Annotated in this window: 50 protein-coding genes; 17 read left to right on the top strand and 33 right to left on the bottom strand. The window is 65.1% G+C overall.

Annotation, left to right across the window (positions count from 1 at the left end):
• Nucleotides 1-149 precede the first annotated feature (149 nt).
• Genes LQR33_RS12410 through LQR33_RS12400 form a run of 3 tightly spaced genes read right to left on the bottom strand, consistent with a single transcriptional unit; the run spans nt 150 to nt 3,220 of the window.
• Nucleotides 150-1,208: a flagellar motor switch protein FliG gene (locus LQR33_RS12410; protein WP_231469164.1), complete on the bottom strand. Its 1,059-nt coding sequence runs from the start codon at nt 1,206-1,208 to the stop codon at nt 150-152.
• A complete protein-coding gene (gene fliF / locus LQR33_RS12405; protein WP_166438211.1) occupies nt 1,192-2,865 on the bottom strand; it encodes a flagellar basal-body MS-ring/collar protein FliF in 1,674 nt (557 codons plus the stop codon). The genes LQR33_RS12410 and fliF overlap by 17 nt, the downstream gene beginning before the upstream one ends.
• A gap of 13 nt (nt 2,866-2,878) precedes the next feature.
• A complete protein-coding gene (locus tag LQR33_RS12400; protein ID WP_021477812.1) occupies nt 2,879-3,220 on the bottom strand; it encodes a flagellar hook-basal body complex protein FliE in 342 nt (113 codons plus the stop codon).
• A 228-nt stretch (nt 3,221-3,448) separates the two neighbouring features.
• Between LQR33_RS12400 and LQR33_RS12395 the strand changes: the two genes are divergently transcribed.
• The 8 genes from LQR33_RS12395 to LQR33_RS12360 all read left to right on the top strand — a co-directional run bounded on the left by LQR33_RS12395 (nt 3,449) and on the right by LQR33_RS12360 (nt 10,860).
• The gene (locus LQR33_RS12395; RefSeq protein ID WP_221664775.1) at nt 3,449-4,291 is read left to right on the top strand and encodes a flagellar motor switch protein FliM; all 843 of its coding nucleotides are present in this window, start codon (nt 3,449-3,451) and stop codon (nt 4,289-4,291) included.
• A gap of 15 nt (nt 4,292-4,306) precedes the next feature.
• On the top strand, nt 4,307-4,651 hold the full coding sequence (gene fliN, locus LQR33_RS12390) for a flagellar motor switch protein FliN (RefSeq protein WP_231469162.1): 345 nt from the start codon (nt 4,307-4,309) through the stop codon (nt 4,649-4,651).
• On the top strand, nt 4,651-5,397 hold the full coding sequence (fliP, locus tag LQR33_RS12385) for a flagellar type III secretion system pore protein FliP (RefSeq protein ID WP_231469160.1): 747 nt from the start codon (nt 4,651-4,653) through the stop codon (nt 5,395-5,397). Before fliN ends, fliP begins: the two co-directional genes overlap by 1 nt.
• 13 nt (nt 5,398-5,410) lie before the next feature.
• The gene (gene fliQ, locus LQR33_RS12380; protein ID WP_011136551.1) at nt 5,411-5,683 is read left to right on the top strand and encodes a flagellar biosynthesis protein FliQ; all 273 of its coding nucleotides are present in this window, start codon (nt 5,411-5,413) and stop codon (nt 5,681-5,683) included.
• Nucleotides 5,684-5,685: 2 nt separating this feature from the next.
• Nucleotides 5,686-6,465, top strand: coding sequence for a flagellar biosynthetic protein FliR (fliR, locus tag LQR33_RS12375; RefSeq protein ID WP_166438208.1), 780 nt, complete (start codon nt 5,686-5,688; stop codon nt 6,463-6,465).
• Nucleotides 6,458-7,597, top strand: coding sequence for a flagellar type III secretion system protein FlhB (flhB, locus tag LQR33_RS12370; RefSeq protein ID WP_166438207.1), 1,140 nt, complete (start codon nt 6,458-6,460; stop codon nt 7,595-7,597). Before fliR ends, flhB begins: the two co-directional genes overlap by 8 nt.
• Nucleotides 7,594-9,684 (top strand): flagellar biosynthesis protein FlhA, encoded by a 2,091-nt coding sequence (locus LQR33_RS12365; RefSeq protein WP_021477806.1) that lies wholly within the window; start codon nt 7,594-7,596, stop codon nt 9,682-9,684. Before flhB ends, LQR33_RS12365 begins: the two co-directional genes overlap by 4 nt.
• A gap of 312 nt (nt 9,685-9,996) precedes the next feature.
• Nucleotides 9,997-10,860, top strand: a complete 864-nt coding sequence (locus LQR33_RS12360; protein WP_166438205.1) for a helix-turn-helix domain-containing protein — start codon at nt 9,997-9,999, stop codon at nt 10,858-10,860.
• Between the two features lie 68 nt (nt 10,861-10,928).
• On the opposite strand, the gene LQR33_RS12355 is transcribed toward LQR33_RS12360, so the two are convergent.
• The 3 genes from LQR33_RS12355 to LQR33_RS12345 all read right to left on the bottom strand — a co-directional run bounded on the left by LQR33_RS12355 (nt 10,929) and on the right by LQR33_RS12345 (nt 14,457).
• Nucleotides 10,929-12,659 (bottom strand): ATP-binding response regulator, encoded by a 1,731-nt coding sequence (locus tag LQR33_RS12355; RefSeq protein WP_166438204.1) that lies wholly within the window; start codon nt 12,657-12,659, stop codon nt 10,929-10,931.
• Nucleotides 12,656-13,150, bottom strand: coding sequence for a putative pterin-binding protein (locus LQR33_RS12350; protein WP_166438203.1), 495 nt, complete (start codon nt 13,148-13,150; stop codon nt 12,656-12,658). Before LQR33_RS12350 ends, LQR33_RS12355 begins: the two co-directional genes overlap by 4 nt.
• Before the next feature lie 200 nt (nt 13,151-13,350).
• Nucleotides 13,351-14,457, bottom strand: coding sequence for a flagellin N-terminal helical domain-containing protein (locus LQR33_RS12345; RefSeq protein WP_231469166.1), 1,107 nt, complete (start codon nt 14,455-14,457; stop codon nt 13,351-13,353).
• A gap of 257 nt (nt 14,458-14,714) precedes the next feature.
• Between LQR33_RS12345 and LQR33_RS12340 the strand changes: the two genes are divergently transcribed.
• The 3 genes from LQR33_RS12340 (at nt 14,715) to LQR33_RS12330 (ending at nt 18,688) form a co-directional block, all read left to right on the top strand.
• A complete protein-coding gene (locus tag LQR33_RS12340) occupies nt 14,715-15,992 on the top strand; it encodes a S10 family peptidase (RefSeq protein WP_231469158.1) in 1,278 nt (425 codons plus the stop codon).
• A 44-nt stretch (nt 15,993-16,036) separates the two neighbouring features.
• Nucleotides 16,037-17,428, top strand: coding sequence for a CoA transferase (locus LQR33_RS12335; RefSeq protein WP_231469156.1), 1,392 nt, complete (start codon nt 16,037-16,039; stop codon nt 17,426-17,428).
• Between the two features lie 66 nt (nt 17,429-17,494).
• On the top strand, nt 17,495-18,688 hold the full coding sequence (locus LQR33_RS12330) for an MFS transporter (protein ID WP_166438199.1): 1,194 nt from the start codon (nt 17,495-17,497) through the stop codon (nt 18,686-18,688).
• Here LQR33_RS12330 and LQR33_RS12325 read toward each other — a convergent pair.
• The 6 genes from LQR33_RS12325 to rbsK all read right to left on the bottom strand — a co-directional run bounded on the left by LQR33_RS12325 (nt 18,685) and on the right by rbsK (nt 24,531).
• Complete coding sequence (locus LQR33_RS12325; protein ID WP_221664780.1) at nt 18,685-19,701, bottom strand: substrate-binding domain-containing protein; 1,017 nt, start codon at nt 19,699-19,701, stop codon at nt 18,685-18,687. The genes LQR33_RS12330 and LQR33_RS12325 overlap by 4 nt on opposite strands.
• A gap of 94 nt (nt 19,702-19,795) precedes the next feature.
• Nucleotides 19,796-20,731 carry a ribose ABC transporter substrate-binding protein RbsB gene (gene rbsB, locus LQR33_RS12320; protein WP_221664781.1) on the bottom strand — a complete coding sequence of 312 codons (936 nt, stop codon included), beginning with the start codon at nt 20,729-20,731 and terminating at the stop codon, nt 19,796-19,798.
• Between the two features lie 59 nt (nt 20,732-20,790).
• Entirely contained in the window at nt 20,791-21,729 is a 939-nt protein-coding gene (locus LQR33_RS12315) for an ABC transporter permease (RefSeq protein ID WP_021477797.1), read from the bottom strand.
• On the bottom strand, nt 21,726-23,234 hold the full coding sequence (locus tag LQR33_RS12310) for a sugar ABC transporter ATP-binding protein (RefSeq protein ID WP_231469154.1): 1,509 nt from the start codon (nt 23,232-23,234) through the stop codon (nt 21,726-21,728). The genes LQR33_RS12315 and LQR33_RS12310 overlap by 4 nt, the downstream gene beginning before the upstream one ends.
• Before the next feature lie 11 nt (nt 23,235-23,245).
• Nucleotides 23,246-23,644, bottom strand: a complete 399-nt coding sequence (gene rbsD, locus LQR33_RS12305; protein WP_021477795.1) for a D-ribose pyranase — start codon at nt 23,642-23,644, stop codon at nt 23,246-23,248.
• Complete coding sequence (gene rbsK, locus LQR33_RS12300) at nt 23,641-24,531, bottom strand: ribokinase (RefSeq protein ID WP_221664784.1); 891 nt, start codon at nt 24,529-24,531, stop codon at nt 23,641-23,643. The genes rbsD and rbsK overlap by 4 nt, the downstream gene beginning before the upstream one ends.
• Nucleotides 24,532-24,819: 288 nt before the next feature.
• Here rbsK and LQR33_RS12295 point away from each other — a divergent pair, with 288 nt between their 5' ends.
• Entirely contained in the window at nt 24,820-25,569 is a 750-nt protein-coding gene (locus LQR33_RS12295; RefSeq protein WP_231469152.1) for an MgtC/SapB family protein, read from the top strand.
• Nucleotides 25,570-25,584: 15 nt separating this feature from the next.
• Here LQR33_RS12295 and zapE read toward each other — a convergent pair whose 3' ends face one another.
• The 10 genes from zapE to LQR33_RS12245 all read right to left on the bottom strand — a co-directional run bounded on the left by zapE (nt 25,585) and on the right by LQR33_RS12245 (nt 37,995).
• Entirely contained in the window at nt 25,585-26,748 is a 1,164-nt protein-coding gene (zapE, locus tag LQR33_RS12290) for a cell division protein ZapE (RefSeq protein WP_231469150.1), read from the bottom strand.
• 90 nt (nt 26,749-26,838) lie between these two features.
• Nucleotides 26,839-27,621, bottom strand: a complete 783-nt coding sequence (locus tag LQR33_RS12285; RefSeq protein ID WP_231469148.1) for a substrate-binding periplasmic protein — start codon at nt 27,619-27,621, stop codon at nt 26,839-26,841.
• Between the two features lie 53 nt (nt 27,622-27,674).
• Nucleotides 27,675-28,286 (bottom strand): glutathione transferase, encoded by a 612-nt coding sequence (yfcF, locus tag LQR33_RS12280; protein ID WP_166438190.1) that lies wholly within the window; start codon nt 28,284-28,286, stop codon nt 27,675-27,677.
• Between the two features lie 76 nt (nt 28,287-28,362).
• The gene (gene cysM, locus LQR33_RS12275) at nt 28,363-29,253 is read right to left on the bottom strand and encodes a cysteine synthase CysM (protein WP_021477789.1); all 891 of its coding nucleotides are present in this window, start codon (nt 29,251-29,253) and stop codon (nt 28,363-28,365) included.
• A gap of 135 nt (nt 29,254-29,388) precedes the next feature.
• Nucleotides 29,389-31,023, bottom strand: coding sequence for a lactate permease LctP family transporter (locus tag LQR33_RS12270; protein ID WP_231469147.1), 1,635 nt, complete (start codon nt 31,021-31,023; stop codon nt 29,389-29,391).
• A 126-nt stretch (nt 31,024-31,149) separates the two neighbouring features.
• The gene (locus LQR33_RS12265) at nt 31,150-33,966 is read right to left on the bottom strand and encodes an FAD-binding and (Fe-S)-binding domain-containing protein (RefSeq protein WP_231469145.1); all 2,817 of its coding nucleotides are present in this window, start codon (nt 33,964-33,966) and stop codon (nt 31,150-31,152) included.
• Entirely contained in the window at nt 33,963-35,420 is a 1,458-nt protein-coding gene (locus LQR33_RS12260) for a LutB/LldF family L-lactate oxidation iron-sulfur protein (RefSeq protein WP_231469143.1), read from the bottom strand. Before LQR33_RS12260 ends, LQR33_RS12265 begins: the two co-directional genes overlap by 4 nt.
• Complete coding sequence (locus LQR33_RS12255; RefSeq protein ID WP_231469141.1) at nt 35,417-36,115, bottom strand: LutC/YkgG family protein; 699 nt, start codon at nt 36,113-36,115, stop codon at nt 35,417-35,419. The genes LQR33_RS12260 and LQR33_RS12255 overlap by 4 nt, the downstream gene beginning before the upstream one ends.
• A complete protein-coding gene (locus LQR33_RS12250; protein ID WP_221668915.1) occupies nt 36,112-36,855 on the bottom strand; it encodes a (Fe-S)-binding protein in 744 nt (247 codons plus the stop codon). Before LQR33_RS12250 ends, LQR33_RS12255 begins: the two co-directional genes overlap by 4 nt.
• A 195-nt stretch (nt 36,856-37,050) precedes the next feature.
• Nucleotides 37,051-37,995 carry a chemotaxis protein gene (locus LQR33_RS12245; protein WP_166438184.1) on the bottom strand — a complete coding sequence of 315 codons (945 nt, stop codon included), beginning with the start codon at nt 37,993-37,995 and terminating at the stop codon, nt 37,051-37,053.
• Between the two features lie 258 nt (nt 37,996-38,253).
• Between LQR33_RS12245 and LQR33_RS12240 the strand changes: the two genes are divergently transcribed.
• Nucleotides 38,254-39,024, top strand: coding sequence for an FCD domain-containing protein (locus tag LQR33_RS12240; protein WP_166438183.1), 771 nt, complete (start codon nt 38,254-38,256; stop codon nt 39,022-39,024).
• A 58-nt stretch (nt 39,025-39,082) separates the two neighbouring features.
• Here LQR33_RS12240 and rfaD read toward each other — a convergent pair whose 3' ends face one another.
• The 10 genes from rfaD to cmk all read right to left on the bottom strand — a co-directional run bounded on the left by rfaD (nt 39,083) and on the right by cmk (nt 48,261).
• On the bottom strand, nt 39,083-40,084 hold the full coding sequence (rfaD, locus tag LQR33_RS12235) for an ADP-glyceromanno-heptose 6-epimerase (RefSeq protein WP_221668916.1): 1,002 nt from the start codon (nt 40,082-40,084) through the stop codon (nt 39,083-39,085).
• Nucleotides 40,085-40,130: 46 nt separating this feature from the next.
• On the bottom strand, nt 40,131-40,721 hold the full coding sequence (locus tag LQR33_RS12230) for a DUF924 family protein (RefSeq protein ID WP_231469139.1): 591 nt from the start codon (nt 40,719-40,721) through the stop codon (nt 40,131-40,133).
• 24 nt (nt 40,722-40,745) lie between these two features.
• The gene (rfaE1, locus tag LQR33_RS12225) at nt 40,746-41,708 is read right to left on the bottom strand and encodes a D-glycero-beta-D-manno-heptose-7-phosphate kinase (RefSeq protein WP_104947593.1); all 963 of its coding nucleotides are present in this window, start codon (nt 41,706-41,708) and stop codon (nt 40,746-40,748) included.
• Between the two features lie 8 nt (nt 41,709-41,716).
• Nucleotides 41,717-43,036 (bottom strand): UDP-glucose dehydrogenase family protein, encoded by a 1,320-nt coding sequence (locus LQR33_RS12220; protein WP_166438181.1) that lies wholly within the window; start codon nt 43,034-43,036, stop codon nt 41,717-41,719.
• Nucleotides 43,033-43,776, bottom strand: a complete 744-nt coding sequence (pyrF, locus tag LQR33_RS12215) for an orotidine-5'-phosphate decarboxylase (RefSeq protein ID WP_231469137.1) — start codon at nt 43,774-43,776, stop codon at nt 43,033-43,035. The genes LQR33_RS12220 and pyrF overlap by 4 nt, the downstream gene beginning before the upstream one ends.
• Nucleotides 43,777-43,839: 63 nt before the next feature.
• Nucleotides 43,840-44,997 (bottom strand): lipopolysaccharide assembly protein LapB, encoded by a 1,158-nt coding sequence (gene lapB / locus LQR33_RS12210; protein ID WP_205692361.1) that lies wholly within the window; start codon nt 44,995-44,997, stop codon nt 43,840-43,842.
• A 57-nt stretch (nt 44,998-45,054) separates the two neighbouring features.
• Entirely contained in the window at nt 45,055-45,348 is a 294-nt protein-coding gene (locus LQR33_RS12205; protein ID WP_021477775.1) for a LapA family protein, read from the bottom strand.
• A gap of 136 nt (nt 45,349-45,484) precedes the next feature.
• Nucleotides 45,485-45,799 (bottom strand): integration host factor subunit beta, encoded by a 315-nt coding sequence (locus LQR33_RS12200; protein WP_021477774.1) that lies wholly within the window; start codon nt 45,797-45,799, stop codon nt 45,485-45,487.
• Nucleotides 45,800-45,806: 7 nt separating this feature from the next.
• Complete coding sequence (gene rpsA, locus LQR33_RS12195; RefSeq protein WP_231178950.1) at nt 45,807-47,498, bottom strand: 30S ribosomal protein S1; 1,692 nt, start codon at nt 47,496-47,498, stop codon at nt 45,807-45,809.
• Between the two features lie 94 nt (nt 47,499-47,592).
• On the bottom strand, nt 47,593-48,261 hold the full coding sequence (gene cmk / locus LQR33_RS12190; protein ID WP_231469135.1) for a (d)CMP kinase: 669 nt from the start codon (nt 48,259-48,261) through the stop codon (nt 47,593-47,595).
• Nucleotides 48,262-48,467: 206 nt separating this feature from the next.
• Here cmk and aroA point away from each other — a divergent pair, with 206 nt between their 5' ends.
• The 3 genes from aroA to LQR33_RS12175 all read left to right on the top strand — a co-directional run bounded on the left by aroA (nt 48,468) and on the right by LQR33_RS12175 (nt 50,881).
• On the top strand, nt 48,468-49,757 hold the full coding sequence (gene aroA, locus LQR33_RS12185; RefSeq protein WP_221664795.1) for a 3-phosphoshikimate 1-carboxyvinyltransferase: 1,290 nt from the start codon (nt 48,468-48,470) through the stop codon (nt 49,755-49,757).
• Nucleotides 49,758-49,821: 64 nt separating this feature from the next.
• A complete protein-coding gene (locus tag LQR33_RS12180; protein WP_021477770.1) occupies nt 49,822-50,262 on the top strand; it encodes a nucleoside triphosphate pyrophosphohydrolase family protein in 441 nt (146 codons plus the stop codon).
• Between the two features lie 73 nt (nt 50,263-50,335).
• Complete coding sequence (locus tag LQR33_RS12175; protein ID WP_231178954.1) at nt 50,336-50,881, top strand: cytochrome b; 546 nt, start codon at nt 50,336-50,338, stop codon at nt 50,879-50,881.
• 12 nt (nt 50,882-50,893) lie between these two features.
• On the opposite strand, the gene LQR33_RS12170 is transcribed toward LQR33_RS12175, so the two are convergent.
• Nucleotides 50,894-51,880 carry a LacI family DNA-binding transcriptional regulator gene (locus LQR33_RS12170; protein WP_221668922.1) on the bottom strand — a complete coding sequence of 329 codons (987 nt, stop codon included), beginning with the start codon at nt 51,878-51,880 and terminating at the stop codon, nt 50,894-50,896.
• Nucleotides 51,881-52,068: 188 nt separating this feature from the next.
• On the opposite strand from LQR33_RS12170, the gene LQR33_RS12165 reads away from it, so the two are divergent.
• A partial coding sequence (locus tag LQR33_RS12165; RefSeq protein WP_231469132.1) for an HPr family phosphocarrier protein occupies nt 52,069-52,801 on the top strand: 733 nt, incomplete at its 3' end.

The raw sequence follows: 52,801 nt of genomic DNA, 5'->3' as shown, positions 1-52,801 counted from the left end.
GGCCTCGCCGCTGTCGAAGCCTTCGCGGTAGCCGGCGTCCATGCCCTGGCGGAAGCCGTCCGCGGCGGAGGCCTGCACCTCGGCCGCGGCGTCGGGCGCCAGCGGCGCGCCGTCTATCAGCGGCGGAAATCGGAAAGGTCGCCAGTGCTTCACTCGACCACTTCCTCAGGGAACAGCTGCAGGTCGATCTCGCCAGCGTCCGCCAGCTGCTTGACCTGGGCCATGATCTCGCGGCGCGCCTCCTCGACGCGGCTCTTGGGCACCGGCCCGGAGCGGCGCATGGTGGCCTCGAAGTTCTGCGCCTGACGGCGCGGCATGGTCTGAATGATGGCGTCGCGCACCGCGGGCTCGGCTCCCTTCAGCGCGATCGCCCACTGCTCCAGCGGAATGTCCTCGCAGATGCGCATCAGCACTTCCTCGGTCTGGCGCGACAGGATGAAGAAGTCGTACATCCTCACCTCGATCTCGTCGACGATCTCCGGATCGTGCGCGCGCAGCAGCTCCATCATCCGGCTGCGGTCGCCCGGCAGGCGGTTGATGATGTCGGCGGTCTGCTGCATGCCCTCCACCGCGGTGCTCTGGGTGTGCAGGCTCTCCAGGCAGCGGTTGACCAGCTCGTCCAGCTCGTTCAACAGCTCGCGGTCCACGTCCGTCAGACGGGCGACATTGACCAGCACGCCGTCGCGGCTGGCCTCCGGCAGCGCCTCCACCACCTGGCCAGCCAGCGCCGGCGGCAGGAAGGCGAGGAACACCGCTTGCATGCGCACGTGCTCGGCGGCGATGCGGTCGGCCAGCCACTGCGGCGACACCCACTGCAGCCGCGCCATCTTGGGACGGATCGCGTCGCCGTAGATGGTGTCCAGCACGCTGCCGGCGATGTCGCCGCCCAGCGCCAGCTCCAGCGAACGCTTGAGGAAGCTGCGGCTGGCGCCGTGCACGCCGCTCTGCTCGCGGTATTCGTCGAAGAAGCGCTGCATCGTCGTCCTCACCGCGTCCACCTTGATGCCGCTCATGCCGGACATCGCTTGCGTCACTTGCAGCAGCTCTTCGCGGCTGAGGCAGCGTAGCACGGCGGCGGCGGGCTCCTCGCCCATGCACAGGAGCAGCACCGCGGCTTGCTCGATGGCGCTCATCTGGCCGTTGCCGGCGGGAGGAGAAGGCGGAATGTAGGCCGGGGATTCCGGCGCCGGATTATTGTTTGCGTCCATTGTTCTGCACCCATTGCTTGACCACTTCGGCGACGCGCTCCGGCTCCTTGGCAGCCAGGCCCTTCAGGTGTTCCACCATCACGTCCACCGGCGAGCCGGCGGGCGGCAGGTCGTAATTTTCCAGCAGCGGCACCACCGGGCTGTCGCCTGGCGCGGCCGACAGCGCCGCCTGGCGCTGGGTCGCGGTTTCGCGCAGCGAACGGTTGTCCAGCAACGGATCGTCCGGCGTCACGTCCAGCTCGTCCGGCGTGTAATCGTTCAGCTTGCGCTCGGCCAGTTGGCGGGCCAGTTTGAGCAGCGGCCGCGCCAGCAACAGGTAGGCCAGCAGCAGCGCCACGCCGTAGACCGCCCAGCGCGCGCCCTCGAACCAGGTTTCCGGCTGCTCCCAGAACGGCTCCGCCTGTACCGGCCGCGCGAAGCGCAGCGTGGACACCGCCAACACGTCGCCGCGGTCTGTGTTGATGCCCAGGCCGTTGCGCAGCAGCTTGTCGATATTGGCCAGCTCGGCCGGCTGCCAGCCCTTGCCGCCCGGAGCGGCGGCCTGGTTCAGCGCCACCGCCACGCTGAGGCGGCGCAGCGTGCCGCGCGCGCGCTTGATGTTGGTGATGTTGCGGTCGTACGCGTACTGGCGGGTGACAGCGTTTTTGCTGTTGCCGGCCTTGTCGGCGGCCGGGGACGAGGAGTCGGTATTGACCGGCCGGTTGCTCAGCGAGCCCGGCACGCCCAGCGCCATCCGCTCGGTGCTGGTCTCCTCGCGCGAGGCCTCGTTGGTGACCTTGGGCGCTTCGCCGTATTTCTCGCGGGTTTCCTCGACGCGGTCGTTGTCGACATCGGCGGTGACGCTGACCTTGTAGTTGTCGGCGCCCAGCGCCGGCGTCAGCAGGTCGCGGACGTTCTGCAGCGCCTCCTCGCGGAAGCGGCGCGACGCCTCGCTGTTGTTGCCTGCGATGCCGCCATCGCTCAGGTCCACATGAGCGGACAGCAGATTGCCGGCCTGATCGACCAGCGTCACCTGGGACGGGTCGAGCGAGGCCACGCTACCGGCCACCAGCTTGACCACGGCGGCGGTCTGCTCGCTGGACAGCTGCTGGCCCGGTTTCAGCGTCACCACCACCGAGGCGGAGCCCTTCTCGCCGCCGGCGGTGACGAAGGACGTGCTGCGCGGCAGCGACAGGTGCACGCGCGCCGAACGCACCGGGTCGAGCGCCTGGATGCTCTGCACCAGCTCGCCCTCAAGGCCGCGGCGGAAGCGCACGTCCTGCACGAACTGGCTGACGCCCAGCGGATCGTTCTTGTCCAACAGCTCCAGGCCGGCCGGCAACTGGGCGACCACGCCTTTGGCGGCCAGCTGCATGCGGGCGCGGGCTAGATCGCCGTCCGGCACCAGCACCTGGCCGGTCTGCGGATGGACGCGATAAGGAATCTTCTCTGCGTCGAGCACCGCCATCATGTCGGCGCCGCTCACCTTCTCCTGCGCGCCGAACACCGGGCGATAGCTGGAGTCGTCGCGCCACAGCCACAGCGTGGCCACCACGCTCAGGCCGATGGCCAACAGCACGATGGGCAGAAGATAGCGCCAGGCGTTGGCGGGTACCAGCTGGCGCCCCGCCATTCTTTGTTGAACCGCGGCCAAGCCGCTGCGCAATTGTTTGACCACAGTCGGCTCCCGCTTACAGCTGCATCTTGATCAGATCGTCGACCGCGCCGACCACCTTGTTACGCACCTGCATCAGCATCGAGAACGACAGGCTGGCTTCCTGGCTCATCAGCATCGCGCCGACCAGGTCGTCGCTCTGGCCGCTGTCCACCTCGGTCATCTTCTCCGCGGCGAGGCGGTTCTGCTGATCGACGTCGCGCACGGCCGACATCATCGACTGGCTGAAGCTGTGGCCGGCGGCGGGGGCTTCTTCCTGCGCGGCGATAGGCGCGGGGGCGGATTGCCCCAGTTTCGCCATCTCCCCCAGCAACTGGCTGCGGTCGGCGTGGATCATCAAGCCCAGATTGGTGGCCATCGTTCATCCTTAGAAAAGCGGTCTCGAAACTACTCGGTCAACCTGCAGCGCTTGTTAAATGCAGGCTGGCGGATTTTAAACTCACCGCTTTATCATACCGATGGTACTTTTCACATTCGCAGCCGTGAATTTTCCCCCTTTACCGCTGGCGGACAGCCAGTAAGATGCACACTCCCAGCAATAGCCGGGGGCTGCCGCGCAGCCGCCGACCACGATAACGAAGCTCCGATGCCCAAAGCCAAAATCGTCGCACCGCAGGAAGGCGCCCGCCTGCAGGCCTTGGACCTGCGCACGCTGGGCCGCCCGATACACCTGCTGCCGCTGTTTGCCCGCGCCTTGCGGCAGGAACTGGATGACTTTCTCGAACGCGAGCTGAACCGCCGCTACCACGCCGGCTTCCGCATCGACGCGCTGCGCCAGCAGCTGCCGGCCGCCGACGAGCTGCGCTGGCAGTGGCACGCGCTGGACGACTGGCAGCTGGGCAGCCATTTCGACCGCGGCCTGCTGCTGGGCATACTCGATTACCGCTTCGGCGCCCGCGCCGCCGCGCCGGACGGCGAGCTGCCGGCCGAAACCGAAACCGAGCGCCGCCTGGCCCGCACGCTGGCCGAGCGGCTGCTGCCGCGCCTGGCCCGCGCCATCCATCAACTGGGCCACGCCCCGCAGCCGGACGCGCCCAAGCCGCAAGCGCTCGGCTATCCGGCCCAATCCGCCTGGCAACTGGAAGTGGACCTCAGCGACGGCGACGCCAGGCTGGGCACGCTGCGCCTTCGGCTGAACGCCTCCGCCTTCGACGCGCTGCTGCAAAACCTGTCCGGCCAGCGGCCGCGGCTGGGCGGCAACGCCGACTGCGCCAATTTCAGCGACCGGCTGCGCATCCGCCTGGACGCCCGCTTGCTGGAGCAGGAGCTGCCGCTGGGCGCGGTGCTGGACCTGCGCCCCGGCAGCGTGCTGTCCGTCGCCATGCAGCCCCACGCCGAGGTCTGCGCCCAGGGCTCGCCGCTGTTCCGCGCCCAGGTGGTGGAACGCCAGGGCAAGCTCTGCCTGTCCGGCTTCGCCGACATCGAATAAACCAAGGAACCCGCAATGGAACTGAACCAAGACTTCGACCTGGACGGCATCCTGGACGGCCTGGACGCTGAAGCGCCGGCCGCCACCGAGCCCGCGCCGGTCCCGCGCGACATGACGCCCTTCCTGCGCAAGATTCCGGTCAAACTGACGCTGGAAGTCGGCAGCGCCGACATCAGCCTGGCCGACCTGTGCCAGATCGGCGCCGGATCGGTGGTGGAGCTGGACAAGATCGCCGGCGAGCCGCTGGACATCAAGGTGAACGGCACCGTGATCGGCCGCGCCGAGGTGGTGGTGTCCGGCGACAACTACGGCCTGCGCGTGGTGGAGCTGAACGACCTGCAGCTGGACAGCCTGGCCTGATGAAACGCCTCCTCCCCCTGCTGCCGCTCGCCGCCGCGGGCCTGCTCGCGGCCGCGCCGGCCTGGGCCGAGCCGTTGAAGCTGTTGTCCGGCAACGCCGGCGGCATGCCGGTCGACTTCACGATCAAGACCCAGATCCTGATCCTGATGACCGCGCTGGGCCTGCTGCCGGTGCTGGCGCTGATGATGACCAGCTTCACCCGCTTCGTCATCGTGCTGTCGCTGCTGCGCCAGGCGCTGGGCCTGCAGCAAGGCCTGCCCAACCGCCTGATCACCGGCGTGGCGCTGATCCTGACGCTGCTGGTGATGCGCCCGGTGGGCCTGCAGGTGTGGAACGAGGCGATGGTGCCGTTCGACCAGGACAAGATCACCATGCAGCAGGCGCTGGAGATCGCCGCCAAACCGATCAGCCGCTTCATGCTGGCCCAGACCGGCAAGACCGCGCTGGCCCAGGTGGCGCGGCTATCGGGCGAGGAAAACGTCGCCAAGCCGGAAGACCACGCCTTCACCGTCAAGCTGGCCGCCTTCGTGCTGTCCGAGCTGAAAACCGCGTTCCAGATCGGCTGCATGCTGTTCATCCCCTTCCTGGTGATAGACCTAGTGGTGTCCAGCGTGCTGATGGCGATGGGCATGATGATGCTGTCGCCACTGGTGATCTCGCTGCCGCTGAAGCTGCTCTTGTTCGTGCTGGTGGACGGCTGGTCGCTGACCGTCAACACCCTGGTCACGTCGATACAGGCTTATTAGGAGAGACGGAGCCATGCTGACGCCCGATATCGCGGTCGACATCGTCAACGACAGCTTGCGCGTGGTGGTGACGCTGGTGGTGCTGCTGGTGCTGCCCAGCCTGATCGTCGGCGTGGTGGTCAGCCTGATCCAGGCCGCCACCCAGATCAACGAGCAGACGCTGTCCTTCCTGCCCCGGCTCTTGATCGTGCTGTTGACCATCGCGCTGGCCGGCCACTGGATCACCGGCTACCTGATGGATTTCTGCGTCGCCATGTTCCAGCGCGCCGCGAGCCAGGTGGGATAGCGATGCAGGGCCTGTACGCCCAGTTGCTGGACCTGATCCCCGCCGTCTGGTGGCCGTTCTGCCGGCTGATGGCGGCCTTCGCCATCGCGCCCTTCATCGGCGACGCGGTGATGCCGATCCGCGCCCGCATCGGTCTGGCGCTGGCCCTGGCCGTCGCCTGCATCCCCGGCATGCCCGCCCATTCCCCGATCGACCCGTTCTCGCTGCACGGCGTCGCCGCCAGCGTCGAGCAGGTCATCATCGGACTGTTGTTCGGCCTCGCCTTTCAATTGACCTTGTCCGTGTTGTCGCTGCTGGGTTTCCTGCTGTCGTCGCAAATGGGCCTGTCGATGGCCATCATGAACGACCCCGGCAACGGCAACAGCTCGGATGTGGTGTCCAGCCTGCTCTATCTCTTGGCAGCGCTGCTATTCTTCGCGCTGGATGGCCATCTGGTGCTGGTGCAGGTGGTGTACGCCAGTTTCCGCGCCTGGCCGCTGGGCGGCGGCATTCCGCAAGCCTCGCTGCCGGTGCTGGCCGCCAGCGTCGGCTGGGTGATGTCGGCGGCGATGATCCTGGCCCTGCCGGTGGTGTTCGCCACCTTCGTGGTGCAGGCCGGCTTCGGCATGATCAACCGCGTGGCGCCGGCGCTGAACCTGTTTTCGCTGGGCTTCCCGGTGGTGACGCTGTTCGGCCTGTCCACCCTGACTCTGCTGATGCAGGTGCTGCCGCCGCAATACCTGAGCCTGAGCGAGCAGACGCTGCGCCTGTTGGACCGCCTGCTGGAGATGGGCCATGGCTGAGGCGCAACAAGGCGACAAGACAGAAAAGGCCACTCCCCAGCGGCTGCGCAAGGCGCGCGAGCAGGGGCAGGTGCCCCGTTCCAAGGACCTGGCCGCGGCGCTGGGCCTGCTGCTGGCGCTGAAGATGATGTTCTGGCTGGCGCCGGGCTGGCTGGACGACTTCCGGCAACTGTTCGCGCTGGCCTTCGCCTCGCTGTCCGGCCAGGGCGCGCTGGAAAACAGCTGGTCCAAACTGTTCGGCGGCACCCTGCTCTTGCTGATCAAGATGCTGGCGCCGCTGGCCGTCATTCCGCTGACCATGCTGCTGCTCAGCCTGTTTCCCGGCGGCTGGGTGTTCGTGCTGAACCAGATCAGCCCCAAGTTCGAGCGGATGAACCCGCTGGCCCACCTGTCGCGGCTGGCCTCGCCCAAGCACGCCAGCGAGATCGGCAAATCCATCGCCAAGGCGCTGGTGCTGGGCTGGCTGCTGTACCGCGTGGCCAGCGACGCGCTGCATGAGTTCTTCGCGCTGCACAGCATGCCGCTGCTGCCCACGCTGGCCGGCGCTGCCGACCTGCTCTTGTCTTGCCTGCTCAAGCTGGCCGCGGTGTTTTTGCTGTTCGCGCTGGCCGATCTGCCGCTGCAGGTGTTCCTGTTCCTGAAACAGCAGCGGATGAGCAAGCAGGAAATCAAGGAAGAGCACAAGAACACCGAGGGCCGCCCAGAAGTCCGCCAGCGCATCCGCCAGCTGCAGCAGCAGATGGCGCAGCGCGGCGTGCGCAAGGCGCTGCCCGGCGCCGACGTGATCATCGTCAACCCCAGCCACTACGCGGTGGCGCTGAAATACGACGAAAACCGCGCCGAGGCGCCGTTCATCGTCGCCAAGGGCGTGGACGAGATGGCGCTGTACATCCGCCAACTGGCGGAGGAAATGAAACTGACGGTGCTGCCGCTGCCGCCCTTGGCGCGCGCGGTGTACCACACCACCCAGGTCAACCAGCAGATCCCCGCGCCGCTGTACCGCGCGGTGGCGCAGGTGCTGACCTATGTCTTGCAACTGAAGGCGTTCCAGGCGGGTAGCCGCCGCAGCCGGCCCACCCTGCCGGACCTGCCCATCCCCCGCGAACTGTCCGACCCCGAGCCCGCATCATGAACTCGCTGACCAAACTGCTTGCCGACATCGGCCGCCACAAGCTCGCCGCCCCGCTGTTCCTGCTCGCCATCCTGGCGATGGTGATGCTGCCTCTGCCGCCATTGGCGCTGGACATGCTGTTCACCTTCAACATCGTGCTGGCCATCATCGTGATCCTGGTCAGCGTGTCGGCGCGGCGGCCGCTGGACTTCTCGGTGTTCCCCACCATCATCCTGGCCACCACGCTGCTGAGGCTGTCGCTGAACGTGGCCTCCACCCGGGTGGTGCTGCTGCACGGCCACGAAGGAACGCACGCCGCCGGCCGGGTGATCGAGGCCTTCGGCAATGTGGTGATAGGCGGCAACTTCGTGGTCGGCATGGTGGTGTTTGTCATCCTGATGATTATCAACTTCATGGTGGTGACCAAGGGCGCCGAGCGGATTTCCGAAGTATCGGCCCGCTTCACGCTGGACGCGCTGCCGGGCAAGCAGATGGCGATCGACGCCGACCTGAACGCCGGCCTGATCAACCAGGAGCAGGCGCAGCAGCGCCGCCGCGACATCGCCACCGAAGCCGACTTCTACGGCGCGATGGACGGCGCGTCCAAGTTCGTCCGCGGCGACGCCATCGCCGGCATCCTGATCCTGATCATCAACCTGTTCGGCGGCGTGGCCATCGGCGCGCTGATGCACAATCTGTCGATGGGCGACGCCTTCCGCCAGTACGCGCTGATGACCATAGGCGACGGCCTGGTCGCGCAGATTCCTGCGCTGTTGCTGTCTTCCGCCGCCGCCATCATCGTCACCCGCATCAGCGACGACGGCGACATGCAGCAACAGGTGGGCAACCAGATGCTGGCCTCGCCCACCGTGCTGATGAGCGCCGCCGGCATGATGCTGATCCTGGCCATCATTCCCGGCATGCCGTGGCCGACCTTCCTCGGCTTCGCCGCGCTCTTGGGCTATGTGGCCTGGCGCATGCATGTCCGCCGCCCGGTTGCGGCCAATACCCTGAACCAGACCGCGGTGAAGTCCGCGCTGCAGGGCGAAGCGGAAATCGAGCTGGAATGGAACACCTTGCCCTACGCCGACACGCTGGGCATCGCGCTCGGCTACCGGCTGGTGACGCTGTTGGACGCCGGCCAGGGCGCGCCGCTGACCAAGCGGGTCAAGGGCGTGCGCCAGAGCCTATCCGAACAGATGGGCCTGTTGCTGCCGACGGTGAACCTGCGCGACGACCTCAGGCTCAAGCCCTCCCAGTACGCGGTGCAGATCTCCGGCAACACGGTGGCCGAGGCCGAGGTCTACGCCGACCGGTTGATGGCCATTCCCTCGCCCGACGTCTACGGCGAGATCGACGGCATTCCCGGCATCGACCCGGCCTTCGGCATGCCGGTCACCTGGATCGCGCTGGCCGACAAGAGCAAGGCGCTGGGACTGGGCTACCAGGTGGTGGACTGCTCCAGCGTGATGGCCACCCACTTGAACAAAGTGATGCGCGAAAACCTGGCCGAACTGTTCCGCCACGACGACGTGGCCGCGCTGGGCGAGCGGCTGTCGACGCTGGCGCCCAAGCTGGCGACGGCGCTGGGCCAGGCGCTGACGCCGGTGCAGCAGCTGCGCGTGTTCCGCCAGCTGCTGCAGGACAATGTGTCGCTGAAGGACATCGTGCCCATCGCCTCCGCCCTGCTGGAAGCCAGCGATACGACCAAGGACCCGATCATGCTGTCAGCCGAGGTACGCTGCGCGCTGAAGCGCCAGATCGTCCAGACCATCGTCGGCCCGCGCGATGAAATCCGGGCCTTCAACCTGTCCGCCGATCTGGAAAACCTGCTGCTGGGGGCGCTATCCCAGGCCCAGCAAACCGGCAAGCCGCAACTGGACAGCTTCCCGATCGACCCCAACGTGCTGCAGCAGCTGCAGGCCAATATGCCGGTGATCCGCGACCAGATGAAGCAGCAGGGCCAGGCGCCGGTGTTGCTGGTGATGCCGCAGATCCGGCCGCTGCTGGCCCGCTACGGCCGGCTGTTCGCGCCTGGCCTGCACGTGCTGTCGTACAACGAGGTGCCGGAAAACCGCCAGGTCAGCCTGACTGGCACCTTAGGCTGATTCTCGCACTTCTTGCGCCGGATGCCTGCCATCTGGCGCGAATCCTCATCCCCACCGAAGCTGCGCCCCAAGCCACCCCATAAACTCCACCATTAAATTCACATAGTTAGCGCAATTCACTCACAAATTCCCGACTATGGAATAGAGTCGCGTCAGCAAAAAATCATCTGTACTTTTTCGCATGTTGTGAAAATGCAAACGCATGATTCGCAAAATTAGGAAAAATTGCCAGTTTGAGCATTTTTTGCGCACATGTCGACCGCATGGATGCTAGGATCACGATTATGAAAATCATGTGACGGGACATCGACCATGACCACCCCCAAGTCCGCCAACGAAATCATCTGCGACAACATTCGCAAGCAACTGGAACAGTTCCGCTGGCCGGAAGCCCAACAGGCCAGCCTGATCGAACAGATCCTGGGGCTGAGCACCTCCCAGGCTTACCGCAAACTGAATGGCAGCAGCCCCTGGCAGCTGACCCAGGTGGAGCGCTTGGCCCAGTATTTCAATATTCCGCCCTCCAGCCTTCTGGTCGATCACAGCCAGCAGATCAGCCAGAATCCGATGGACAACGAACTGCTGCCGGCAATCCTGCATCTGAACAACCAGAGCGGCGAAGCCCACTGCTGGATTCAACTGGGCGAACAGCTGGCTGACGACTCCTGCGCGCCGCTGTTCCTGGCCAAGCGCCTGCACGACTGTTGGCACGTGTTTCCCGGCACCCTGTTCGACGGCGAGGACGGCTATGAAGTCGGCTACCTGACCATACGTCCGCCCAAGCGCGCCAACACCAAGCGGCTGCTGGTGGCGGTGCTGGACGACAAGGATGCCGACCTGCTGTCGGCGATCCTGGTGCAGCAAGGCCTGTTCGCCCTGCCCTACCACCAGCCGCAGGCGCTGTTGCAAGCCATGCAACACGAAGAGTTCGACGCCTTCGTGCTGGACTGGGTACTGGGCGAGCCCACCAGCTGCATGGAGGTGATCGAGACCATACGCCGCCACTCGGCCACCGTGCCCATCGTGGTGCTGACCGGCTACGCGCTTGAACACGAAAACGAGCTGTCCCAGGCTCTGCAAACCCATGGCGTCTATTACATCGGCAAGCCGGCCCCCGGCTCCATCCTGGCGCTTCAGATCAAGAACATGGTCACCAACGCGCTGGAACACGCCTGAGCCGGTAGCTTCAGGCGCAAAAAAAACAGGCTCCGGTGGGAGCCTGTTTTTCCCTGCCCTAGCCTCCGCTATAGAGGCAACCTAGCCAGCGCGGCGCGCAGCTGCATGCTGTCAAATGGCTTGCTCAGCTGCGCGGCGAACCATCCGGAACGGGCATCGGCAAACTCGTCCGGATCCGCGCTCATCGCCAGCATCAGCGGCCGCTGCGGCTGTTTGCGAGCCAATTCGGCCAACTGGTAACCGCTATCCCCACCCAGCTGCATGTCCAGCAGCAGCACATCGAAACGCCGCTGCATCAGGCAGTCGGCTGCTTGGCTCAAGGTGGAGGCGCAGGATACTTGATAACCGTCCTGCCCCAACAGTTCCGCCACCGAGCCGCGAATCTCGTCGTCATCGTCGACGATCAGCACGCTGCGGCTCTGCTCGCTCCCGCCCACCTCGCGCAGCGGCAGCCTGACCATAAACACGGACCCGGTCCCGACCGCGCTCTCCATCTCGATGCTGCCGCCGAACAGGCGCACCAGTTCCTTGACGATGGACAGGCCGAGACCGCTGCTTCCCGGCCTGCGATTGCGGCCTTGGCTAAACGGCTGGAAAATCCTCTGTCGATCTTCCGCTGCGATGCCGATGCCGGTATCGCTCACCTCCAGCCACAGTTCGGACTGATCGGCGCCGCGGATGCCGCGGGCCTTCAGCGTCACGCCGCCCTGGTCGGTGTAGCGTATCGCGTTGGACACCAGATTGCCGACGATCTGACGCAAGCGGATCTCGTCCAGCAACACCCACTCCGGCAGCGACGCCTCCTCGTAGCGCAGCGCCAGCCCCTTGGCATCCGCCAGGGGCTGCATCACATCCATCACCGCCCGCAGCGCGGCCGATGGCTTCACCCTGCCCGGATTCAGCCGCAATTGCATGTTCTTGATCGCCGAGATGTCCATGATGTCGTGGATCTGGCTGGTCAGCTGCGCCATGCCGGCCTTCATGCGCTTGAGGGCCAACTGGGCGGCAGGCTGCGGCGTCACCGCCGGCTCCACCAGTTCCATGCACATCTGCATTGACTGCAGCGGCGAGCGGATTTCATGGCCCAGCGTGCCGAGGAAAGTGGTGCGGTCCAGCTCCAGCGCCACCGTCGCCTGGTGGGCGGCTCGCTCCTGCTCCAGCAGCGACTGCCGCACTTCGGCCAATTCCTTCACCTCCCGGAAGCGCATCAGCACCAGCAGCACGCCGCAGATGCCGCCGCACAACACCAGCTGCAGCATCAGCATTTGCGAACGCTGGCTGGCCAGCGCCTTGGTGCGCGCCACGCGCGCCGACACCTCTGCCTCGCGGCTTTGCACCGCGAAATTGGCCAGCACCGGACGCAACGCGTCGATGCGCACCACCATGCGACGCGCCCAGTCGGGCGTGATCCGCAGCCAGCTCTTGTCGTGGATCAGCGGACCCAGCGCGCCGACCAAGGCGTCGAAACCGGCAACGCGGCGCAATTGGCGGTGCACCAGCACGCTGTCCGGGGCCTCGAACACCTGATAACGGCTTTGCAGCAGCTGGAACTGCGCGCCTGGATCAAACGAAGTCGGCGCTTCCGCATAGCCGATCAGTTCGGCCCGGGTCTTCTCCAACTCGATGTGCAGTTGCGCTACCGTCCAATACAGCTGCTCGCTTTTGCCGCCATCTATCAACGCCTGGCTGGCGCGATCGATGCGATAGAAATTCCACGCCGCGGCCAGCAGCAGCACCAGCAGCGACACGATCAGCCACCATGGAGCCTGCACATAGCGCTTGATGCCGCCCAGCCTCACATGACCTCCATCGCCTCAACCTGCCACACAAGCTTGGCATCCAGCGGCGGCCCTTTGTCGGCATCGGGTATGCTTTGCAGCGGATACATCAGCCACAGCGGGCCATAGTGGGCGACATCGAAAGGCTTGTTGTCGATGCGGCGCGCCAGCACCACGCTCTGCTTGCCCAATTCATCCACCGAGATGTCGTAACGGTAATAGTTGATCGCCAGCACCCTCACCATGGAGCCCTTGGCCTCCACCTTGGCCAGGATGTCGCGCACCAGCGGCCCGCTGAAGCGCACCGAAGGCGTCCAGCTGGTGGAGGTTGAGAAGCTGACCTGCCTGAGCTTGCCCAGATCACTGTCGCGAAACTGGTAGATGCCGCGCTTGGCATCGGTGAAGCGCCCGATCTTGCCCGACACCGTCAACACCACCGGATCGCCGCTTGCCAGCGCGGGAGCGCATAGACAGAGGCCTATCAGCCAGCACAAGGCCTTACGCATAGCCATCCTCGAATCGCAGATAAAAAACGGCCAATTATATTCATCCCGGGCCCTTCGCAACCAGTGTTATACGAAGAAAACGCTTCCCGCCCCACATTTTGCAACCATTTTTCATTCAAGCCGCCCAACCATCGGATCAAAAACGCAAAAAGCCAGTGGCGAACCACTGGCTTGCATCGACGCGGCGCAAGGCCGCGCTTTGATGATTACTGCAACAGGGACATGGCCAGGCTGCTCATGCTGCCGCTTTGCTTCAGCATGGAAGTGCTGGCTTGCATCAGCATCTGCTTGGCGGTCATGGTGGAGCTTTCGTTGGCGTAGTCGGTATCCATGATGCGACCCTTGGCTGCCAGCGTGTTGTTGTTCACGTTGGACAGGTTGTTGATCACGTGGTCCAGACGGTTGGCGTTGGCGCCCAGCGCGGAGCGCACGGTGCCGACGGCATCCAGCGCCGCATTGATCGAGGTAATGGTATCTGTCTTGCCCACTTCATCCGAATTGCCCGCCGCAGAAGCGGAAGCGAAGCCTTCTACGGCCTTATCCAGGTCTGCTTGCAGAGCAAGTTTCTTGGTTGCGTCGGTTTCACCATCCCAAGCGGCTTTGGCTGCAGTCAGAACATCATTCGCAGCTTTGAGGTCTTTTTGAGTCGCCGGGTCGATAGCGCCTTGCGCAGTCACCATGGCTTCAATGGCAGTCTTATATTCTGTGTTCTTAGTTGCGTCCAAAGCCAATTCAGCCTTGGCGCCATCAACGACCAGTTTCTTGGCTGCAACCAGCTTGGCAGTAGCTGCCGGGCCTGCGGCCGGACCGCCTTCTTTTTCATACTGAGCCGATACCTTGCCCAAAGCATTGTCCAGGCTGGTCATCTCGCCAGTCAGGCTCAGCTTCATCGACTCATCCGCGCCGGCACCAATCTGAAAGCTCAGAGCCTTGGTCAGCTTACCGCCTTGCAACAGCTTCTCGCCGCCGAAGGAGGTGTTCTTCATGATGTTGGTCAATTCCTTGCCCAGCTGATTGAACTCAGCTTGCATTGCTTTCTTGTCGTCGGCGGTGGTGGTGGCGTTGGAACCTTCGGTGCCCAGGTCCTTCATCCGTTGCAGGATGTTGGTCACTTCGTTCAGCGCGCCTTCGGCGGTCTGTAGCATGGAGATGCCGTTCTGGGCGTTCTTCATGGCGACGGTCATGCCGCGGCTTTGCGCATCCAGACGGGTGGCGATCTGCAGGCCGGCGGCGTCGTCCATCGCGGAGTTGATGCGCAGGCCGGTGCCCAGGCGGGTCATGGAGGTGGACAGCGCGCCTTGGGTGCTGTTCATGTTGGACTTGGTGTTCAGTGCCGCGATATTGGTGTGCAGGCTCAGCATGGGAATGCTCCGTCGGTTTGGTTTGGTAAGCGGCATCGCTGCCGTTACCCCAGCAAGGCGGCGCTTATTGCCGGGAACTTAAATCACAACAGAACGTGAAAAATCACACCAGGTTTTATCAAGCTCAAGCACAGCTCGAAACAATGTCTATAACATATTAATCGCAGTCCGAACGCTTGCCCTCGCCGCCGAGCGGAAAGAACCCGACGATGAACGTGCAATCGAATCCCTTCCTGTTCGAAAGCGCCGCCCTCAGCCATCTGCCTGGTTTCGGCGCGATCCGAACCACCCAGCTCGCCGGCTATCTTTCCGTCGGCGACTCGGCCGGCGGCTGGCTTTACTTCTGGTTCAGCGAGGCGGGCGACCACTCGGAGAAAGCGCCATTGCTGGTCTGGATCAACGGCGACCCGGAATGGACCGCGCTGCACGCGATGCTGGATGAGCACGGCCCTTATCTGCTGGACCCGTCCGGCCGCGTCTACTCCAATCCCTTCGGCTGGCATCACCACGCCAATCTTCTGGTCATAGACCAACCGTTGGGCCAGGGCCTTTCCTTCACCACCCATCCGCGCTACCTGCCGGAGAATCACGACGAAGCCAGCCAGCAGCTGTACCACGCGCTGCAGGAATTCCTGCTGCGCTGGCCGCGCTACCGCGAACGGGACTGCTATCTGTTCGGCAACGCCGCCGCCGCCCACTCGATCGTGCGGCTGGCACTCCGCATGCAGGACGGCAACAGCGGCGGCCAGCCGCCGATACCGCTCAAAGGCCTGGGTTTCGGCAATCCCCAACTGGCGCCGGAAACCCAGCTGCCCAGCCATATCGAATACGCGTACCAGCACCGGCTGATCAATCTGGATGAGAAAAACCGCGCGCAATCCATGCTGGACGAGTTCATTCGCGCCTATGCCTCGCCGCTCGCGCTGCAACGCCAATCGGCCGGCCGGATTGCCATCGAGATCAACCGTTTCATGCAACACTGCTGCGGCCGGGATCTGCGCGACATCCGCCACCCTCCTCAAACACCCTCCAAAACCCTGGGGGAATACCTGAAAAAACCGTCAGTGCAACAAGCGCTGCGCATCGACCGCCGCTCCAACAACGAGCTGCAGCCGCAATCCGGCTTGGTGGCCGAAGCCGTCTGGCTGGAAAACTCGTCACATTTGCTGCTCCCGCTACTGGATCAACTAAAGGTGCTGTTCTTCCACGGCGAATGCTGCATGGCCGGCAACTATCTCGGACTCGACGCCTGGCTCAACACCCAAACCGGACCACAAGCCGACGCATTCCGGCAACAAAAACGCCAAGCTTGGCGGCCTTACGGCTTGGCCGCGGGTCTGATCCGCAGCCATGGCAACCTCAGCCAAATCATCGTCCAGAACGCCGGGCTGCGCGTGGCCCGGGATCAACCCGCCGCCGCGCAGGCGATGCTGCGCGACTTCCTGAGCGGCGGCGACTCGAAAAATGACAATGGAATTGACCGATAAAAAATACTGGGTTGTAATACGAAGTTCTTGATCGGGAAAGCTCCATGTCCATGGCCCTTCGCGCAGCCCGCCAACTCTGGCTGGACTGCGGCTTCGACGCTTCAGCTATACATCGCCTTGATCTGTCCGGGACCGAAGCGGCGCTTCCCTCCTCCTTCGCCATCGCGGCGGCGGCGCAAGCATCCATCGGCGCCTGTGGGCTGGCGGCCGCCGAGTTCTTTTCCTTGCGCGGCGGCGAGCCGCAAACCGTCAGCGTCGACGCCCGCCACGCCGCTGTCGAATTCCGCAGCGAACACTATTTGCGAGTGGACGGCGGCCTGCCGGCGGATCCGTGGGACAAAATCGCCGGCATCTACCGCAGCGGCGACGGCCGCTGGGTGCGCATCCACACCAATTTCCCGCACCACTGCCAGGGCGTGTTGGACCTGTTGGCTTGCGAATACGACAAGGCAGCCGTAGCCGAAGCCCTCGCTCGCTGGAACGCATTCGAATTTGAAGACGCCGCCGCGAAACGCGGGCTGGTCGCCACCGCATTGCGCAGCTTCGATGAATGGGACGCCCATCCGCAAGGCATCGCGGTGGCGGCCCAGCCCGTGGTCTCCATCACCCGCATCGGCGACGCCCCTCCCCTCGCGCTCGGCGGCGCCGAACGTCCATTGCAGGGCATCCGCGCGCTTGACCTGACCCGCATCATCGCCGGACCGGTGGCCGGCCGCGCGCTGGCTGTCCATGGCGCCGATGTGCTGCACATCACCTCCCCGCATCTGCCGACCATTCCGACGCTGGACATCGACATGGGCCGCGGCAAACGCAACGCGCAACTGGACCTGGCCGCAATCGCGGGCCGCGATGCGCTGCGCGGCCTGCTAGCCGACACCCATGCCTTCATCCAAGGTTACCGTCCGGGCGGCTTGGCCGGGCTGGGTTTCTCTCCCGAGGATATCGCGCGCCTCCGCCCCGGCATCGTCTACGTTTCGCTCAGGGCCTACGGCCATACCGGCCCATGGGCCGGCAGACGCGGCTTCGACTCTCTGACCCAAACCGCCAGCGGCTTCAATCTAGCCGAGGCCCAGGCCGCCGGCTCGGACGCGCCGCGCGCCTTTCCGGCCCAGGCGCTGGACCACGGTGCCGGCTATCTGGCCGCGCTGGGGGCGATCGCCGCATTGCACCGCCAACAGCGGGAAGGCGGCAGCTGGCATGTGCAGGTGTCCTTGGCGAAAACCGGGCACTGGCTGCGCGGCCTGGGCCGCGTCGATGGCGCGATGGATCTGCCCGTGCCGACGCTGGACGATGTCCGCCCCTGGCTGGAGGAAAGCGATTCCGGCTTCGGCCGCTTGCTGGCGGTGCGCCACGCCGCCCGGATGGGCCTGACGCCTGCGCGCTGGGAACGTCCGGCCATGCCGCTGGACAGCCACGCCCCAACCTGGACTGGCTGAAAAGACAGGTTTCATTACGGACAGCCTCGCTAAAACTGGCGGTTTTCCCTACCCGGCGAGGCCTGCATGAAAGCCAATAAATACCTGATCGAAGCGCTGCTGTTTGCCAGCTATGCGCTGTTCGGCATGAGCTGGGCCGGCGGCAGCGCCTTCATCCCGCAAATCATGCGCGAGCTTGGCATCCACGATCTGGCCGCCGGCTCCCATATCAGCAACGCCGTGGCCGCGGCCAAATTGCTGGGAACCTTCGTCGCCGCCGGCATATTGTCCCGGCTGCTGGCCAAAAAAGCGGTCGCGCTGGCGATGGCGCTGATGGCGCTGGGAATCTTGACGCCCTTCGTCCACAGCTATCCCTGGCTGCTGCTGACGCGCTTCCTGATGGGACTGGGCGGCGCGCTGGTCATCGTCTATTTCTCGCCCATCGTCATGCAATGGTTCTCTCCGGCCGAGCGGCCATTCGTCAATGGCTTGAACGCAGTGGCCTTCAATGTCGGCACCGCCGCCATCCTGTTCGGCCTGCCGTCGATGCTAGGATGGTTTGGCGACTGGCGCGCCACGCTGCTGGCCATCTCGCTGGGCAGCGTGCTGTGCCTGGCGCTGTGGCTGACGTTTGGCGCCGATGGCGTCGCAGAGGCGAAACCTGTCGGCGACGGGCCCCGCCACACGCTGCGCCAGGGCCTGGCCGAGCGCTTCAACTGGCTGTTGGCCTTCACCTATTGCGGCACGCTGTCCTTCTACGTGATTTTGTTCAGCTTCTACCAGAACGCCGGCATCCGGCAGGCGAAATACGTGGTATTAGCGGGGCTGGCCGGCACGGCGGCCGGCATCTGGCTGGCCAGGAAGATCACGCGCAGGCTGCCCATGCTGCGGCTGTCGGGCTTGATGCAATTGCTGGCGGTGATCGGCCTGCATGCCCAGGCCTGGGGCTGGAGCGGCGATGCCGCACTGGTGGCCGCGGCCGCGCTGGCCGCCGGCTTCTTCATCTTCCTGCCCCTGCCCAGCCTGGTGACGCTGGCGCAGGAACAGCCTGGCATGACGCCGGACAAGGCGGCGGTCACCTTCAGCCTGTTCTGGTTCCTCAGCTATCTCGTCGCCACGGCGGCGCCCTATGTGTTCGGCTTGCTGGTCGATTTTCGCCATGGCGACTACGCGCTGGCGATGGCGTTCTCCACGCTGCTGTCGTCCACTTTCCTGCTGGGTTCGCTGATGATGCGCGAAGCGCGCGAACCCGCCGGGCGGCAGGCTGCGCAATCGGCCTAAACCGCCAGGCGGCGCAGGTTGAGGCTGGCCGGCACGCGCAGATCGCGCTCGGCCAGCGCCTCGCCTTGCAACAAGGCCAACACCTGGGCCAGGCTGGCTTCGGCCAACGCCGCGCTGTTCTGGCGGATGGCGTCTATCGGCAAGGGCAGGCAATCCAGCAAGGGATGATCGTCGAAAGTCAACAGATATTGCGGCGCCTCCCGCAGCCGGTGGCGCTCGCGGATGAAGGACAATACGCCCTCCAAAAGCGTGATCGACGCGGTGAACAGCGCGCGCGGATAGCGGCCATGCCGCGCGTGCCAGTCAGCCATCATCCGGTAGCCGGATTCGCGCTGGAAATCCCGCTCGGCCACCCAATCCGTCCCCTCTTCCAACCTTGCGGCTTTCAGCGCCTGCCGGTAGCCGGCCAGACGCTCGCGGCTGGCCGACAGCTCCGGCTGGCCGCCGAAATACGCCAGCTCATCCACCCCATCCGCCAGCAGCGGCGACAGCAGTCTGGCGACGCTGTCGCCGGCGTCTGTCACTGTAGACGGTATGCCGCTGCCCGGGATGTGGCGGTCGGCGAACACAAACGGCAGCCTGCCGGTCCAGGGCTGATAGCGCGCGGCGTCGCCGCTGCACGGCACCACGATCATGCCGTCCACCTGGCGCGCCGCCAGCTGGCCGATGCCCGAGCTTTCCCGCTCCGGATCTTCGTCGCTGGTCACCATCAGCAGCTGGTAGCCGCGCTCGCGGCAGCCGTTCTCCAACGCCTGCGCCAAGGCGGCATGGGTGGAGTTGGTCAGATCCGGCACCACCAGGCCTATGCTGCTGCTGCGCCGGCTGCGCAGGCTGCGCGCCTGCTGGGAAGGCTTGAAATGGTGCTCGCGCGCAGCCTTCTCCACTTTTTCCACGGTGGCCGGCGAGATGCGGTAGCGCTCGGCATGGCCGTTCAGCACCATGCTGGCGGTGGTGCGCGACACCCCGGCCAGGGCGGCGATGTCGTCTATGGTCAGGCGTTTGAAGCTGCTCATGGAATATGGCTGGGCAATGAAACGGAAATGATAATCGCAATATGGCAAAACGGGGCCCGACGCGCAGGCGCCGGCCCCGTTGGTTGATTGCGGCTTATTGATGGACCAGGTTCAGCGGAACCGGGATGAACTTGTCCACCTTCTGGCCATCGGCCAGCTTCTTGGCTGCCTGAACGCCGTACTGGCCGATCAGCGCCGGTTGCTGCTGCACAGTGGCGGACAGCGTGCCGGCCTTGACCGCGGCCACAGCGTCCGGGGTGGCGTCGAAGCCGACCACCGCCACGTTTTTCAGGCCGGCGGCCTGGATCGCCTTCACCGCGCCCAACGCCATTTCATCGTTGTGCGCGAACACGCCCTGGATGTCCTTGTTGCCCTGAATGATGTTTTCCATCACCGACAGGCCCTTGGCGCGGTCGAAATCGGCCGGCTGCTTGGCCAGCAGCTTGACGCCTTCCTTCTTGTCCACCACTTGGTGGAAGCCCTCGCCGCGCTCGCGGGCGGCGGAAGAGCCGGCGATGCCTTCCAGCTCGACGATGCGGCCCTTGCCGCCCAGCTTGTCCAGCAGATACTGGCCGGCCATCACGCCGCCGGCGATGTTGTCGGAGGCGATGTGGGCGCTGACTTCGGCGCCGTTCACGCTGCGATCCAGCGACACCACCTTGATGCCCTTGGACGTCGCTTCCTTCACCACATTGGCCACTGCGGAGGAGTCGGTCGGATTGATCAGGATCACGCTGACCTTCTTCTGGATCAGGTCTTCCACGCTGGCCTGCTGCTTGGCCGGATCGTCCTGCGCGTCGACGGTGATCAGGCTGATGCCCTGCTTCTTGGCTTCGGCCGCCGCGCCGTCGCGCAGCTCGACGAAGAACGGGTTGTTGAGCGTGGACACCGCCAGGCCGACGGTAACCTTGCCGTCGGCCGCCGCGGCGCTGGCGTCGCCGGCCGGCGCGCTGCCCGGACCCTGCTTGGAGCAGGCGGCGATGCCGAAGGCCAGAATGCCGGCCACGAGCGGGGTAAGAATGCGTTTCATGCTGATGCTCCCTGATAAATGGAATGATGCACTGCATTGGGCGGCTCGCGCCGCCATCGTCACTTCTTGTTGCTGCGATCCAGCAATACCGCCAGCAGAATCACCGCGCCCTTGATCACCTGCTGGTAGAACGAGGACACGCCCAGCAGATTCAAGCCGTTGTTGAGCACGCCGATCAGCAAAGCGCCGATCAGGGTGCCGAAAATCCAGCCGCGGCCGCCGCTGAGGCTGGTGCCGCCCAGCACCACCGCGGCGATCGCGTCCAGCTCATAGCCGGTGCCGGCCGTCGGCTGCGCCGAGTTGAGCCGCGAGGTCAGCACCACGCCGGCCATCGCCGACATCGCGCCGGAAGCGGTGTACACCCACAGCTTGACCCGGTCCACTTTGACGCCGGACAGCCGCGCCGCTTCCTCGTTGCCGCCGGTGGCGTACAGATGGCGGCCGAACACGGTCTTTTTCAGCAGGAACCAGAAGCCGGCGAACAGGATCAGCATCCACACCACCGGCACCGGCACCAGTCCGGCGACGTAGCCGCCGCCCAGCATCGAGAACAGCTCGCTGTCGAAACCGGTGATCGGGCTGCCGTTGGAAAACACCAGCGCCAGGCCGCGCAGGATGGTCATCGTCGCCAGCGTGGCGATGAACGGCGCCACCTTGCCCTTGCTGATCACCAGGCCGTTGAACAGGCCCATCGCCGCGCCGGCCAGAATGCCCAGCAGCGTGGCCAGCATGGGGTCGACGCCCGCCTGCAGCAGCGTGGCGGTCAGCACCGAGGACAAAGCCAGGATGGAGCCCACAGACAGGTCGATGCCGCCCAGCAGAATCACCAGCGTCATGCCGAAGGCGATCAAGGCGTTGATCGACACCTGCCGCATCACGTTCAGCAGATTATTGACGGTGAGAAAGTCCGGGCTCATCACGGACAGGCCGACGGCCACCAGCACCAGGGCGATGAAGGGGCCTAGGCGTTGCAGATTGGCTTTCTGTTGCGGGGTCATGCTTGTTTCCTGGTTTCGGTGGATGCGGCTCCGCCGGCGGCGGCGGCCATCAGGGTTTCCTGGTCGCAGCCGGCGGCGTCGAAGATGCCGGCCTGGCGGCCCTCGTGCAGCACCAGGATGCGGTTGCTCAGCGCCAGCACTTCCGGCAACTCGGACGACACCATCACGATGGCGGCGCCGGCGGCGGCCAGCTGGTTGACGATGTGGTAGATCTCGGCCTTGCCGCCGACGTCGACGCCGCGCGTCGGCTCGTCCAGCAGCAACACCTTGGGCGGACGCGCCAGCCATTTGGCGAACACCACTTTCTGCTGGTTGCCGCCGGACAGCGATTTGACGTCCAGCTCGGCGTCGCGGGTGCGGATGCGCAGCTGCTCTATCAAGCCGTCCACCGCCCGTTTTTCGTCGCCGGCGCTCACCACGCCCAGACGGGCGTAACGGTCCAAGTGCACCAGCGTGGCGTTCTCGCGCAGCGACATGCCCAGCACCAGCCCCTTGCTCTTGCGGTCTTCCGGCACGAAGCCCAGGCCGGCGGCGATGGCGTCGCCCGGCGCGGCCACTTTCAACTCCTCGCCGTCCAGCTCGACGCGGCCGGCGGTGCGGCGCTTGGCGCCGAACAGCGTCTTCAGGATGTCGCTGCGGCCGGAGCCCATCAGCCCGGCGATGCCCAGCACTTCGCCGGCGCGCACCTCGAAACTAATGCCGGCGATCATGTTCTCGTCGGCCAGGTTTTCCACCTTCAGCCGCACCGCGCCCGGAACGGCTTCGCGCTTGGGATAGCGGTCGCCGATTTCGCGGCCCACCATCATCCGCACCACCTCGTCGAAATCGGTGCGGGCGATTTCGCGCTCGCCGACGAAGCAGCCGTCGCGCAGCACGCTGATCCGGTCGCAGACACGGAAGATCTCCTCCATCCGGTGCGAGACGTAGACGATGGCCACGCCGTTTTCCTTCAACTGGGCCATCAGGCCGAACAGCGTGTCGATCTCGCGCTCGGTCAGCGCCGCCGTCGGCTCGTCCATGATCAGCGCGCGGGCGTTCAGCGCCAGCGCCTTGGCGATTTCCACCATCTGCTGCTGGCCGATGGACAGGCTGCCGGCCTCGGCGTCGGGATCGATGCCGCCGACGCCCAGCGCCGCCAGCTGCGCCTTCGCCTCGCGGCGCATGCGGCCGTAGTCGATCAGGCCGAAACGCGACGGCTCGCGGCCGAGGAACAGGTTTTCCATCACCGACAGTTGCGGGATCAGGTTCAATTCCTGGTGGATGATGGCGATGCCGGCCGCTTCCGCCGCCGCGGTGTCGCGCAGCTCGGCCTTGCGGCCGTCCAGCAGGATTTCGCCGGCGTCGGCGCGGTGCACGCCGCTGAGTATCTTCATCAGCGTGGATTTGCCGGCGCCGTTCTCGCCCATCAGCGCGTGGATCTCGCCGCCGCGCAGCGTGAACTCGACATTTTCCAGCACCCTGACCGGCCCGAAGGCCTTGCTGATGCCGCGCATGGTCACTTGCATGGTGCGGCTCCTCAGAAGATCACGCCGGAGTGCAGGATCACGTTGGCGTACGGCGTGCATTCGCCGGTGCGGATCACCGCCCTCGCCGCCAGGCAGCGCTGCTTGAATTCTTCGTGGCTGACGAAATCCAGCGCCGCGCCGTCCTTCGCCATCCGCTCGGCCCTGTCCTGCACCGCCGGGTTGTGCTGGCGGCACTCGATGGCGAACACCGCCCGCTCGCACTGGAAATCCGCCAGGACGCTGTCCAGCGTTTCGATGAAGCCGGGCTGCCCCAGCCTCAGCGACAGGTCCACGCACTCGACGCCAGGCGGAATCGGCAGGCCGCAATCGGCGATCACCAGGCTGTCGGTATGGCCCATCGACGCCAGGATGCGGGCGATGTCTCGGTTCAGATGGCCGTGTTTTTTCATGCTTTGCTCTCCAGGAAGGCTTCCAGCTCCGCCAGCGTGGGCATGCCGCCCTGCGCGCCGGGACGGGTGACCGACAACGCGCCGGCAGCGTTGGCGCGGCGCACCGCCTCTTCCAGGCCCAGCGGCAGGAAGGCCGCCAGCGCGCCGTTGAAGGTGTCGCCGGCGCCAGTGCTATCCACCGCCTTGACCTTGAAGCCCGGCTGATGGCGCAACTGGCCTCGCGCCAACGCGAAATAGGCGCCGTGCTTGCCGTGCGTCATCACCAGCTTGCCGGGGCGCTCGGCCAGCAGCGAGCGCCAGTCGGCGTCGGGCTGGGCTAGCATGGTCAGGAATTCGTGTTCGTTGGGCGTCAGCAACGCCACCCGCTGCAGCAGCTCTTCCGGCAGCGGCACCGCCGGCGCGGGATTCAGCAGCAGCGGCTTCTTGTGGCGGGCGGCCAGTTCGGCGGCGCGGCGCACTGTCGCGAGCGGAATTTCCAGTTGGGTCAGCACCACATCGGCGTCGATGAAGGCCTGCTCGGCGGCGTCCAGATGCGCCGGCGTCAGCTTGTGATTGGCGCCAGGCACCACCAGGATGGCGTTGTCGCCGCCGCTGACGGTGATGACGGCGATGCCGGTGGGACCATCCACGGTCCCTACCCGGCCGCAATCGACGCCTTCGCGCTCCAGATGGGCGCGCAGGTCGCGGCCGAAGGCGTCGTCGCCGACGCAGCCCAGCAGCGCCACTTCCGCGCCCAGGCGGGCGGCGGCCACGGCCTGGTTGGCGCCCTTGCCGCCCGGATAGGTTGCAAAGCCATCGCCCAGCAGCGTTTCACCCAGTTTCGGCATCCGCTTGGCGGATGCCACCAGGTCCATATTGATACTGCCGACTACCAGCACCCGAGTCATGCCGTCTCCTTGTGTACCTTTGCTACATTGCAACGCACAAATTGCGATTTTTTTGCTAAAACGTAATCAGCATCGATTTATAGCAGAGATGGACAGCTTCACGAAAGAGGGGAAGCGTAAAAATGTAGTCACCCCACTACATATTTTCACGTAAAGATATCAATGCGGCCTGGCAACCCGCGCGCCGACAAATGCCTGCCGGATTGAGAAAGCGCCGCGCGGTATGCCATGATGCCCGCTTAAGCAAACCGACACCGCATGCGCGCCCGACGGCGCCGGAGGAAGAAAATGGATCTGAGCTGGCAGCAATTGGCCGACCTGTACTGGAACACCGGCAAATGGCAGGTCAACCTGCTGGTCGTCGCCCACCTGTTCGGCGGCCTGGTCCTGGGCAGCCTGCTGGGCTATGAGCGCTGGTACAACGGCCGCGCGGCCGGCATGCGCACCTACGGCTTGGTGTGCATGGCATCGTCGGCGGCGATCAGCATCATCGGCTACTCCGGCTACTGGTACGGCGGACAGTCGGCCGACATCATGCATGGCGACATGACCCGCGTGGCGCAAGGCGTGCTGACCGGCATCGGTTTCCTGGGCGCCGGCATGATCATGAAGGAAGGGCTGAGCATCAGCGGCCTGACCTCGGCCGCCTCGGTGTGGATGTCGTCGGTGATCGGCATCCTGATCGGCGTCGGCTTCTACGGCGCCGCCATCGCGCTGACCTTGTTGTGCATGGTCTTCGTCACCGTGGTGAACCGCATCGAGAACATCCTGCCGCGGCGGGTCAGCCTGTTCGTCAGCGTCAAGCTGAGCGCCGACCACGACTGGACGGTGGAGCGGCTGGCTGAGCGGCTGGCACCGTCAGGCCTGAAGCTGCACGAGGAAAGCATCAGCATCCGCGCCGATCAGAACGGCGCCAGCTGGAGTTTCCTGGTGTCAGCGCACGACCGGCGCAGCTTCATCAGCGTGGTGGACCTGGCCCGCGACATCATGGTCGCCGACCACATCCTGGAGCTGGACCTGCAGCCGGCGCGCAACTGAGCGCGGCCGGCCCGCCTACAGCGCCACGCCCGGCGGCGGCTGGTCGTGGCTTTGCGCCATCGACTGGTGCGGCAGCTCCAGATAGCTCTTGGACTGCATCTCGGTCAGCCGGCTGGCGGTGCGGAAGAACTCGCCGGATTGCAGACCCTCGGTGTAGATCTCTTCCGGCGGCGCGTCGGCCGAGGCGATCAGCTTGACGCGGTTGTCGTAGAACACGTCCACCAGCCAGGTGAAGCGGCGGGCGATGGACGCCTGCTTGGCCGTCAGCCGGGGAATGCCGGACACGAACACCGTGTGGTATTCGCTGGCGATTTCCAGGTAGTCGGTCTGCGCGCGCGGGCCATCGCACAAGGCCATGAAGTCGAACCAGATCACGCCAGGCGACATCCGTTTGACCTCGATCTCGCGATCCAGCACGGTAATGCTTTTTTGCGGCAGGTCTGCGCCAGTCCCCACTTTGTGGAACAGTTGCTCCATCTTCCGCTCGCTGCCCTCGTCGGCCGGCACCATGAACAGCGGCTCCCGCGTCAGTTCGCGCAGCCGGTAGTCATGTCCGCCGTCGACGTTGAGCACGTCCATCTCGCGTTTGATCAGCTCTATCGTCGGCAGGAAGTTCTGCCGCTGCAGGCCGCCTGGGTAGAGATCGTCCGGAGCGTAATTGGAGGTGGTCACCACCACCACGCCGCGCTCGATCAAGGCAGACATCAGGCGGCCCAGAATCATCGCGTCGGCGATGTCGGATACGTGGAACTCATCGAAACACAGCAGCCGCGTCGACTTGGCGATCTCGTCGGCGTAAGCCAGCAACGGATCCTGGCCGCCGGCGAACTTGCGCAGCTCGCGGTGGGTTTCCGCCATGAAATTGTGAAAGTGGATGCGGCGCTTGCGGCGGTACGGCACGCAGGCGTAGAACGCGTCCATCAGGAAGCTCTTGCCGCGCCCTACCCCGCCCCAGAAATACAGGCCGCGCGGCACATCCGGGCTTCTCAGGCTGCGGCCCAGAAAGCGATTGCGCTTGGTCTTGAAATCCACCAGCTCGTGCCACAGCCGGTCCAGTCGCTCGATGGCCGCGGCCTGGGCCTCGTCATGGATGAAGCCGGGCTTTTCGCTGGCCAGTTGGTACCAGCCCCTGGGGCTGCAATGGACGTTCTCGTCCGGAGAGAATGCGTGTTGCGACATGATTATGCTTGTTCTGCGCTGCGTTTGGCGCCGCCGCCGGCGGCGAGGGATTCCCTGAATGATAACCGCTTTGACCCACCCTTGCCGCACTCAGCGGCAGGTGGCCAGCCGAATGCCGGACGGCGCGGCCAGCCTGGCCAGGCTGCCGTCGCGGCACATGCCGTCCAACGCCATGTTGAACGTTTCCAGCATGCCGGGCTTCACCCGGCTGCGGGTAAAGCCGTACAGATACGTCAACTGCTTGACCTCGGCCAGCTTGCGCAGATTGCTCAGGCCATCGCGCTTGATCCAGTAACGCGCGACGTCATCGTTGGAAAACGCCACCGCATTGTTGCCGTAACGGCCCGCCGCCAACTTGCGCAGCACCGTCTCCGGATCCAGCTCCACGGTCAGGTTCACGCCGGCCACGCCCTGGACCAGCCGCTCGCTATTGGTCTGCGACAGCGACGGGCCATACACCGCGATGGTTTTCCCGGCGAGATCGCCAGGCTGGCGGTAGCGCAGAGAGCTGTTCGTTTTCACATACAGGCCGTAGCTGCTGGCCAGCACCGGTTTGGACAGCGCCATCACCGCCCGCCGCTCCGGCGCGTCCTGCGCCAACACCAGCCCGTCGGCGCCGCCTTGGCTCACCGTCAGCAACGCTCGCTTCCACACCATGGCCTGGACGGTGCAATTCCATGACGAACGCCGGCAGGCCTCGCGCAGAATCGCCACCAGCGCGCCATCCAGCCTGCCGTCGGCATCCTGGGTGATGAAGGGGGGGAACAACTGGGTGACGAAATACAGCTCGCGCGACGCCGCGTGCGCCTGCGCGCCGGCGCAGGCCAGCAACAGGCCGGCCCACAGCCTGGAACCCGTCTTCGCGATACCCATCGTCCCCGTCCCCCGCTCTTCTTTAGCCGCAGTATAGAGCGGACGGAGCCGGCTCAGCGAGCCTGCCGGGCGCGCCAGGCCACGAGCGACGGCCGCAGCCACTGCCGCTCGGCGTAGGCGGACAGCCGCGGCGGCATCTCCTCCGCTGTCAGCCGCTTCAGCAGCAGGGCCAGCTCCGCATCCGCCACGCACCAATTGCCGAACAGGTTGCCGCCATCCGCCGGCACCACTGCCTCGGCCACCTCGATCAGCTTGTCCGCCGCCTTCCGCGCCGCCACGCCCAGCGGCAAAGCCGACTTGCGGCCGAACACCGTCTCAGTGCTGCGCTCATCGCGCAGCGGCAGCAGATCGCTGCGCAGCCAAGCCTGCAGTTGGCGCGCGCGGGCGCGGGCTTTCAGATCGACGGGCAGCACCCGCAGGGTGTCGGGGTACGCGTCTTCCAGGTATTCGATGATGGCCGACGATTCGCTGAGCGAGAAATCACCGTCCACCAAGGTCGGCACGCGGGAGGTCAGCGATTGCGCGCGGTAGACGGGCTCGAACTGCTGGCCGCCGGCGAGATCGCGGGTGAGCGCCTCGAAAGGCAGGCCTTTCTCGGTCAAGGCGATGAAGGCCGCCATCGCGTAGGGGCTGAAGAAATCCTGATCGACGTAGAGTTTCAGCATGTCGGCATCTTTCGAACAAAATGCCATGCTAATCGCCGCCGGGCCGGCTGCCAAGCCGGCAACCGGCGACACAGCGTCAAGCGCGGTCGAACAATCCGGTGGACAGGTAGCGGTCGCCGCGGTCGCACACCACCGACACGATCACCGCATTCTTCAATTGCGCATCCAGCCGCAAGGCCACCGCCAGCGCGCCGCCGGAAGACGGGCCGGCCAGGATGCCCTCGCGCCGCGCCAGCAGCCGGGCGGTGTCTTCCGCTTCCTGCTGGCCGACGTGCAGGATCTCGTCGATGCGGGAAAAATCGCAGATCTTGGGCACGTACGGGTCTTCCCACTTGCGGATGCCGGCGATCTGGCTGCCCGGCTCCGGGTGGACGCCGACGATGCGGATGGCCGGATTCTTTTCCTTCAGGAAGCGGCCGGTGCCCATGATGGTGCCGGTGGTGCCCATGCTGGACACGAAATGGGTGATCTTGCCTTCGGTCTCTTCCCAGATTTCCGGACCAGTGCCCTCGTAATGCGCCTGGGGATTGTCCGGATTGGAAAACTGGTCGAGGATGCGGCCCTCGCCGGCCGCCTCCATGCTGCGCGCCAAGTCTATCGCCGCCGGCATCGAACCGGCGGCCGGCGTCAGGATCACCTCGGCGCCGTAGGCGCGCATCGCCTGCACCCGCTCGGCGCTGGAGTTCTCCGGCATGATCAGCACCATGCGGTAACCCATCATCGCCGCCGCCATCGCCAGCGCGATGCCGGTGTTGCCGCTGGTTGGCTCGATCAGCGTATCGCCCGGCTTGATGTCGCCGCGCCGCTCCGCGCGGCGGATCATCGACAGCGCCGGCCGGTCTTTCACCGACCCCGCCGGATTATTGCCCTCCAGCTTCAGCAGCACCACGTTGCCGTTATCGCCCGGCAGGCGTTTGAGCCGCACCAGCGGCGTGCCGCCGACGAAATCTTCCAGATGTTTGTACACAGAGCCTCTCCCTGAACTGGCCCCATTATATCGATTGGCTATCAGCAGATGCGAAATCGTTATTTCTAATCTAATAACCATCTGTAACTGGACAATCCGCTCCGCGGCGGCGCTTGCCGCCGCGGGGAATCCGCGTCAGCCCATATAAGCCATCAGCCAGGTCAGCGCGCCGACGAAGCTGCAGAAGATCAGGCTGTGCTTCAGCGTGAAGCGGAACAAGTCCGCCTCCCTGCCTATCAGCCCCACCGCCGCGCAGGCCACGGCGATGGACTGCGGCGAGATCATCTTGCCGGTGACTCCGCCGGTGGTGTTGGCCGCCACCAACAGCACGTCCGACACGCCCAGCTGGTGCGCAGTGGCCGCCTGCAAGGCGGAAAACAGCGCGTTGGACGAGGTGTCGGAACCGGTCAGGAACACGCCCAGCCAGCCCAGGAACGGCGAGAAGAACGGAAACGCCTTGCCGGTGCCGGCCAGGCACAGCGCCAGCGTGCTCGACATGCCGGAATAGTTGGCGACGAAGGCGAAGGCCAGCACCATGCCTATCGACAATATCGGCCGGCGCAGCTCGACCAATGTCTCGCCCAACGTGCGCAAGCCTTCGGCCGGGCGGAATTTCAGTAGCGCCATGGACAGCAACGCGGACAGGAAGATGGCGCTGCCGACGGCGGAGACGATGTCGAACTTGTATAGTGCCTCGTACGGCGCGTCATGGGCGACGATGGGCGCGGTCTTCAGCACCAGCTTGTCCAGCCCCGGCACATGCAGCTTCCAGATCCAGCCCTCCAGCGCGCCGCCCTTGACGAACAAGGCCTTGAACGGCTTGACGCTCCACACCGTCACCAGCGCGGTCAGAATCAGGAAAGGGCTCCAGGCGCGCGCGATCTGTCCCAGGCTGAAGCCGCTCGCCTGCCGGGCCGACGGCGCGCGGCGGCCGTTGAAAGTGAAGATCTCACTGGGTTGCCACGTTTTCAGAAACAGCGTCAGGCAGACCAGGCTGACCAGCGCCGAGGTGATGTCCGGCAGCTCCGGCCCGATGTAGTTGGAGGTGAAAAACTGGGTGACGGCGAACGAGACGCCGGCCACCAGGATGGCGGGCCAGGTCTGGCGCACGCCCTTGAGGCCGTCCATCATCATGACCAGCCAGAACGGCACGATCACCGACAGGATGGGCAGCTGATGGCCGGCCTTGGCGCCGATCAAGAACGGATCCAGCCCAGTCACCTGCCCGGCGACGATGATCGGTATCCCCATCGCGCCGAACGCCACCGGCGCGGTGTTGGCGATCAAACACAGCCCGGCCGCGTACAGCGGATTAAAGCCCAGCCCCACCAGCAGCGCGGCGGTGATGGCCACCGGCGCGCCGAATCCGGCAGCGCCCTCTAGGAAGGCGCCGAAGGAAAACCCCACCAGCAGCATCTGCAGCCGCTGGTCCTCGGTCACCGACAGCACCGAGGCGCGGATGATGTCGAACTGCCCGGTCTTGACCGTGATCTTGTACAGGAACACCGCGGCGACGATGATCCAGGCGATCGGCCACAGCCCGTAGCCGAAGCCGAAGGCGGCAGCGGCCAACGCCATCTGCGCCGGCATGCCGTAGAACAAAATGGCCACCGCCAGCGCGATCAGCACCGTCAGCGTGCCGGCGACGTGGCCCTTCAATCGCAGCACCGCCAGCGCGACGAAGAAAAAAGCGATGGGCAACGCGGCCATCAATGCCGACAGCGCGGGGCCGCCGGCGGGAAAGTACTGTTGGGTCCAGATGCCTTGCATGTGAAGCTTCTCCTCATTCCTGGTTTCGCAGGCGCAGCCGCTCCCCTGCCGAGGAACGGGATCGTTTCGGCATGGCAGGACTGGCTTGCGTTTCTTGGGTTTACATCTGCGTTGAAAAGGCGGTCTTCATGGCGGACCGCTTGGGTTGGTGCAGAAATCCAGCAGCGCCTCGATGCTGGCGTAGGGAATCCCGCCATGCTCGGTCAGGCCGATCTGGCAGGTGCGGCTCATCGACAAGCCGTGGCGGCAGGCATCCGGCAAGGCCGGCCTCAATCGCCGCAGGCTGTGGGCGTTCAGTTCCGGCACGGTGAAACCCTTGTCGCCGGCGAAGCCGCAGCAGGCTATGTCCGGCACGGTCAACTCGTCGCAGCAACTGGCGGCCAGTTGCTTCAAGTTTCCAGCCGCGCCCATCGCCGTCGCGCTGCACGGGATATGCAGCGCCAGTTGCGGCAGCCGCCGGACGATGCTCAGCCGCGGCAGGACTTTTTCCGCCAGGAAGCCGGCTGCGTCGAACAGCTGCAAGCGCTGGTCCAGCAAGCCCTCGGCCTGCGCCTGCTTGACGCGGGCCGCGCACGGGCTGTTGTCGAGATAAACCGGGTGGCGGCCGTCGGCGCTCGCTCGCAGCAAGGCCTGGTTCAGCGATGCCTGGCTGCTGGCCAAGGCGTTTGCGGCGTTGGCCGAGGCGAAAGGCTGGCCGCAGCACAGGCCGTCATGGCCGGGCGGATAGACCGGCGCGAACCCCGCGCGGCGCAGCAGGCTCATGGTATGGACTGCGACGGACTCTCCACCCTCGCCCTCCGCCAGCGCGCGGTTGACGCAACTGACGAACAGCGCCACCGGCTCGCCGTCGCCGGACAAACGGGGCAGCGGCGCGGCGGCGCGCGGCAGGCTGGCCGGGATCAGCGGAATCACCTTGCGCTCGCCCGGCTGGCGGCGCGTCCACTCGTTCAAACGCCGCGCCCCAGCCAGATGCGCCAGCCGCAAGCCGGTCCGCGCCGCCGCCGTCATCCAGCCCATATGCCGCGCGGCGAAGCCGGCCAGAGCGGGACGGCGGCTCGGACCCTGCAGTTTTTTCATCAGCAGGCCAGTGTTGATGCCCACCGGACAGCGCGTCGCGCACATGCCGGTGGCGGCGCAGGTATCGACGGCGCGGTAGCGATAGCCGGACTTCAGCGCCGCCAGCTCCGCCGCGCCGCCGCCGTCGCGCTCCAGCTGGCGGATGCGCCGCCAGGCGACGATGCGCTGGCGCGGGCTCAGCGTCAGCCCGTGCGACGGGCAGGCCGGCTCGCAGAAGCCGCACTCGGTGCAGCGGTCCACCAGATCGTCCGCCGCCGGCATCGGCTTCAGGTTTTCCAGATGCAGCCTGTCGTTGTCGGTGATGATCACACCGGGATTGAGCAGGCCTTCCGGATCGAACAGCGCCTTGATGCGGCGCATGATGTTCCAGGCGGCGTCGCCCCATTCCTGGCGCACGAAGGGCGCCACATTGCGGCCGGTGCCGTGCTCGGCCTTCAGCGAGCCGTCGTACTCGCCGGCCACCAGATCGCTGACGTCCTGCATGAAAGCCTCGTAGCGGTCGACCTCCGCGGGGCTCTCGAAACCAGGCGCGAACACGAAGTGCAGATTGCCGTCCAGCGCGTGGCCGAACAGCAGCGCCTCGTCGTAGCCGTGCTTGTCGAACAGCGCGGTCAGCTTGGCCACACCGTCGGCTAACTGAGGGATGGGAAAGGCCACGTCCTCAATCACCACCGTAGTGCCCACCGGCCTCGCCGCGCCCACCGCCGGAAACAGGCCCTTGCGCAATGCCCAATAGGTTTCGCATTCGCGCGCGTCGCGGCTGAAGCCGCTGGATACTTGCGGCTGGTAATCGGCCAGCAGCCGCTCGATCGCGGCGGAATCCTCTCCCAACCGCGCCTCGTCGCCGGCGCGCAGCTCGATCAACAGACAGGTGCTGCCCAGCCCCACCGGCTGATAGAGAAAATCCGGCAGTCCCGGCTTGCCCTGCACCGCGCGGATGCTGCGGCTGTCTATCAACTCCACCGCCGACACCCCGCAGGCGCCGCGCGCCGCGCTCAAGGCCGACACCGCGCGGCAGCAGCGCTCCAGATCCTCGAACAGCACCAGCGCCGAGACCTTGTGCGGATGCTCCACCACCGTATTGAAGGTGATCTCGGAGATGAAGCCCAAAGTGCCTTCGGAGCCAATCATCAAGTGGCTGAGCATCTCCAGCGGATCGGTGAAATCCAGCAAGGCGTTGATGCCGTAGCCGGTGGTGTTCTTCAGCCGGTACTTGCGGCGCACCCGCTCGGCCAGCTGCGGGTCACCGGCCAGCTGGCGCGACAGCTGGGCCAGGCCATCAAGCAAGCCGGCGTGCGATTCGCGGAAGGCCGCCACGCTGGCCGGATCGGCGGTATCCAGCACGGCGCCGTCGAGCAGCAGCAGCCGGATAGCCTGCATGGTGTGGTAGCTGTTGTCGCGGGTGCCGCAGCACATGCCGCTGGAGTTGTTGGCGGCGATGCCGCCTATCTTGGCGGTGTTGATCGACGCCGGGTCGGGGCCGATCTTGCGGCCGAACGGCATCAGCATCGCGTTGGCGTGCGCACCTATCATGCCGGGGCTCAGCCGGATGCGCGCGCCGCCGTCCAGTACTTCGCCGTGGTTGAAGCCGTCGCCCAGCACCGCCAGCACCGAATCGCTGACCGCCTGGCCGGACAGGCTGGTGCCGGCGGCGCGGAAGGTGACGGCCACATGATGCCGGCGAGCCAGACGCAGCAGCTCGGCCACCTCGCCCTCGCTCTCCACCCGGGCGACGATCTGCGGCCGCAAGCGGTAGAAGCTGGCATCGGTGCCGTAGGCCAGCGTGGACAGCGGATCGGTATAGATGCGCTTGTCCGGCAAGATCTGGAGCAGGTCCTGCAGAAAAGCGGTGTGGGCGGGCGTCATGCGGATTCCCCCTTGCTCTCCTCGCGTTCGCGCAGCAGCTCATGCAGCGTCTTGGGCGCAGGCTTCAGCGGCAGATGGTTTTGCGTCCAGCCCAGCTGATTCTTGGGCGCATGCCTGCGCAGCCGCGTCGCCGCCCAGCCGAACAACCGGTACAGATTGGGCGAGGCGTTGACCAGCCGCCAGCCTTTCCAGGCCAGGTTTTCCGCGCCGCTGGCCGCCGCGCCCTGGCCGCGCAACGGATGCGCCACCCACTCGCCGGCCGGCCGCTGGCTTTCCTCGCGCAGCCGCATCAGCATTTCCGGAATCGGAATCCGCACCGGGCACACTTCGCCGCAAGCGCCGCACAGGCTGGACGCGGTGGGCAGGTCCTGGGTGTTTTCCAGCCCCATCAGATGCGGCGAGATGATCTCGCCTATCGGCCCCGGATAGGTGGTGCCGTAAGCGTGGCCGCCGATGCGGGTGTAGACCGGACAGTGGTTCATGCAGGCGCCGCAGCGTATGCATTGCAGCGTCTTGCGCAGCTGCTCATCGGCGTAAGCCTGGCTGCGGCCGTTGTCCAGCAGCACCAGGTGCATCTCGCGCGGACCGTCCTTCTCGCCCGGCTTGCGCGGGCCGCTGATCATGTTGAAGTAGGTGGTGATGGGCTGGCCGATGGCGGAACGGGTCAACAGGCTGTACAGCGGGACCACGTCTTCCAGCTTTTCCACCACCTTCTCGATACCGGTGATAGCGACGTGCACATCCGGCACCGTGGTGCACATGCGGCCGTTGCCCTCGTTTTCCACCAGGCACAGCGTGCCGGTTTCGGCCACGGCGAAATTGACGCCGGACAGGCCGATGTCCGCGTCCAGAAACTTGCGGCGCAAGACGCGGCGGCCGATCTGGATCAGCGCGTCCACGTCCTCGGTATACGGCGTATCCGGCAGCTGCTCGTGGAACAGCCGGGCGATGTCCTGCTTGGTCTTGTGGATGGCCGGCATGATGATGTGGGTGGGCTTTTCGCCGGCCAGCTGGACGATGTACTCGCCCATATCGCTCTCCACCGCCTCCACGTCCTGATCCGCCAGGTAATGATTGAGCTCGATCTCCTCGCTGACCATCGATTTGCCCTTGACCATCAGCTTGCCCTGCCTGCCGGCGACGATGCCGTGGATGATGCGGTTGGCCTCCTCGGCCGTCTCCGCCCAATGCACTTGCACGCCGTTTGCCGTGAGCTTGTCTTCCAGTTGCTCCAGCAGCTCCGGCAGCCGGGACAGGCAGCGCTGGCGTATGCCCTCGCCCAGCGTGCGCAGCGCGGACAGCTCCGCTTCGTCCGGAAACGCCGCCAACCGCTTGGCCATCAAAAAGTCCATAGATCCGCGCAGGCTTCGCCTCAGCTTGTCGTCGGTCAGCGCCAGCTTGGCGTTGTCCTTGAAGGCGCGCGATGGGTAAACGGTGATCTTGCTCTCGCTCATCGCCCGTCTCCTTCCACATCGTGGATGGCGATATGCGGCGGCAACACGGCCAGCACCAGCAGCTCGCGCGGGCCGTGCGCGCCGTAGGCCAGCGTTTGCTGGATGTCGGCGGTTTTGGACGGGCCGGAAATCAGCAGCGCGTTGGTGGGCATGCCGGCCGCCCAGTTCTCGCCCTGCATCGCCGAATAGAAATCCGGGTACAAGGTCGCGGCGTCGAACAAGGCGATGTGCAACGGAGGAACCAGGCTCATCATCCGCGGCTCGGCCTCGTCCGGCCACAAGGCCAGCGTCCCGGTGGCGGCGATGCCGCAGCGGGCGGCGGTGAAACCGGCCGCGATGTCGAACAGCTCCGCCTTCCAGCCATCCACCTCTCGCTCGAACCAGACGATGCGCGGCGCGTTGTTGACGCTCTCCAGACGCTGCGCCAGCCGCCGGCCATGCGTGGTGTCGGACAACAGCAGCGAATCTTGCGGATGCGCGGCCAGCCAGTCGGCCAAGGCCGCGTCCCACTCCGCCTCGCGCGTCCACAGGATGTCGGTCTTCACCGCGCGCATCATCGCCGCCCAATGGCGCAAGCGGGCGATTTCATCGTCCTGGCTGGCAAAGCGCTGGAAGTGGCCGGCCAGATCCGGCCGCGCGCGCTCCTGCCGCGGCGCGGCGCGCAATTTCTGCAGAATGGAGGCGCGGGCGCTCATCGCTTGCCTCCGGTGCGCGCCAGCAGAAAGCTGGCCAGATGGCGGCCCTGGAAACCGCTGCCGCACTGGCCGAGCTTGCCGTTGATATTCAGCAGACAGCCGCCATCGGCGGTGACGAACTCCACCGCTCCGCTGTCCTGCAGCGATTGGGCCTTGTCGGCCACCATCGCGCCGGCGATGTCCGGATGCTTGATGGAGAAAGTGCCGCCAAATCCGCAGCACTCGGACTCATGGTCATGCGCCACGCGCTGAACATTCTGCAACCGATCCACCAGCGCCCAACTGGTCTTGTGCACGTTCATCTCGCGCCGCGCCGAACAGGAGGTATGCACCGCCACCTTGACCGGCTCGCCCAGGTCTTGCGGCTGCCAATCCAGGTGATTCAGCAGGAAATCGGAAAACTCCACCACCCGCGCGGCAATGGCGCAGGCTGCCCTTTCGTCCGCCTCGCCGGCGAACAGGCGTGGCCAATGATGCTGGATCATGCCGCCGCAGGAACCAGACGGCACCACGATGGGCCAGCCTTCCGGGAAACAGGCCAGTTGCGCGCGCGCCACGGCCAGCGCTTCCTTGGGGTGGCCGCTGGTATACGCCGGCTGGCCGCAGCAGCTCTGGGCCTGGGGAAAATGCACCCGCACGCCCAGGCCTTCCAGCAGGGCGATGGCGTCTAGGCCAGCTTCCGGCAGGAACAGGTCGAGCAGACAGGTGCCGAACAGGTAAACGTCGGCAGGCGTCTTCATGGCTTCCTTTGTAAATTGGTAAGACCAATTATTCTTATGAAAACCACTTTAGAGTGAATGCTTGAGTTCGTCAATATGACAAGAAGGCATTGGGAAGAGAGTGAGAGGGCCGAGCGGAGTCTTGCGCCCCCGAACGGAGCGCAGGCGAGCAGAAATGGGTGGCGCGTCACTGCCGGGCGACGCGCCGCATGAACGTTATTCCAACAACAGCATCTCGCGCAGCTTGCTGGCCAGCTTCTGCGGCTCATCCTTGGACACATAAGCGTCCACACCGACAGACTCGCCCAGCTTCTTGTTGGCCATGCCGGACAGCGACGAGTGCATCAGCACCGGAATGCCGACGAAACGCGCGTCGTCTTTGATCATCTTGGTCAACATGTAGCCATCCATCTCCGGCATTTCCACATCGGTGAGAATCAGGTGCAGCACCTGATTCAGCTTCTGACCCGCCGCCTCGGCCTGCTGCGCCATCTTCTGCAGGGTTTCCCAGCCGCGCATGCCGTTCATTTCCGATGAATAGCGGATATGCATCGCGTCCAGCGTGCGTTCGATCTGCTTGCGCGCCACCGCGCTGTCGTCGGCGAAGAAGATGTGCCTGTCCTCCTTCACCGGCTCGATGGAGATATAGTTCTGGGTTTCGTCCGACAAGCAGGTTTCGGCCAGCACCTTCTCCACGTCCATCATCATCACCAGCGTGCCGTTCTCCAACTCGGTGACCGCGGTGACCAGCCCCGCCATCCGGTTGGTGATCATGTCCGGCGGCACCCGCATCGCAGACCAGTCCAGCCGCAATATGGTATCCACCGTCTCCACCAGGAAGCCCTGGGTATGGCCGTTGTACTCGGTGATGATCATGATTTCCGGCCGCTTGGACGTGACGATGCCGGTGTATTTTCCCAGGTCGATCACCGGCACCAGCGCGCCGCGCAGGCTGACCATGCCCTCCACCGAGGCCGGCATCTCCGGCGCGGTGGTGATTTCCGGCGTGCGCATCACCTCGCGCACCTTGAACACATTGATGCCGAATACCTCCTTGCGGCCGGTGCGCTGATCGTCGCCCAGCGAAAACAGCAGGATTTCCAGCTTATTGGTGCCGGCCAGCTTGGTTCGGGCGTCGATTTTTTTCAGCAGGTCGGACATCGCGTAACTCCTTGCAAAAGACAGTATGTCTTTATAGCAAATATCTAAAATTAAATGGCGTCGGCTAAAAGATATACCCAGATCATTTCTCGCGCGCCTGCGCCAGACGCGCAAGCCAGGCTTGAGCCTCAGCAGGGCATGCTTCATGCGAATATTCCGCGGTGCCAATGGCCGCAACCATGACAGGCGGCTGTCCGCTCTGCTATGCTGGGCCATCTGGTCAGACCAATATTCCGCCTGCCGCGGATTCATTTCATTATGGCTTACCCCAAAGTAAACCTGCCCAAACTGTCCGACATGATCGTGCAGCAACTGGAAAAACGCATACTCGACGGCGTGCTCAAACCGGGGGACCGGTTGCCGCCGGAAAGACAATTGGCCGAGGAGTTCGGCGTGTCGCGGCCATCGCTGCGCGAGGCGATCCAGCAACTGGCGTCGCGCGGCCTGTTGTCCAGCCGCCAGGGCGGCGGCACCTGGGTGACGGACCGGCTGGAAACGGCGTTTTCCGACCCATGGGAAAAGCTGTTGAATCAGCACGAGGAGCTGCACGGCGACTTGCTCGAGTTCCGCCGCGTGCTGGAAGGCACGGTGGCGCGCTGCGCCGCCAGCCGGGCGACGCCGGCCGACGTGGAGAGGCTGCGTCGCTGCGTGGAGCGGCTGCAGCAAGCCTATCGTGGCGGCGATCTGGCCGAGCAGGCGCAGGCCGACGTCGAATTCCATCAAGCCGTGGCCGAAGCCTCCCACAATGTGTTGTTCGCCCATCTATCCGGCAGCCTGCTGGCCATGTTGCAGCGGCATGTGAAGGACAATATCGCCAATCTGTTCGCCGTCGGCGAAGTGGCGGAGGCGCTGCGCGAGCAGCATCTGGCGATCTGGCAGGCGATACGCGATCGCCAGCCCGACGCCGCGCAGTTGGCGGCGGAGCGGCATATCGATTTTGTCGCCGACACGCTGCAAAACCAGATGCTGCTGGCGGAACGCGATGCCCGGGCCCGCATGCGGCTGGAGCAGGAAAACGCCGGACGCTGAAATGACAAAAGCCGCGCCGTCATAAAGACGATGCGGCTTTATATCACTGCCCAGGCGATCAACCCTGGCGGCTGATCAGCCAATCGACGTAGCGGTCCACGCCCTCGGCCACCGACAGCATGGCCTCGCCGTAACCCGCCTCGCGCAGCCGCGCGATATCGGCCTGGGTGAAGCTCTGGTACTTGCCTTTCAACGCATCCGGGAAGTCGATGTACTCGACGATGCCCTGCGCGATCATCTCGGCCAGTGTCAGCGCCGGCTTGCCCTCATGGCGGCGGCAGGCGTTGACGGTGGCTTCTGCCACGTCGTTGAACGGCTGCGAACGGCCGCTGCCCAGATTGAAGATGCCGCTCTTCTCCGGATGGTCGAGGAAATGCAGGTTGACCTTGACCACGTCCTCCACCGACACGAAGTCGCGGCTCTGCATGCCGTTGTCCCAGCCATCCCAGCCGCCGAACAACTTGACCTTGCCGTGCTCGCGGTACTGGTTGAAGTGATGGAAAGCCACCGAGGCCATCCGGCCCTTGTGCTGCTCGCGCGGGCCGTAGACGTTGAAGTAGCGAAAGCCCACCGCCTGCGCGGACAGGCCTTCCTTCATCCGTTGGCGCAGCACCTGATCGAACAGGAACTTGGAATAGCCGTAGACATTGAGCGGGCCTTCGTACTGGCGCTCTTCCTTGAACACGTTGCCCTTGCCGTAGGTGGCGGCGCTGGACGCGTACAGGAACTGGATTTCCTCGTGCTGGCAGTAGTCGAACAACGCCAGCGTGTACTGGTAGTTGTTGTCCATCATGTACTTGCCGTCGTGGTTCATCGTGTCGGAGCACGCGCCCTGGTGCAGGATGGCGGCCAGCTCGCCCTCGTACTCGCCGTCCAGCAGCAGGTGCAGGAATTCGTGCTTGTCGAGGTAATGCGAAATCTCGCAATCGACCAGATTGTGGAATTTGTCGCCGCTGCTGAGGTTGTCTACGGCGATGATGTCGGTGATGCCGCGCTGGTTCAAACCCTTGACCAGGTTGGAGCCGATGAAGCCGGCGGCTCCGGTGACGACGATAGTCATATGTCGATCCTTAGTTCTGCTGCGGACCCTCGGGTCCGGATGAAATTCAGAAGCCCGCGCCCGGCTGGGCCAGATAGGACTGCTCGGCCGGCGAGCTGATTCTGCCCAGCGCCGCGTTGCGATGCGGAAAGCGGCCGAATTCGGCGACTACCCGCTCATGCCGCTGCGCGAAATCCAGATAATTGGAGCCAGGCAGGACAGCGTCCAACGCGGCGAACAGCTCCAGCGACCGCCGCTGGTCAGCCATGTCCTCGCTATGCTCGAACGGCAGGTAGAAGAAAACCCGCGCCACCGGCGGCAGCGTCTGCTCCAGCCTTTGGCCGACGGCCGACCGCGCGCCCTCTCTCGCCTTCTCGTCGCTGGAGAACGCCTTAGCCTCTCCGCGGAACAGATTGCGAGGGAATTGATCGGCCACGATCAGCCAGGCCAGCGCCGCGCGGGCGTCGCCGGCGTCGATGGCCAGCTCGCCGGCCGCCAGCGCCTGCCACAAGGGCAGGAAACGACGGCGGATCTCGGCGTCGAAAGCGTCGTCGCGCCGGAACCAGGCCTCGCGCGGCCGATTCAAGGCCTTGTCGTCGCTGGATTCGAACCAGAAGGCCAGCACCTCTTCAACTTGTTGCGCGGTCAGCTTCGTCATCGCGTCTCCTGCCGGCGCGCCGGCTTACAAGGCAAACAGTTCCTGTTGCGAACATACAGCGGTGCCCAGCTTGCCCACCACCACGCCGGCGGCGGCATTGGCCAGGTTCATCGCCACCGGCAGCGGCTGGCCGGCGGCCAGCGCCAGGCCCAGCGTGCCGATCACGGTGTCGCCGGCGCCGGACACGTCATAAACCTCGCGCGCGAAAGTCGGTTGATGCAGGGCGCCGTCGGCGCGGAACAGCGTCATGCCCTCTTCGCTGCGCGTCACCAGCAACGCGTCCAGATTCAGTTCGGCGCGCAGCGCCTGCGCCTTGGCGGTCAGGCTGGCCTCATCCTTCCAGCCGCCCGCTACCTGGCGGAACTCGCTGCGATTGGGGGTCAGCAGCGTGGCGCCGGCGTATTTGCTGTAATCGTCGCCCTTGGGGTCGATCAGCACCGGCTTGCCGGCGGCGCGGGCCAGCTGGATCATCTCGGCCACATGGGTCAGCCCGCCCTTGCCGTAGTCGGACAGGATCACCACGTCGTGCGCGGCGACGATGTCGGCGAACTCTTCCAGTTTGCCGGCCAGGATTTCATGGCTGGGCGCGTCTTCGAAGTCCAGCCGGATCAGCTGCTGCTGGCGAGCCACCACTCTCAGCTTCACCGTGGTGGCGATGTTGGAATCGCGCTTGAACGAGGTGACGATGCCGTCGGCCTTCAACAGCCTCTCCAGCGCGTCCGCCGCCTCGTCGTCGCCGACCACCGACAAAATGGTGGCCTTGCCGCCCAGGCCGGCGATATTGCGCGCCACGTTGGCGGCGCCGCCTGCCCGCTCCTCGCTGCGGCCGATCTTGGCCACCGGCACTGGCGCCTCGGGCGAAATGCGCGACACGTCGCCGAACCAGTAGCGGTCCAACATCACGTCGCCGACCACCAGCACCTTGGCCTTGGCCAGGGAAGAAGCCAGCGCGGCGGGCTTCAGTCCCAGGGTTTGCATCAGACTCATGGCTTACCTCAGCGGCCGATGGCGTGGTAATCGAAGCCCTGTTCGCGCAGCCAGGCCGGGTCGTACATATTGCGGCCGTCGAAAATCAGCGGCTGCTTCAGGCTGCGGCGGATCGCCTCGAAATCCGGCGCGCGGAACATCTTCCACTCGGTCACGATCAACAGCGCGTCCGCGCCTTGCAGCGCCTGCATCATGTCGTCGGCGAACGCCACGCCGTTGACGCCGGACATCACCCGCTGTGCCTCGTGCGCCGCCACCGGATCGAAGGCGACGATTTCGGCGCCGCGGCGGGTCAGCTCCTCGACGATCACGCGGCTGGGCGCCTCGCGCATGTCATCGGTATTGGGCTTGAACGCCAGGCCCCACAATGCGAGGCGGCGGCCAGACAGATCCTCGCCGAAACGGGAAACCACTTTCTCGACCAGGCGCAGCTTCTGCACTTCGTTGGCCTCTTCCACCGCGGTCAACACGCGCAGCGTGTGGCCGTTTTCTTTGGCCGTCTGCACCAGCGCCTTGACGTCCTTGGGGAAGCAGGAGCCGCCGTAGCCGACGCCCGGATACAGAAAGTGGTAGCCGATTCGCGGATCAGAGCCCATGCCTTGGCGCACCTGTTCGATGTCGGCGCCCATGGTTTCGGCCAGGTTGGCCAGCTCGTTCATGAACGAGATGCGGGTGGCCAGCATCGCGTTGGCCGCGTACTTGGTCAGTTCTGCCGAGCGCACATCCATCAGCAGCACGCGTTCATGGCTGCGCTGGAACGGCTTGTACAGGCGGCGCATGATCTCGGCCGCGCGATCGTCATCGACGCCGATCACCACGCGGTCGGGCCGCATGAAATCTTCGATCGCCGCGCCTTCTTTCAGGAATTCCGGGTTGGACACCACGCTGAACGGCAAGTCGGCGCCGCGCTGCGCCAGCTCGTCGGCGATGGCGGCGCGCACCTTGTCAGCCGTGCCCACCGGCACGGTGGACTTGTCCACCACCACGCGGTAGCCGGTCATGTGGCGGGCGATATTGCGCGCCGCGGCCAGCACGTACTGCAGATCGGCGGAGCCATCCTCGTCCGGCGGCGTGCCGACGGCGATGAACTGCACTTCGCCGAAAGCGACCGAAGCCGCCACGTCGGTGGTGAAATGCAAGCGGCCGGCAGCCACATTGCGCTTCACCATGTCTTCCAGGCCCGGCTCGAAAATCGGGATGCCGCCGTTTTGCAGGATTTCGATCTTGCGCGGGTCCACGTCCAGGCAGCAGACGTGGTAGCCGGTCTCGGCCAAGCAGGTGCCGGTCACCAGGCCGACATAGCCCGAGCCAATTACCGTGATTTTCATGATTGTTTACCCAGGAATGCGGAAATGTCTTGATTGATGGCGCGCAGCGCGGCCAGCGGGTCGGCGGCGCGGGTGATCGGGCGGCCGACCACCAGATAATCGGAGCCGGCGGCCAAGGCGGCGGTCGGCGTCATCACGCGGCGCTGGTCATCGCCGGCGCTGTCGGCCAGGCGGATGCCCGGCGTCACCAGCTTGAAATCGCCGCCCAGGGCCTGCTTCAGCATGAACGCCTCCTGGGCCGAGCACACCACGCCGTCCAGGCCGCAATCGCGGGTCAGCGTGGCCAGGCGCAGCACGTGCTGCTGCGGCGGGACATCGATGCCGACTTCGGCCAGATCCGACGCTTCCATGCTGGTGAGCACCGTCACCGCGATCAGCAGCGGGCGCTGGCTGTAAGCGGCCAGCGCCTCGCGCGCGGCCTCCATCATCCGGCGGCCGCCGGAGGCGTGGACGTTGACCATCCACACGCCGGACTCGGCCGCGGCCTTGCAGGCATGGGCGACGGTATTGGGGATGTCGTGGAATTTCATGTCCAGGAAAACCTGGAAACCGCGCGCGGCCAGCGCCTCGACCAGATGGCGGCCGCTGGAGGTGAACAGTTCCTTGCCCACCTTCAGCCGGCACTCCGCCGGGTCCAGCCGGCTGGCGAAAGCCAATGCGCTATCCGCGTCGGCAAAGTCCAGCGCCACCACCACCGGGGACGTCGTCCGGCTTTCGCTTTGTGCGATCAAGGGATTCATCAATGCTCCATCATTCTATATTGCCGCGGCGCGCGCCGTTCAAGCGGCCGCGCGCCGAGTGATTCAGTTTTCCGAACGGTTGGCGGTGAAGCTTTCCCACTCGCCGCAGGCCGGACAGTGCCAGAAGAAGGCGCGCGAACGGAAGTTGCAGCACTTGCAACGATGCACGCTGAGGCGCTGGGAATGCTTGAGGATCAGCGCGCGCGCCACCTCCGCGTCCATCCGCCCTTCCGGCGACAGCTCGTCCATCTGCGCTTCTATCATCCGGTACACGCCGGCCAGACTGGGACGGGCATGCACCGCTTCGCGCACGCCGTCCAGCGCCTTAGCCTCGCCATCATAGGTGGCGATCTTCTGGTACAAGAGATCGGTCAGTTCCAGTTGCGGGAAGGTGCGCTGATAACCGCGCAGCAGCGCGATGCCCTCCTGCGGACGGCCCAGCTTTTCGTAAGCGTCGAACAGACGCTCGGCCGCCATCGCCAGGTATTCGTAGTTTTGTTTCTCTATGCTCTGCCAGGCGGCGATGGCCGCCTCCAGATTGCCTTCGGCGAATTCGATGTCGCCGAGGATCAGGCTGGCGCGCACGCATTTGCGGTTGGCCGCCAGCGCCTCGGCCACGTATTGCCTGGCCTGGCTGTGATCGGACCTGTACAGCTCACCCTGCGCCAACTCGCAGTAGAACTGCGCGACTTCATGCTGGAACGAGTGCGCGTCGCTGCGCAGCTCGCGCGCGGTTTCGATCGCCTTCTGCCAGTCTCGGTCCTGCTGATAGATGTCCAGCAACTGGCGGCGCGCCGCCAGCGCCATATTGCCGTTCAAGAGCTTAAGCAGGATCTCCTCGGCCCGATCCACCAGGCCGGCCTTGCGGAAGTCCTGCGCCAACTCGTTGCGCACCAGGTCGCGCTGCTCTCCTGGCAGGTCGGAAGAGTCCAGCATCTGCTGATGCAGGCGGATCGCGCGGTCGTTCTCGCCGCGCTTGCGGTACAACTTACCGAGGATGTGCTGCAACTCGAGCGCCGAACCCTGCTGGCGCGCCACCTCGGCCAGCGCCTGGGCCGCGACGTCGGTCTTGTCTTCCACCAGCGCGTCCAAGCCGCGGAAATAGGAAATCGGCACCGACTTCGCCTGCTTCAATACGGTGCGCATGTCCACCCGGGCCGCGAACCAGCCCAGGCCGAAAAAGGCTGGAAACAGCAGCAGCCACCACAAATCGAGTTCCAACAGCAATCCTTTCGGGATGATAGAACGGGGTCAAGACCATGCCCCGTGAAGACAAGCTCAATCGGCGATGGCGTCGCTGGGATCGTTGACCACCTTGCCGGCGGGAGGCCGATTGCGCAGTTCTTTTTTCAACTGCGACAGCTCGCGGCGGGTTTTCAGGTAGAAGCTGAAGGTGGCCAGCAGGCCGACGACGGCGCCGACGACGAAGAACAGCAGCAGGAACACGATGAACGGAGCCGACCATGATTGGCCGAAGAACAGTTTGAATTCGACTGAGTGGCTGTTCTGCACGGTGACGGCGACCAGCAGCAACAACAGGGCCAGTTCGACGATGCGCAACAAATATCGCATGGGATCGCTCAATGAGTTTGCCGGAGTGCAATTCTAAACGATAGCCCGCCGCAACCCAAGCCGCTCAAGCGGCGCGAATACGAAAAAAGCGCCGCATATGCGACGCTTTTCAGCATGTAGACCGATAAAACTGCGATCAGGCCTGGGTCTGTTCCACAAGGGACAAGTCCACGCGCTCGCGCAGTTCCTTGCCGGCCTTGAAATGAGGCACGTATTTCTCAGGAACCGAGACGCTGGTGCCCGACTTCGGGTTGCGGCCGACCCGCGGCGGACGGTAGTTCAGATCGAAGCTACCGAACCCACGAATCTCGATGCGGCTTCCCTGCGCCAGGTTGTTGGCCATCGCGTCCAGAATGGTCTTGACGGCCAACTCAGCATCTTTGTAGACCAACTGAGAATTGCGCTCGGCCAGTCGTTCAGACAGCCTCGCGATCAGCTCAGACTTGGTCATGACGCTATTACTCGTTGGAACCGGACAGTTTGGCCTTCAGCAGGGCACCCAGGTTGGTGGTGCCGGCGGAGGCGCTGTCAACAGCCAGGTTCTTCAGAGCGGCGTTGTCTTCTTGAGCGTCCTTAGCCTTGATGGACAGGCTGATGTTGCGGGACTTGCGGTCCACGGCAACGATCACGGCCTCGACGGCATCGCCATCCTTCAGGATGGAGCGAGCGTCTTCCACGCGGTCGCGGGACAGTTCGGAAGCGCGCAGGTAGCCTTCAACGTCGGTGTCCAGAGCGATAACCGCGCCCTTGGCGTCAACGGACTTCACGGTACCCTTCACCAGGGCGCCCTTGTCGTTCATCGCAACGAAGTTGTTGAACGGATCGCCTTCCAGCTGCTTGATGCCCAGGGAAATGCGTTCTTTTTCCACGTCGATGGACAGAACAACGGCGTCAACCTCGTCGCCCTTCTTGAACTTGCGCACGGCTTCTTCGCCAGCTTCGTTCCAGGACAGGTCGGACAGGTGAACCAGGCCGTCGATGCCGCCCGGCAGGCCAACGAACACGCCGAAGTCGGTGATGGACTTGATCGCGCCCTTCAGCTTGTCGCCCTTGTGGAAGTTGTCGGCAAACTCGTTCCACGGGTTGGCCAGGCACTGCTTCATGCCCAGGGAGATACGACGACGGTCTTCGTCGATTTCCAGGATCATGACTTCCACTTCGTCGCCAACTTGAACCACCTTGGACGGGTGTACGTTCTTGTTGGTCCAGTCCATTTCGGACACGTGCACCAGGCCTTCGATGCCCTGTTCGATTTCCACGAACGCGCCGTAGTCGGTCAGGTTGGTCACCTTGCCGAACAGACGGGTGCCGGACGGGTAGCGGCGGGACAGGCCCACCCACGGATCTTCGCCCAGTTGCTTCAGGCCCAGGGATACGCGGTTCTTCTCTTGGTCGAACTTCAGTACCTTGGCTTCCACTTCGTCGCCCACGGCCAGAACTTCGGACGGGTGCTTCACGCGGCGCCATGCCAGGTCGGTGATGTGCAGCAGGCCATCGATGCCGCCCAGGTCAACGAACGCACCGTAGTCGGTGATATTCTTGACGATACCCTTGATGACTGCGCCCTCTTTCAGGGTTTCCAGCAGAGCCTTGCGCTCTTCGCCCAGGGTTTCTTCCAGCACGGAGCGGCGGGAAACCACGACGTTGTTGCGCTTGCGATCCAGCTTGATAACCTTGAACTCGATCTGCTTGTTTTCGTACGGGGTGGTGTCTTTCACCGGACGCACGTCGACCAGGGAACCCGGCAGGAAGGCGCGGATGCCGTTGACCATGACGGTCAGGCCGCCCTTCACCTTGCCGCTGATCATGCCGGACAGGATGGTGCCGGCTTCCAGCGCTTCTTCCAGCTCAACCCAAGCGGCCATGCGCTTGGCTTTTTCGCGGGACAGCTTGGTTTCGCCGAAGCCGTTTTCCAGCGCGTCGATAGCCACGGTAACGAAGTCGCCGATGGCAACTTCAACGACGCCTTGGTCGTTCTTGAATTCTTCAGCCGGAATCAGGGACTCGGACTTGAGGCCTGCGTTCACGGTTACAAAGTTGGAATCAACTGCCACGACTTCAGCAGTGATCACTTCGCCCACGCGCATATCGTGCAGGGTGAGGCTTTCCTCGAACAGTTGAGCGAAGTTTTCCATGGAGAGGGTAGTCATCAAGCGTACTCTCAGTTGCAGGCCTTGCGGCTTGCGGGGTTAGGGTTGGAACAAGGTCGTTTCCGCAATGCAGCAAAAACGACCATACAAAAAATCAACGGCCGGAAACCTGTTTTTCCTCAAACCACACGAGGACCTTGTCGACCGCCTGGTCTATGGTCAGCTCCGTGGTATCGAGCAAAAAGGCTTCCGGCTCCTGGCGCAGCGGCGCTACCGGCCGGGCCGCGTCTCGCGCGTCCCGATCGATAATGTCCTGCATAATTTGGGCGAGGTTAGCAGATTCCCCCTTGCCGATCAACTGCTTATGACGGCGACTCGCCCTTTCCTCCGCGCTGGCGGTCAGAAATATCTTCAACATGGCGTCCGGAAACACCACCGAACCCATGTCGCGGCCATCCGTCACCAGGCCCGGCGATTCGCGAAAATCGCGCTGGCGCTGCAATAGCGCGGCGCGCACCGTCGGCAGCGCGCCCACCTTGGACGCGCCGATGCCGATTTCCTCGGCGCGGATGTCCTGGCTGGCGTCGTTGCCTTCCAGCCACACCGCGCCGTCGGAAAACTCCACCGGCAAGCCGGCGGCAGCCTCGGCCAGCGCCGGCTCGTCGTCCCAGGCGATGCCGCTGCGGCGCGCGTGGAGCGCCAGCAGCCGGTACAGCGAGCCCGAGTCGAGATAATGGAAGGCGAGGCGCGCGGCGACCTGGGCCGCCACCGTGCCCTTGCCCGAAGCGGACGGGCCGTCGATGGTAATCACCGGAACTGTCATCGGAATCTGATCCTGTTGCATTCTGCCAAGGCCCTGCCGATACCGCCGCGCGTCGCGGCAGCCGCCGGCCGGCCAAACCGCGCATTGTAACCCAAGTGGTGTGGCATGGTGTGGTGCCGCACCATTTGCGCGCAGCCGTGCGCGGCGGGTACAGTGTCCCTTACGCATCAAGCAACGCCATTCCGAAAACACAAGCGCGACACTCAATGGAACAACTGCACCTCTCTCCCTGCGTCCGCCTCGGCGGCGCCATCAAGCTTCCCGGCTCCAAGAGCATCTCCAACCGCACGCTGCTGCTGGCCGCCCTGTCAGGCGGCAGCACCATGGTCCGCGACCTGCTGGATTCCGACGACATCCGCCACATGCTGAGCGCGTTGAAGCTGCTGGGCGTGAAGATAGAGCAACAAGGCGACAGCCGCGATTTCCGCGTCCACGGCTGCGGCGGCCCCTTCCCGGTGAAGAACGCCGAGTTGTTCCTGGGCAACGCCGGCACCGCCTTCCGCCCGCTGACCGCAGCGCTGGCGCTGATGGGCGGCAGCTACCAGCTGTCCGGCGTGCCGCGCATGCACGAACGGCCAATCGGCGACCTGGTGGACGCACTGAACACCGCCGGCGCGAGCATCCAATACCTGGGCCAGCCGGGTTTCCCGCCGCTGGCCATCTCGCCGGCCGACGTGCGCTGCGCCCATCCCATCCAGGTGAAGGGCAACGTTTCCAGTCAGTTCCTCACCGCGCTCCTGATGGCGCTGCCGCTGACCGGCGAAACATCCGAAATCGAGGTGATCGGCGAGCTGATCTCCAAGCCCTATATCGAAATCACGCTCAACCTGATGGCGCGCTTCGGCGTGCGCGTCGAGCGCGACGGCTGGCAGCGCTTCATCATTCCGGGCGGCCAGCACTACATCTCGCCGGGAGAGATTTACGTCGAAGGCGACGCCTCCAGCGCGTCCTACTTCCTGGCGGCCGGCGCGCTGGCCGGCGGGCCGGTACGGGTGGAAGGCGTGGGCGAAGCCAGCATCCAGGGCGACGTTCGCTTCGCAGAGGCGCTGGAATTGATGGGCGCGACGGTGCGCCGCGGCGACAACTGGATCGAGGCCAGCGCCGACGGCCGGCTGAAGGCAATCGACCTGGACTGCAACCACATCCCGGATGCTGCGATGACGCTGGCCGTGGCCGCGCTGGCCGCCGACGGCACCACCACGCTGCGCAACATCGCCAGCTGGCGGGTGAAGGAAACCGACCGCCTGTCGGCGATGGCGACCGAGTTGCGCAAGGTGGGCGCGACGGTGGAGGAAGGCCCGGATTACATCCGCGTCACGCCGCCGGCCGCGCTGACGCCCAACGCCGAGATCGACACCTACGACGACCACCGGATGGCGATGTGCTTCTCGCTGGTTTCGCTGCTGGGCGCGCCGGTGGTCATCAACGATCCCAACTGCGTGGCCAAGACCTTCCCGGACTACTTCCAGGCGCTAGCCGCGCTGCAGGCGCAATAATCACAATATATTGATGATTTAATCGATAGACTCCACAATATATGCATAAAAAAGGAGTCTATCGATGAGCGATCTGTTCCGAATGCGCCGCGATTTCATGCGGCGCTTCGACATCCCCTCCCCCTCCCGCCCCGAATATCAGCCCGAACAGCTGGCGATGTGGCAAACCATGCTGGACGAAGAGCTGGACGAGCTCAAACAAGCGCTGGCCGACTACCGCGCGCTGCCGGCGCAATCCCCGGAACAGCAGCTGCAAAGCCGCGCCGAGCTGACCGCCGAGGCGGTGGACGTGCTCAATGTGGTGTGCGGGTTGCTGCTGTCGCAAGGCCTGCCGCTAGAAGCGATGTGCGAAGCGATACACGACGCCAATCTGCGCAAATGCGTGGACGGCAAGGTGGTGCGCCGCGCCGACGGCAAGGTGCTGAAGCCGGAAGGCTGGCGGCCGGCCGACAAGCAGGGCGTGATCCGCGACGCCGAGCGCAGCGGCGCTTTCCCCTCCTCTTGAAATGGATTAAGGCCGGTTTAAGCTAGGCCGGCTAAGCTTGCAACATGTTCCAATCAAAACTAAAGGAGCCGACATGTTGCGCAATACCTCCCACAGTTACGGCAAAGTCGCCCGCGCGCTGCACTGGCTGTGCGCGCTGGCGGTGATCGCCGCGCTGATCTTCATCGAGCTGAAAGGCAACTTCCCCAAGGGCGACCCGGTCCGCAGCGGCCTGGGCTACGCCCATGTTCAGGCCGGACTGATCGTCCTGCTGCTGGTGCTGCCGCGGCTGGCCTGGCGCTTGGGCAATCCGCCGCCCGGCATTTCTCCCGCGCCCAGCCCGCTGATGAAGCTGCTGGCCCATGCCGGGCACTGGGCGCTATACGCGCTGATGCTGGCGCTGCCCATCCTAGGCATCGCCTTCATTCAGGCCAAGGGCGGCGAAGTGGCCCTGTTCGGTCTCGGACTGCCCTCCTTCATGCCCAACAGCCCGGAGCTGGGCAAGAGCCTGAAGGAGCTGCACGAACTGCTGGGCAATGTCTTGCTGTGGCTGAGCATCCTGCACGCCGCCGCCGCCGCGTGGCACCACTTCATCGTCAAGGACGATACCGTCACCCGGCTCACCGGCCCGATGCGCTGAACACAGCGCGTCTCAGCCGCGAGGCTGGCTGGAGCCGCGCTCCACCAGCCGGCCCGCCAGCACCACCTTGCGCAGCGGCCGTTCCGGCCGCTCAAGCCGCTCCAGCAGCATTTCCATCGCTGCGCGGCCGATCTCGTCGACCGGCTGCTCGATCACCGTCATGCCGGGATCGGCCAGCTCGGTCCAGCTGTCGTTGTCGAAGCCAGCCAGCGCCAGCCGGCCCGGCACGGCGACGCCGGCCTCTCGCACCGCCTTGACCACGCCCAGCAACAGCAGGCCATTGCTGGCGATCAGCGCCTCCGGCGCGCCCGCCTCCCGCAGCCACTTCGCCGCTTCGGCCTGCGCCGCTTCGGCGCTGGGCGCGACAAAACGCGCTGCCGCCGGCAGCCCCACCCTTTCCATCGCCTCGGCGAAACCCGCGTGGCGCTCGGCGCCGGTGCTGCTGGTATTGCCGAACAGGCCGCCTATGCGGCGATAACCGCAGCCCAGCAAATGCTCGACCAGTTGCGCGGCCGCTGCCCGGTTGTCCAGCAGCACCGCGTCGCAGCGGGCAGCCGGACCCGCGCGGTCTATCATCACCACAGGAAAGCCCAGCCCGGCGACGTCCAACGCATCGGCGGTGGCACGGGTGGCGGCGAAAATCACCCCGCTCACCCTCTCCTCTTGCATCAACCTGAGGTACATCGCCTCCTTGTCCGGATTCTCATCGGTGTTGCACAGGATCACCCGCATACCGGCCTGGTAGGCGACATCCTCCACCGCCCGGCTGACCGAAGTGAAAAAGGGATTGCGGATGTCGGACACGATCAGGCCTATGGTGTGGGTATGCTGCGAGCGCAGCCGGCGCGCCGACAGGTTGGGCCGATAGCCGCTCTGGGCGACGGCGGCCTCCACCTTGGCGCGCAGCGCGGCGCTGACCGGGCCGTTGCCCAGCACGCGCGACACGGTGGCCACCGACACGCCGGCCAGCAGCGCAACATCCTTGATGCTGGTAGTCATTTTTTGGAAATCGTTTTCAATTGACGGAAGCGATGTTGCGCCAGCGCGCACCGCGCTGGCAAGCGCAGAATAGCGACAGTTATCCGAATTGCGCCACAAGTTTGATTTTAACCAGTTCTGTCTGATTGACAGGAAAAATGTAATCGTTTTCAATGCCAGCCATATCGAGCCCAAAAACGAGGTATGCCGTGTCCGACGCCCTGCTCACTCCGCAACTGATACGCCTGGGCTGCCGGCCCGCCAGCAAGGAGGCCGCCATCCGCGAGGCCGGCCGCATGCTGGCCGACGCCGGCTGCATCGCGCCCGACTACATAGACAGCCTGCTGCGCCGCGAGGCGGTAGCCAACACCTACCTGGGCAACGGCATCGCCATCCCCCACGGCATGGTGGAAGACCGGGCGATGGTGCTGCGCACCGGCGTCGCCATCCTGCAGATTCCGGCCGGGCTGGAATGGAACCCTGGCCAGCGCACCCACCTGCTGTGCGCGATCGCCGCGCGCTCCGACGATCACTTGGTGATGCTGCGCCAGCTGACCCGGCTGCTGCAGGACGAAGCCCGGCTGCTGCCGCTGTTCTCCACCGAGAACAGCGCCGACCTGATCGCCGCGCTGGAGCAAGCGCCGGAGAACCCGCCGCCGGACACCGAGACGCAGGACCTAGACGTCTGCGACGAATGGCGGCTCGATTACCCCAATGGCCTGCACGCCCGCCCCGCCGCGTTGTGGGTGGAGGCCGCGCGCCGCAGCCCCGCCCAGCTGCAAGTGCGCCACGGCGGCCGCGTAGCCGACGCCAAAAACCTGATCTCGCTGCTGCAGCTGGGCCTGCGCCAGGGCGACCTCGTCGCCGTGTCCGCGCGCGGCCCGCAAGCCGAGGACGGCGTGCGCCAGCTGCTCAAAGCGATGCGCGAGGCCAGCCTGGCGG

The sequence above is a fragment of the Chromobacterium piscinae genome (genome assembly GCF_021129175.1).
Lineage (GTDB): Bacteria > Pseudomonadota > Gammaproteobacteria > Burkholderiales > Chromobacteriaceae > Chromobacterium > Chromobacterium piscinae.
The sequence above is the reverse complement of the archived record's forward strand: the minus strand, read 5'-3'. Positions and strand labels throughout refer to the sequence as shown.

Bases quoted from the DNA above. Each gene is read 5' to 3' on its own strand.
- LQR33_RS12410 (WP_231469164.1), bottom strand. From the start codon at position 1,208: ATGGACGCAAACAATAATCCGGCGCCGGAATCCCCGGCCTACATTCCG.
- LQR33_RS12400 (WP_021477812.1), bottom strand. From the start codon at position 3,220: ATGGCCACCAATCTGGGCTTGATGATCCACGCCGACCGCAGCCAGTTG.
- LQR33_RS12395 (WP_221664775.1), top strand. From the start codon at position 3,449: ATGCCCAAAGCCAAAATCGTCGCACCGCAGGAAGGCGCCCGCCTGCAG.
- fliN (WP_231469162.1), top strand. From the start codon at position 4,307: ATGGAACTGAACCAAGACTTCGACCTGGACGGCATCCTGGACGGCCTG.
- fliP (WP_231469160.1), top strand. From the start codon at position 4,651: ATGAAACGCCTCCTCCCCCTGCTGCCGCTCGCCGCCGCGGGCCTGCTC.
- fliQ (WP_011136551.1), top strand. From the start codon at position 5,411: ATGCTGACGCCCGATATCGCGGTCGACATCGTCAACGACAGCTTGCGC.
- fliR (WP_166438208.1), top strand. From the start codon at position 5,686: ATGCAGGGCCTGTACGCCCAGTTGCTGGACCTGATCCCCGCCGTCTGG.
- flhB (WP_166438207.1), top strand. From the start codon at position 6,458: ATGGCTGAGGCGCAACAAGGCGACAAGACAGAAAAGGCCACTCCCCAG.
- LQR33_RS12365 (WP_021477806.1), top strand. From the start codon at position 7,594: ATGAACTCGCTGACCAAACTGCTTGCCGACATCGGCCGCCACAAGCTC.
- LQR33_RS12360 (WP_166438205.1), top strand. From the start codon at position 9,997: ATGACCACCCCCAAGTCCGCCAACGAAATCATCTGCGACAACATTCGC.
- LQR33_RS12350 (WP_166438203.1), bottom strand. From the start codon at position 13,150: ATGGCTATGCGTAAGGCCTTGTGCTGGCTGATAGGCCTCTGTCTATGC.
- LQR33_RS12345 (WP_231469166.1), bottom strand. From the start codon at position 14,457: ATGAACAGCACCCAAGGCGCGCTGTCCACCTCCATGACCCGCCTGGGC.
- LQR33_RS12340 (WP_231469158.1), top strand. From the start codon at position 14,715: ATGAACGTGCAATCGAATCCCTTCCTGTTCGAAAGCGCCGCCCTCAGC.
- LQR33_RS12335 (WP_231469156.1), top strand. From the start codon at position 16,037: ATGTCCATGGCCCTTCGCGCAGCCCGCCAACTCTGGCTGGACTGCGGC.
- LQR33_RS12330 (WP_166438199.1), top strand. From the start codon at position 17,495: ATGAAAGCCAATAAATACCTGATCGAAGCGCTGCTGTTTGCCAGCTAT.
- LQR33_RS12325 (WP_221664780.1), bottom strand. From the start codon at position 19,701: ATGAGCAGCTTCAAACGCCTGACCATAGACGACATCGCCGCCCTGGCC.
- rbsB (WP_221664781.1), bottom strand. From the start codon at position 20,731: ATGAAACGCATTCTTACCCCGCTCGTGGCCGGCATTCTGGCCTTCGGC.
- LQR33_RS12315 (WP_021477797.1), bottom strand. From the start codon at position 21,729: ATGACCCCGCAACAGAAAGCCAATCTGCAACGCCTAGGCCCCTTCATC.
- LQR33_RS12310 (WP_231469154.1), bottom strand. From the start codon at position 23,234: ATGCAAGTGACCATGCGCGGCATCAGCAAGGCCTTCGGGCCGGTCAGG.
- rbsD (WP_021477795.1), bottom strand. From the start codon at position 23,644: ATGAAAAAACACGGCCATCTGAACCGAGACATCGCCCGCATCCTGGCG.
- rbsK (WP_221664784.1), bottom strand. From the start codon at position 24,531: ATGACTCGGGTGCTGGTAGTCGGCAGTATCAATATGGACCTGGTGGCA.
- LQR33_RS12295 (WP_231469152.1), top strand. From the start codon at position 24,820: ATGGATCTGAGCTGGCAGCAATTGGCCGACCTGTACTGGAACACCGGC.
- zapE (WP_231469150.1), bottom strand. From the start codon at position 26,748: ATGTCGCAACACGCATTCTCTCCGGACGAGAACGTCCATTGCAGCCCC.
- LQR33_RS12285 (WP_231469148.1), bottom strand. From the start codon at position 27,621: ATGGGTATCGCGAAGACGGGTTCCAGGCTGTGGGCCGGCCTGTTGCTG.
- yfcF (WP_166438190.1), bottom strand. From the start codon at position 28,286: ATGCTGAAACTCTACGTCGATCAGGATTTCTTCAGCCCCTACGCGATG.
- LQR33_RS12270 (WP_231469147.1), bottom strand. From the start codon at position 31,023: ATGCAAGGCATCTGGACCCAACAGTACTTTCCCGCCGGCGGCCCCGCG.
- LQR33_RS12265 (WP_231469145.1), bottom strand. From the start codon at position 33,966: ATGACGCCCGCCCACACCGCTTTTCTGCAGGACCTGCTCCAGATCTTG.
- LQR33_RS12260 (WP_231469143.1), bottom strand. From the start codon at position 35,420: ATGAGCGAGAGCAAGATCACCGTTTACCCATCGCGCGCCTTCAAGGAC.
- LQR33_RS12255 (WP_231469141.1), bottom strand. From the start codon at position 36,115: ATGAGCGCCCGCGCCTCCATTCTGCAGAAATTGCGCGCCGCGCCGCGG.
- LQR33_RS12250 (WP_221668915.1), bottom strand. From the start codon at position 36,855: ATGAAGACGCCTGCCGACGTTTACCTGTTCGGCACCTGTCTGCTCGAC.
- LQR33_RS12245 (WP_166438184.1), bottom strand. From the start codon at position 37,995: ATGTCCGACCTGCTGAAAAAAATCGACGCCCGAACCAAGCTGGCCGGC.
- LQR33_RS12240 (WP_166438183.1), top strand. From the start codon at position 38,254: ATGGCTTACCCCAAAGTAAACCTGCCCAAACTGTCCGACATGATCGTG.
- rfaD (WP_221668916.1), bottom strand. From the start codon at position 40,084: ATGACTATCGTCGTCACCGGAGCCGCCGGCTTCATCGGCTCCAACCTG.
- LQR33_RS12230 (WP_231469139.1), bottom strand. From the start codon at position 40,721: ATGACGAAGCTGACCGCGCAACAAGTTGAAGAGGTGCTGGCCTTCTGG.
- rfaE1 (WP_104947593.1), bottom strand. From the start codon at position 41,708: ATGAGTCTGATGCAAACCCTGGGACTGAAGCCCGCCGCGCTGGCTTCT.
- LQR33_RS12220 (WP_166438181.1), bottom strand. From the start codon at position 43,036: ATGAAAATCACGGTAATTGGCTCGGGCTATGTCGGCCTGGTGACCGGC.
- pyrF (WP_231469137.1), bottom strand. From the start codon at position 43,776: ATGAATCCCTTGATCGCACAAAGCGAAAGCCGGACGACGTCCCCGGTG.
- LQR33_RS12205 (WP_021477775.1), bottom strand. From the start codon at position 45,348: ATGCGATATTTGTTGCGCATCGTCGAACTGGCCCTGTTGTTGCTGCTG.
- LQR33_RS12200 (WP_021477774.1), bottom strand. From the start codon at position 45,799: ATGACCAAGTCTGAGCTGATCGCGAGGCTGTCTGAACGACTGGCCGAG.
- rpsA (WP_231178950.1), bottom strand. From the start codon at position 47,498: ATGACTACCCTCTCCATGGAAAACTTCGCTCAACTGTTCGAGGAAAGC.
- cmk (WP_231469135.1), bottom strand. From the start codon at position 48,261: ATGACAGTTCCGGTGATTACCATCGACGGCCCGTCCGCTTCGGGCAAG.
- aroA (WP_221664795.1), top strand. From the start codon at position 48,468: ATGGAACAACTGCACCTCTCTCCCTGCGTCCGCCTCGGCGGCGCCATC.
- LQR33_RS12180 (WP_021477770.1), top strand. From the start codon at position 49,822: ATGAGCGATCTGTTCCGAATGCGCCGCGATTTCATGCGGCGCTTCGAC.
- LQR33_RS12175 (WP_231178954.1), top strand. From the start codon at position 50,336: ATGTTGCGCAATACCTCCCACAGTTACGGCAAAGTCGCCCGCGCGCTG.
- LQR33_RS12170 (WP_221668922.1), bottom strand. From the start codon at position 51,880: ATGACTACCAGCATCAAGGATGTTGCGCTGCTGGCCGGCGTGTCGGTG.